Here is a 56,407-nt window from a genome sequence, read left to right on the forward strand (position 1 = left end):
CGGGTCCACGACCCGTTCCCGCTGCCGGTCCGGTGGCAGCAGGCGCCCGTCGGCCTGACGGACCGTTCGGAGAACATCCAGCGCCTCGGCCCGGGGGCCGTGCCGCGCCAGGTGGACCTGAGCGGCGACCTGCGGAGTGTGGCGGAGGTCTACCGGCGGATCTCCTCCGGACGGTTGGTGGTTCTGGGCCGGGCCGGTTCGGGCAAGTCGATCCTCACGATCAGGTTCGTCCTGGACTTCCTGGAGGCCCAGGCGGCTCCCGGCCGGGTACCGGTGATCTTCAGTCTCGGTTCCTGGGACCCGACGACCACCGCGCTGCGGGACTGGCTGATCGGCCGGCTGCTGCGCGACCACCCGCATCTGGCCCGCAGGAGCCCGGGCGGCTCGACCCTGGCCGCCGCGCTGGTCGACGCCGATCTCGTCCTCCCGGTCCTCGACGGCTTCGACGAGATCGCCGAAGGCCTGCGGCGAGAGGCACTTGAGGCACTCAACGCCACCTCGATGCCGCTCGTCCTCACCAGTCGGCGCGGCGAGTTCGCCGAAGCCGTCCTCGCGGCGCACGCACCACTGGTCTGGGCGGCCGGCATCGAGCTCACCGACCTCACCCTCGACGACCTCGTCTCCTACCTGCCCCGAACCGCTCGGCCGATCGCTCACGGCGACGACGGCGAGGGCGGGGCGGTGTGGGAGAGCGTCCTCCAAGCGCTGCGGGCCCACGAGACCCAGGCGAGCGCGAACCTCGCCGGGGTGCTGACCACTCCGCTCATGGTCATCCTGGCGCGCACCATGTACAGCGAGACGCCCGACCGGGATCCGGCCGAACTGCTGGACACCACACGGTTCCCCACCGCGCGGTCCCTTGAAGAACACCTGCTGGCGGGCTTCGTACCGGCGGTCTACCGACGCCGGGTCCCCGAGCAGGACACCGGCGGCCACCGGCTCCGACAGCGGACCCGGGACCCGGAACGCGCCCAGAAATGGCTCGGCTACCTCGCCCACCACCTGGCCCGGCTCGACCGCGACCGGCAGGACCTCGCCTGGTGGCAGATCAGCGACTCGCTGCCGCCGTCGACCCGCATCACGGCCGTCGTAGTGGCGACCGCGCTGTGCATCACCCTGTCCGACTGGCTCATCTGCCCGCTCGTCACCCGGACCGGGATCGGCGAAGCCCTCCTGCAGGGCAGCCTCATGGGGCCTGTCGCCGGCCTCGCCTTCGGATCCGTGTACGCGGTCATGATCGCGTACGGCGGCGGGACGGCCTTCGAACCGGCGCGCGTGCGGTTGCGGCTGCCCGGCGCCCGCGACCGCGTCAGCCGGCGCCCCGTCCACACGTTCACCGGCCGTTTCGGCAACGGCCTGTTCGGCGGATTCGTCATGGGCGTCGGATGCGCGTGCGCCGTCGCCCTGGAACACGCGGTGTACCCGGGGATCCCGCTCACCAACCCCGCCGTGATCGAGGGCACCCTGATCAACATGCTGGTCTTCGGGCTGATCTTCGGCTCGGCCGCCGGGCTGGTCTTCGGACTGACGGCCACGCTCGAAGCACCGGTGGACGTCACCTCCGCCGCCACCCCGGTCAGTCTGCTGGCGGCCAACCGGACGACGGTGGGCCGGCAGGTCCTGGTGCTGGCGCCGCTGCTCACCCTGGCGATCGCCCTCAGCGGGCGCCTGGCCGTCGACCTGCTCCAGGGCCTGCTCGGGCCGCTGTCCTGGGGGCTGTTGGACGGGCTCGTCATCGGTGGGGTCGGAGGGCTCGGTGGTTCACTCTCCTACGCCCTCGCCTTCACCGCCTGGGGGCAGTGGGTCGTACTGTCCCGTGTCTGGCTGCCGTTGACCGGCAAGCTGCCCTGGGACACGGTCGCCTTCCTGGACGACGCCTACCACCGCGGCGTACTGCGCCAGACCGGCGCGGTCTACCAGTTCCGCCACGTCCGGCTGCAGCACCACCTCGGCCACACCTTCCGCCAGCGGCAGGCCAACTACCGGCCGGCCAGCTTCCCCTCCGCCCTCCCCTCCGCGCGGAACAGATCCTCCTGACGGCAGGAGCCGCCGTCCGCCGGGGCGGCGTGCCCAGCCGCCCACGGCACCCGCTCCGTCCGCACGCACGGCCGCCGATCGGCCTCCCGTAACGGCCGGTCATGGACGGCGGTCACAAATGGCCGGTGTCCTGGCCTGTCCGCCGAACCGTACGAGCACCACCATCGGATCTGCCCGGTCCACGGCGCCAGGGCTCGAACCGCCAGGCAGGGATGCCGCTCACCCTGCCGGTGCCGCTTCGGCTCACCGCGGCCAGATGACCACCTGTCGATGAAGGAGTCCCATGAAGTCCCTACGCCTGACCGCCGTCAGCGCGACGCTGGTGCTCGCCGCCCTGGCCGGTGCCGGCCCGGCGAACGCGGACGCACCGACCGCGGCCGGCCTCCTCCAGGCCGGCGCCCAGAAGGGCGTCGCCGACGGATACCCCGGCGTGATCGGCCTGGTGCGCCAGGGCGACACCACCCAGTACGTGCACGCGGGTGTCGGCGACCTCACCAGCCGGGTGCCCGCCGACCCGAAGGCGCAGTTCCGGATCGGCAGCAACACCAAGGCCTTCACCTCCACCGTCCTGCTCCAGCTGGAGAGCGAGCACCGGCTCTCGCTCGACGACACCGTCGCCAAGTGGCTGCCCGGAGCGGTCAACGCCAACGGCTACGACGGGACGAAGATCACGATCCGCCAGCTGCTCAACCACACCTCCGGCCTGCCCGACTACGCCAAGGACACGGGGTTCTCGCTGAACTACGCCCTGGACGCCCAGCCCAACCAGGCCTGGCCGCCGCAGACCCTGGTGAACATCGCCCTCGCGCAGCACAAGCCCACCTCCGCGCCGGGTCAGCAGTGGAGCTACGCCAACACGAACTACGTACTGGCGGGCATGGTGATCAAGGCCGTCACCGGCAACGACCCGGCCACCGAGATCCAGCACCGCATCATCGAGCCGCTCGGCCTGCACGACACCACCTTCCCCACCACCGACCCGGCCCTGCACGGCAACTACCTGCACGGGTACGAGTATCCGGTGATCGGCATCGTGATCAGGGACATCACGGCCTCCGACGTCCAGGCCTTCGGGCCCGCCGGAGCGATCGTGTCGACCCTGGACGATCTGGCCACCTTCTCCCGGGCACTGCTGAGCGGACAACTCCTGCCGCCCGCCCAGGAGGCGGAGCTCAAGACCACCGTCCCGGAGAACAGCGACGGCACGGCCGGGTACGGACTGGGCATCATCCACGAGCAACTGCCCTGCGGCCAGTGGGTCTGGGGCCACAACGGCGCCGTGCTCGGCTACTTCAGCGACTGGATCGCCAGCGACGACGGCACCAAGCAGGTGGTGCGCGTCAACAACGAGTACCACATGCTCACCCCGACACAGGGCCAGCAGGACACCGGCCAGGCCGCTATCGACGCCTACTGCGCGCTCTGACCCGGACCCGGACAACCCTTCAACCCCGGTGCCGCCCGCGCCCGGTACTCCGCCGAGCGGATCGCTCCGGAGTACCGAGGCGGCACCGGCGCGCTGACGGCCCGGATGAGCGGGATCCCCTCCCACACCGTGAACGCCTCCCGCACTCCGAAAGGACCGACCGTTGAAACCACTTCTGCCCGCCTGGCGACTGCGCGCCAGGACAGCCGTCGTCGCCACCGCCATGACCCTGGCCGCGTTCCTCGGAACCACACCCGCTCCCGCGCACGCGGACAACGCCCCTCCTGCGTTCACCGACGGGTACGGCCTGACCCAGGTCGGTACCCCCGAGGTGCACTCGAGCACCGACTTCACCATTACCGTGACCACCGCGCAGCTCTCCGGCCAGCACAAGATCCGCGTCTTCCTTCCCCGGGACTACTCGGCGGACCCCGGCAGGCGCTGGCCGGTGGTGTACTTCCTGCACGGCGGAGGCGGCACCGTGGACGACGCCGCGGCCGCCCCCGCACTGCACTCGGACTCGATGATCACGGTGGTGCCCGACGGCGGTCTGAAGGGCTGGTACGCCGACTGGGCCATGCAGAACACCGCCGTGGGTACGGCGAACTGGCAGACCTTCCACACCACCCAGGTCGTCCCCTTCATCGACGCCAACCTGCGCACCATCGCCGACCGGTCCCACCGGGCCGTCGTCGGCCTGTCGATGGGCGGCTACGGCGCACTGCGCTACGCCGAGGCCCGCCCCGACCTGTTCGGCCACACCGCCTCCCTGTCCGGCGGCATCGACTTCGGCATGGCGGAGGTCCGCGCGACGGTCCTGGCCACGGAGCTCAACGTCACCGGCGCGTGGTGCGCCGTGAGCACCTCCAGCCCCGCCGGTACCGGCAAGTGCACCGGCTACGGGCCGTACGTCGACAGCGACGCGATCTTCGGCTCGCCCTACCCGGTCTTCAACGCGGATCACATCTGGAACGAGGTCAACCCGGCCGCCACCGCCAACCTGGCCAAGCTCGTCGGCACCGACATCACGCTCTACACCGGCAGTGCGTGGCCCATCGACCACTTCACCGAGATCGCCTCCAACACGGTCAAGACCCGGCTGGACCAGCTCGGCATCCCCAGCCGCTACGTCGACTACGGCAACGGCTCGTCGCTCTCCCCCACCTGCGACGGCGGCCACGACTACGGTTGCTGGGCCCCCGCCTTCGCCGACTACATCCCCCGGCTCCAGGCCTCGTTCGCCACGGCGGGCTGAGCCTCTCCCCGGCTGCCGGACCTGCCGCCCTCCCACCCTGCGATCACGCAGCCGGAGGGCGGCGGGTCCCACGGCTGACAGGACCTCGGCGCGCGGCGGCCCGGATGCGCCGTTCTGCGCGGTGCGCTCTGACGGCTCCCGGGTTCACGGTTTCCCCTGAGACGGTTCGGGCAGGAACCGACACACCCATCGAGGAGCAAGCCATGCCGAACCTGACCGAAGCCACCATGTCGTTCCACACCAACGACGAGAACAAGGATCACGACACCAACGTCACCATCGAGGTCCGCGACCGCAACGGCCACATGGCCGCGCGCGTCTCCGACACCTTCGGCGCGTTCAACGACCACACCAACGATGGCCCCTTCAACCTCACCCTCCTCAACCACGCCACCAAGGACGACCTCCAGGGCGGCAACGTCCTCCTCCGCGTCGATCCGGTGGGCGACGACACCTGGCGGTTCAACCTCTTCGTGGACCTGCTGTTCGACGACGGCTCGCACCTGACGGTCACCGCGGACGGCCTGGAGGTCAACGAGGAGTCCGAGCAGCAGCAGACGTTCGGCCTGAACTGATCCCACCGAGTGCACCGAGCGGCCAGGCAGGCCGGTGGTGCCGGACTCCGAGGTGATCGACATCCAGCTTCATCCCGACCACGAACAGCCGGCCCGGAGGCGCTCCGCTTCCGGGCCGCCCCTGTCGGGCTCGGCACCCGGATAGCGCGTCGGAACTACCGGGCGAGTAATCGCTCGTTGCTGATCGACCAGTCGTACTCGCTCGATCCGCTGAACCGGCCGCCCGTCAAGACATCCACAGCCCGCACGTCAGACACAGCGAGGCCTTCGGCGGGGAGGACGGAGACGGACTTTCCGGGTCACCGAACCGCCATATGCGCGGCGGTGGATGCCGTCACCTGACCTGCGAGCGGCGGCGGCAGCCACAGCTACCCGAACACCAACGAGCAGCTCCTGGCGCAGAAACCACTCGGGAACGTGGCCTGCCCCGTGTACGGGGCGAGGTAGTCGTAGGGCCCCTGATAGACCGGGCCAGCATAGATGCTCAGGGCATCCGGCCCCCAGTTGTACACCGAACCGATCGTATTGACCGGGGTTCCGTCGCTGTAGCGAAGGCCCATGGTGGGGATGACGACGTCACTGGACACGACCACGGACGGACCGCTGAAGTCCGTGTACCCATACAGGGTGGCAGCGTCCGTGGCCGTGGCACCTGCAGCCGTGCCAGAGCTCGCGGACGCGACACCCGCGGCACCGAACGTCGCCAACACCGCACCGATCACACCGAACGCGAGCGCGCTCTTGAAGCGCATGTCGTTCCCTCCAGATCGAAGTGCTCGAACGTCCTACCCGCACAGGACTCGCCACCAACGACGGTAGCCGCCAACTCCTGGGCCTGGTACGCCGTTTGTTTAGTAGCAGCAGAAACCCCCAGTCGCTTCCGGGGTCGTAGGCGACGGGGTGGTCACAGAGCGGGCTGCGGTTGCCGACTATGGGGACGGTACCCCGTCGTGGCTGCGCTCGGCTGACGCAGCCGCGTTGGTGAGGTGAAGCGCAGGAATGATTGAACGTCGGGTGGGCAGGCAACCGAAGCCGTCAGTTCGGCCACTCGACCGACGTCCTGGCAAAGCAGAGAGTGACCGTTGCGCCGAGACCTGGTAGAACGCTCACGAGATCCGGAGGCGATGCAGTGACCTTGGCCCTCGAACTGCGCCACTACCGCGATGTACGGGACTGCCGACAGACGCTGATCGACCTCTACACCGATGTGCGGGCTGGACTGCTGAACCTGCCCGACTACGCCGTTGCGACCTTTGCCGAACGGTTGGACCGGCACGCCTCGGAGCCCGGGTCCGAGGTTGTGAACTGGGCGTCCGCGTCCCCTGGCGAGGCACCGGTGCGGCGCGGCGCATTCATGACGAGCTCGTTGCCGGGCGCAGCGAGGCGAACGTGACGCTCATGGTGAACCCGGCTGCCGGCAACGGCAAGGTGCTCGCCCTGTACGAGTCCTGGGGGTACAGGGCCGTCAACCGCGTTCAACCGTCGCCCAAGGCGCCCCCACTCATCGCGATGCTCCGGGAGGCGGCAGCATGACGACCGATCGCACGGACTTCGACCCCGCCGCCGCCCTGGAGCAGATCACCACCGCGACCGAGCACCTCCTGCAGACGGCGGCCCGCTTCACCGACGCCGACGTACGTGCACCGTCACTGCTGCCTGACTGGTCTCGCGGGCACGTGCTGACCCATCTGGCCCGCAACGCCGACGGCGGCCGGCGCCTGCTGATCTGGGCCCGGACCGGAGTGGAGACAGCGGAGTACCCGAACCTGGCCGCCCGGGCCGAGCAGATCGAGAGCGGAGCGGGCCGCAGCGCCGCCGAGCTCCTGGCCGACCTGCGTGACAGCGCCGCCGCGTTCGAAGCCGAGTACCGGAGGATGCCGCCCGAGGCATGGCGTCGGATCGTTCGCTGGGCCCGTGGTCAGGAGCATCCCGCCGCCCGCGCCGCCGACGCCCGGCTGTGCGAGGTGCTGGTCCACCACGCCGATCTGGACGCCGGCTACACACCGGCCCAGTGGCCGACGGAGTTCGTCCAGGACATGCTCGGCCGGGTCGTGGCCTCCCTCAGTGCACGCGACGATGCACCCGCCATGCAGCTGCACGCGACCGACACCGGTACCTGGTACGACATCGGCACCGCGCGGGACGCTCCGAGCGTCCACGGGCCGCAGAACTCGCTGCTGGCCTGGCTGATGGGACGCTCCCCCGGCTCGGACCTGGCCGTGCACAACGCCCCGGCCCTGCCCAGACCACCGTTCCTCTACTGATCCCCGGCTCGGGCTCAACCACCTCCAGTCCGGGTGCTGTGGCCCGAGGGGGCCGTTCGCGGCCGGTGACCCGTCCGGCAGGGCGCGTTCGCCCTGTCTCGCTGATTACCGATAACCAAGTCCCGGAGTTGCACCAGCAGATCGCGGCGCTCTCACGCGCTGCCTGACGACAGGGGATGACGCATGACGAACGACGGCCGGATCTTCCGCGAGGCGTGGATCGCCGGTGTGGGCAAGCACTGCCCCGGTGAACCGAAGCCCGGCTACGTCGCGCCGTGGGATGACACCCCGGAGTGGGAGCGGCAGTGCGCAGCCGCCGTGTACGGGCAGGTCCGGGACTTCGTCCAGGTGAGCGCGGGCAGTACCGCGAAGCTCAGCCGTGGGCAGAAGGGGCGCTTTGTCGCGCTCTGCTGGATTGCCCAGACCTACAAGCACATCGAGGCCCCGAAGCCCGGCTATGTCGCGGACTGGGACGATCTGCCGAAGTGGCAGCAGGAGACGGACGCGGACATCTTCGAGCACATCGAGCGGACTGTCTGACCCTGCCGTTCCGGGGACTGCGGAGTACTCGCTCCGTCGAGGGCCCGGGGACGCCGACACCCCTGATCGAGCTGCCCAAGTCCCCGTTCGGGCACCGGTCGAGACGCCAGTTGACCTGGGGTCTCTACCGGCGTCCGGGTGACCGGTGGAGTCGGGAGAGCGCTGGTCGGATCAGGGCGGTAAGTCGGGGTCGCCTTCCCCGGAGGCGGCGCAGTCGGCGAGTGGTCCGGACGTTCGCCGTGGTTCGACCGGTGGCTCCGTTCATGAGGACGGGTTCCGGCTCAACTTCTCTTGCCGGCCCGCACTGTCCGCACCCAGGACCGCCTCGACAGTCCAGAAGCCGTGGCTGATCCAGCGACGTTGCCCACCGGCCGGTGGCGTCAGACGCGTTCCTGCTCGCTCGCTTCCTTGGTGGCCGCGGCCCGGGCGCGACGGCGGCCCAACAAGGTGCATCCCACAGTCACCAGGCCGATGGCGACGACCTTGGCGGCCCCGTAGTAGCTGTACGCCAGGTTCTCCGGGGTGCCGGGCAGCCTGAAAGTGACCCACACTCCCGCGACTCCCCCGAAGACGATCAGTGCGACGGCCCCCCAGGTCCCGAGCTCCGCCCACCAGACCCCCGGAGCGTGACCCCGCTCCTCGGTCTGCTCAACGTCCTTGTCGGCCATGATCTGTCCCCCTGGGCATGTGGTGGCGGTCGCGAGGCAAGACGCAGGCCCGGTGCGGAAGGTTCACCGGGCCGAACGTTCCCTGCTGGAGCCAACATCCTGCCAGCCGGCGAAATCCACCCTCACCCAACCCCGTTGAGCGGGTGACGAACGACTCCCGCCGGAGGTGTTGGCACAGGACCACTGCACCACATCAAGGGTCACACGCCCTGACCCGGCGCCATCAACCGCAGAAGTTGAGCCGAAGCCTGAGAACGATCAGCGTTTCGACGGCGGTCGGAGCGGAAGCGGAGCTCTTTCGGGTGGCGCGAATGTACCCGTGCTTCCACAGCACCGGGCCGCGCGGGCGCGTCCGTCAGGCGGGCAGGGCGGCGAGCCAGTCGGTCAGGAGCCGGTTGACCTCGGCGGGGCGTTCTTGCTGGATCCAGTGGCCGCAGCCGTCGAGGAGATGGCTGGAGAGCAGCCCCGGTAGCGTGACCGGGTACGCCTTGATCGCGTCGGTCAGCCATGTCGTGGAAGCGTCCAGGCTGCCGCCGATGAACAGGGAGGGCTGCGTGATGGGGGCACCGTCGAAGGCGGCAAGGTCCTCCCAGTCGCGGTCCATGTTCCGATAGCGGTTGAGCGCTCCGGTCACGCCGGTGCGTTCGAACTCCCCGGCGTAGACGTCGAGGTCCCTGTCGTCGAGCCAGGCGGGCAGCCGGCCGGTGGGGAACCGGTCGCGCAGCGTTCCGCCGCTGCTGACGAAGTGCGGATCGGGGGCACCGGGCGCGGGCATGGTGTCGGCGGACAGGGCCGCGTAGAAACCCGCGAGCCAGCCGCGTACATCGGGTTCGATCTCGGCCTCGGCGCGGCCCGGCTGCTGGAAGTACGAGACGTAGAACTCCTCGTCCCCGCCCATCTGAGCGAAGATGTCGCTGGGGCGGGGCCCGCCGCGCGGGGTGTACGGAACACTCAGCAGCCCCACTGCGCGGAAGACCTCCGGATGGAGCAGGGCGGAGTTCGCGGCGATCGTCGCGCCCCAGTCGTGGCCGATGACCACCGCGGACTCCTCGCCCAGGGCGCGCACCACCGAGACGTTGTCCTCCACGAGGTCGACCATCCGGTACGCATCCGTCGCGGTCGGCTTGGAGGAGCGGCCGTAGCCGCGGACATCGAGGGCGACCGCGCGGTATCCCGCCGCCGCGAGTGCCGGCAGCTGGCTGCGCCAGGAGTACCAGGATTCCGGGAAACCGTGTACGAGCAGCACCAGCGGCCCGGTGCCCTGCTCCGCGAGATGGATCCGGCCTCCTGGCGAGGAAACCGACCGGTGCGTGATCTCCGCGATGTGCTGCGACATACGTCCCCTCCATGACCATAAGTCCGCTGTCCGCCCGGACGGCCCTCTTCCGCCGTCCGTCGGCTCGACTGCCGATCATGCGGACGACCCGCTGGGAAGACGAGTTTGTTTGCCGATTCAGCAAACCGGCCCGAGATCGCGGCCACCGGGACACCCACGCACCGGGGGGTGTCCGGCTGTCCGGCTCCCGGCCATGGGCGGGGCGGAGCGGGGCGGATGCGATCACCGCCGTCACGCCTCAGTGTCGAGCTATGGGCTCGATCATCGTGTTGTTGGAGCTGGCCGCCGCCGAAGGACCGGGGCCGGGGCCGGAGGACGGGGAGCCGGCCGTGCTCCTGGTGCACGCGGCCGGCGCCGACCCGGACGTGCCGGAGGACCCGCAGCGGCAGACCCTGTGCCAGAAGGACACGGAGCCGATGGAGCACAGCCACTACAGCCCTTCGCGGCCTGGTGATCCCTGGTATCCGCCGAAGTACTACGACCGGCGCTGCCGGGAGTGCGAGACCGTCCTTCGCAGCATCTGAGCATCGGGGCGGCGGCGTTCGTGCTGTCAGCGGGGCGGGTCGCCGAACAGCTCGGCCACCAGGGTGCGGGCGTACGCCTCGTCGGTGCCGGGGATCGCGAAGACGACATGGAAGTAGAGCGGGGCGACGATCCGGTCGAGGATCCGCTCCAGCGGGGGCGGGGTCTCGCCCCGGCCGTGGGAGGCTTCGAGGATCACGTCGATGCCGGCGGTGCAGCGCCGCAGACACTCCCGGAGACCGGTGCGACGCTCGTCGACGTCGGCGGCGACCTCCGCCCGGAAGAAGGCGATACCGCCGGGCCGCGCCAGGTCGGCCAGCGTCCGGATCGCGTAGGCCTCCAGGTCCGTACGGAGGTCACCGCTGGAGGAAGGCGAGGCGTCCGCCTCGTGCCGGGCTGCCATCTCGGCCAGCAGGGCCTGCAGCGTGCCCCAGCGCCGGTAGATCGTGGTGGGGTTGACGCCCGCCCGCTCGGCCACCGCGGGAATCGTGAGCTGGGCGGCGTCACGCTCGCCGGCCAGGTCGGTGACGGCCCGGTAGACCGCGCTCTGGACGCGGGCGCTGCGGCCGCCGGGGCGCCTGGCAGGGGGGTGAGCGTTCACCCCTCCAGGCTAACGCAGATCGTCTTGCTTTAAGGACCCGGGCGGGATAGCTTCGACTAAAGCAAAGCGCTCTGCTTTAAGCCGACCGCCTTCGTCTTCAGAGGGGACACCCATGTCCACCACCGCCCACGCCCTCGGCCGACGCTTCCACGCCGCGCTCACCGCCCGCGACTGGGAAGGCATCCGGTCGACGCTCCACGAGGACGCCACCTGGCCCCTCCCCGGCGACAACACCGTCAGCGGCACCGCCGTCGGTGCGGACGCCGTGGTCGAGCGGGCCCGCAGGATCGCCTCCTACGGCCTGAACTTCGAACTGCTGCACATCCTGGTCAGCCGCGAGAACATCGCGCTCTCGCTGCACAACACCGCCCGGCGCGAGGACGCGGTCCTGGACGAGTACCTGTCCACCGTCTGCCGCCTGCGGGACGGCAGGATCGCCGAAATCGAGACCTTCCTGTCCGACGTCCCGGGCATGAACGCCTTCTTCGTCTGACGGCCGGGGCGGTGCGGGAACTTCTCCCGGCACCGCCGGCGGTGGCCGCACCGGCTCCGAACTCGCCTGTGCGGCCGTGTGGTTGGAGACCCGTCCCGGGTGGGATGCCCCGAGGCCACTGCCCGGGACGGGTAGTCGGGACACTGCCGGACGCGTCATGGCCGGCCGGTCGCCCGTCAGCAGCACTGCCAGGTGAAGACCGCCCGGTCGAAGCGCTTCGCGGCCAGGTCGGCGGGGCGGATCAGCCAGTACAGGGCGCCCATGTCGCCCCACATCATCTCGGCGGTGGAGTCGCTGTCGATCTGGGCGAGCAGGACCCAGCGTTCGGCCTCGGCCTGGAGCTCGGGAGTGTCCCAGCCGGCCTGGCCGTCCAGGACGGCGTGGGCGACCTCGTACTCGACCGGGTTCTGGACCGACATCGGGTGACCGCCTATCCGGTGCTCCGGGCCGTCCCAGGTCAGGCCCACCGCATCGGTGAAGTTGTCGCGCAGGTCGTCCTCGACGTCCGGGCCGAACGCACTGGCCACGGTGGGGTGCCACGGACCGGGCTCGGAGCCGGTGAGCCTGGCCGTGAGCCGTACCTCCGGGTAGGGGTCCAGGCCCTCGGGGGTGGGACGGGTGACGGTCTCCACCCCGGCAGGCACGTAGACGACCCGGGCACCGGCCCAGCTGTCGCGGTCGCCGGCCAGCACCAGGGCGTCGCCGTCGTCCAGTTGGCCGTCGAAGTAGAAGAACAGCAGTGTGCCGTCCGAGGGCATGGGGATGTCGAGGCGGCCCGTGGGCAGGGCGGCGCAGTCGATCGAGGCGACGAACGACAGCGGCCCGTTCCCCTCCCAGAGTGGCCACTCGGCGCCGGGCGGCAGCTCGGGCTCACCCCCGAGGCGGCCGACCACCGGGCCGACCACCCCTGCGGGCGCGGTCGAGAGGCGGGCGCACGGCCGGAGCAGAGCGGTCCACTTCTCGGCGATGTCGGCGGGGAGGTGCCGGTGGGCGACGGCGGTCAATTCGGCGGCCCACGGTACGGGCTGAGCGGTGATCATGGATAGATGATGCGGCACGACTCTGACAGCATCATGAGGGGATCCGGCAGCGGGCCGCCGCCCGGTCGGCCGCGGCATCCGCCCCGAGCCTCCACCCTCGGTTCCGACCCCGGAATAGCGGCACGGGCACCGAAGTTGATCAAGGTATGACTCAAGGTCCAGCACCCCGTGCACTGTCCGACCAGGCCCTCTCCGAGCTGCTGAGCAGCCAGCAGTTCGGCACGCTCGCCACGGTCAAGCGCAATGGCCATCCGCACCTGACCACCATGCTCTACACCTGGGACCCCGAGGCGGGGGTGGTGCGGTTCTCCACCACCGCCGACCGGACGAAGGTGAAGCACCTCAGGAACAACCCCCGTGCGGCGCTGCACGTGCCGGGCGGCAATGTGTGGTCGTTCGCCGTCGCCGAGGGCGAGGCGGAGGTCTCCGAGGTGACCACCGTGCCGGGCGACGCGACCGGACGGGAGCTGCTCGCGATGATCCCGGAGGCCGCACGGCCCGAGGACGAGGAGGCCTTCCTGGTGCAGCAGGTGGCCGAGCGCCGGGTGGTCCTCCGCCTCAAGGTCGGGCGGCTGTACGGAACCGCACTGGACATCGAGGGCTGACACCGCCCGCCCCGGCCTACCACCCGAGCCGCAGCGGGCGGGCCGGGGCGCCGTGGGCGAGCAGAGCGGTGAGCGGAGTGGCGAGGTCTCGGGGCGAGAACAGGTCGGGGCCCCGGTAGTCCGCGATGTCCTGTGGGTTCCACCAGCGCAGGGTGGTGATGTTCTCGGCGGCGAGCCCGCGGTCGGACAGTGTGCCGTGGGGGTCGAACGCGGTGGTGCGGACGAGGAAGTAGTCGTTGACCACGCCGTCGTGGCCCGGCACGAGTCCGGGGGCGGCGACCCGCTGGTGCCACACATGGGGCGGGTCGGTGCCGATGACGAGCCCCACCTCCTCGCACAGCTCCCGGCGCAGGGCGGCGATCGGGGTCTCGCCGCGCTCGACACCTCCGCCGGGGGCCGCCCACACCACCGTGCCGGGCGGCTGAGGGACGGCGAGCCGGCAGAGCAGGACGCGGTCGTGCTCGTCCAGGACAATGGCACGGACCGAGTGTCGCAGGTTCTCCGTGGGCATCCGGGCAGACTATCCGGCGTCCGGAGAGCGCACCCGGGGCGGGCGAAGCCGGTGAGGCGTCCGCTCGCCACGGGCTCAGGTGGGGGCGGTCCGGCGGGTCGGGTGGCGGCGGCCCCAGGGTTTGGTGACGGACACCGCCACCAGGAAGCCGTAGAGGGCGAGGGCCACGGTCGGGATGATCACGAGGTTGTAGCGGAGGAAGCCGAGCTGCATCTGTGCGATCGACCCGCCGGGGTGACGGTTCGCCAGACGGGCCGCGTCGTGCAGTCGGGCGGTGAGCTCGATGTTGGAGGCGGCGGCCGCGGCGAGGGTCAGCCAGAACTTGACGGTGGTCCAGCGGTACCGGAACAGACCCCAGGGCGTCCACAGGGACAGGGCCAGGCCGCTGCCCAGCGACAGCAGGCTGAGCGGGAGGACCAGGACGTCGCCGAGCAGCCGCATGGCGCGGTAGGAGCTGCGCACGGTGTCCGCGTCGTCGGTGGCCAGGGCCGCCGCGCCGAGGGTGAGCAGGCAGAGCATCAGCGCCAGCCAGCTGACCGAGGAGGTCACATGCGCGACCACCACGGATTTGCGGGCTCTCGGCGGCAGTTGGCCTCTGCGGCGGTCGGCCGGGCGGGGTTCGGTGGACAGGGCTGTGCCGGTCATGCGGCATTCCTCCGGGGCGGTCGCGGTCGGCCGGTCAGGCCCGCTGCCGGGACGGCGGTGGGCAGCGGGACGGCGGGGGCGGAGGTGCGGCGGAGCAGCATCACGGCCAGGCCGGTGAACCAGACCATCCCCAGGTAGCGCCCGAGCGGCAGGAAGGGGGTCGCCGCCTCGGTCAGCAGGGAGAGCAGCGAGAGCACCGAGAGCGCCGCCACGGCCAGGCCCAGCCGGTTGAGCCAGCCGGGCAGGGCCCGGCTGCGGCGAGCGGCGGCGGCCACGGCGCCGGTGAGCAGTCCGGTGGTGGCGACCTGGGCGGCCGCGCCGGTGACGAACACCAGGTCCATGACGGCCCGGTACACCTGGAGGCTGTCGCCGATCCCGGGCCGGTTCAGGATCCACTGGGCGGAGGCGGAGAGCAGCAGGAACCCGGCGGCCACGGTGCCCACGGCCCGTACCGGCCCGGCGTACCCGTGCTCGGGAGCGATCCGGCGCACGTAGTCCGCCGCGTACGAGGCGAAGAGCAGCAGCGCCAGTGCACTGACGGCCTGGCAGAAGGCCGGGACCGGGACGGTGCCGCGGGTGGTTCCGGCCAGGTAGCGGGCCACCTCGGTGTCGGTGGAGTACGGGGTCACCAGGCCGGCCCCGCGGTTCTGTCCGAGGATGTCCGGTACCGCGATCGAGGCGAGGAAGAGCAGGACGTAGCAGAGCGCCGCCAGGGCGGCCGGCCGGTTCCGGGACGAAGTGGGACAAGCGGTACGGGTGGTGGACATCGGCGGTTCTCCTTCAGTCGGCGACCGGTGTACTGAAGGATCGTCCGGATCACCGGCGGTGACGTCGTCCGGCCGGAGTCACCGCGGCTACCACCGAGGGAGTACGCCCCGCCCCGTCAGCGCTCGCCGACGAAGACCTTGAAGCGGCTCCCGTTGAACGGGCCGAGCCGCACCTCGACCGGGAGCTCCGGCTGCGCGCCGTCCACCGTGAACTCGGCGTGCCCGGTGGCCAGTCGGGCCCGGTGCTGGAAGCGGTAGCGGAAGTACACCTCGATGTCGTGCCGTCCCGGTTCGACCGCGATCTCCGTGAGACCGTCCCAGCGGGCCTCGGTCTCGACTCCGTCGACGTCCACCAGCGGCCTGGTGAAGACGCGGTGGAAGGCCACGTTCACCGGGGAGGGCTTGATGTGGACCAGCAGTTTCACCATTGTCGAGCCCCCCGGCATCCCGCGCGGACCTCTTCTTCGGCCGCTTCGAACACAACCACAACCTAGCATTTCTGATGGAGCGTCAACTCTCTGTTGCCCGCGAAGATCGCGAAGGCCCGGGGTGGGAGGAAGGCTCCGGACGCGTGGGCCGGCGCGGCCGGGTACGGCACCGCGGGAAGCCCGCCTTCAGCCGGTGAAGTCGCCCGGTGAGACGAGTCCCGTCTCATAGGCGAGGACCACGGCCTGGGCCCGGTCCCGAAGGGCGAGCTTGGCGAAGATCCGGGCCACATGGGTCTTCACGGTGGCTTCGCTGAGGGTCAGTTCCCCTGCCAGCTCGGTGTTGGAGAGGCCCCGTCCCAGCAGGGTCAGGACTTCGAGCTCGCGTGGCGTCAGCGCCGTGAGGTCGCGGTGGACGGCCGGGGCCTGGGCGGTGTCCGGGCGGGTCGCGAGCCGTTCTCCCGCCGGGCTCGCCGAGAGGCCGCCCCCGGGGCCGCCCCCGGCGGCGAAGCGCTCGACCAGCCGGCGGGTGATCGAGGGCGCCAGCAGGGCGTCCCCGGTGTTCACCAGGCGTACGGCGGCGGCCAGATGCGCGGCGGTGACGTCCTTCAGCAGGAAGCCGCTCGCGCCGATCGCCAGGGCGGCGTACACATAGCGGTCGAGGTCGAAGGTGGTCAGCATGATCACCCGACAGTCCGGGTTCTCCGCCAGGACCTGCCGGGCCGCCTCCAGGCCGTCCATGTTCGGCATCCGGATGTCCATGAGGACGACGTCCGGCCGGAGCGCGCGTGCCGCCGCCACCGCCTCGGCACCGTCGGAGACCTCGCCGACCACGTCGATGCCGCGTGCGGTCAGGATCATGCGGAAGCCGGTACGGACCAGGGTCTGGTCGTCGGCGATCAGGACACGGGGAACCGGCTCGGCGGCCGGTCCGGCGGCCTCGCCCGGCCGGTCGTGCATGCCGGGGCCGCCGGTCACGGCCGGTCCAGTGGTATGCGTGCGCGGACCCGGTAGCCGCCGCCGAGTCGCCGCCGTGCGTCGAGGTCGCCGCCGTAGACGGCGACCCGCTCCCTGAGCCCGAGCAATCCGCGTCCCGCCCCGTCCTTCCGGTCCGTGTCCGAGGTCTTCGGCACGGAGTCGCCGCCGGACAGCACGCTCGGCCCGGTGTTCAGCACCTCCACCCGCAGGGAGTGGTCCGCATACCGTACCGTCACCTCGGCCTTTCCGCCGTGGCCGTGCTTGAGCGCGTTGGTCAGCGCCTCCTGGACGATCCGGTAGGCCGTCAGATCGATCCCGCGCGGCAGCGGCCGCGGCTCGCCGGAGATCCGCACCTCGACCGGGAGTCCGGCGAAGGCGATCCGGTCGATCAGCGCGCTCAGCCGGTCCAGCCCAGGCTGCGGGGAGAGTTCGGCCTCGTCGTCCTCGCCTCGCTGCGAGGGTGCGAGCAGGCCGAGCAGGTGCCGCAGTTCGGTCATCGCGTCGCGTCCGGCGTTCTCCACGGCCAGCAGCGCCGCCGCGGCCTCCCCGGGCATGGTGTCGAGGACCTCGCGGGCGGCCCCGGTCTGGATCACCATGACGCTCACGTTGTGGCTGACGATGTCGTGCAACTCCTGGGCGATCCTGGCCCGCTCGGCGTCGACCGCGCTGCGGGCCGCGCTCTCCCGCTCCCGCTCCAGCAGCCAGCCCCGCTCCTCCAGGACGCTGCGGTGCAGACGCCGGGCACGCAGCAGCGCGACACCGAGCCACCCGGCGACCGGCCATGCCGCTGCCGCCGAAATGACGATCAGCCAGCCCGTCTCGGATCTCCACACGGGGACACTCTCGCAGGTCGGCGCCGTGCCGCGCATCCTCCTGGGGACCCAGCCGCGTACATCCCCGGGTTGACGTCCTCCCCCCTCCCGCGGGGTCCGCGTCGCCGCCGACCGAGGGTCGTACCGGCCTCGCTCCGACATTCCGTCAGCACCGGTGGCACGGATGGCTGGAGAGCGTTCCTCTGGGTAGAGATCGGGTTCGGCCGCCCCTGATGCGAACACGTAAATCGGGCGCCACCTGGCGGTCACCCCGTGGTGGCCGCCGCGCCGTTCAAGCACGACACGGTTTCGGCCAAGCGCTTTGCGAGGAGAGGCGGATGCCCCATGCCCGGACCTGCCGGATCGACCGGCACCACGAGACCCCCCGGGCCGACCCGCTCGACGGGATCGGCGACGAGCACAGGGCGCGGCCCGCGCACCTGGGGTGACCGCGCGCTGGCCTGGGCCTTCCTACTGCCCTCGCTGGCGGTCTTCGCGCTGTTCATCGGCTACCCGCTGGGCCGCACGCTGTATCTGAGCACCCACGGCAACGATCTGTTCGGTGCGCCGTCGCGGTACGTCGGGCTGCGGCACTACACCGATCTGCTGGCCTCCGCCGAGTTCCACAAGACCCTGGTCACCACCCTGCTGTTCGTCCTGCTGACCGTGCTGCCGGGCGTGTTCGGCGCACTCGGCCTGGTGCTGCTGCTGGAGAGCCGGGTGCGCGGGGTGCGCTGGCTGCGCTCCGCCTTCGCGCTGCCGTTCGCGTTCTCGGTGGCCAGCGCCTCGGTGGTGTTCTCGGTCTTCTTCAACCCGGCGATCGGGGTGCTGAACGGGCTGCTGTCCCAGCTCGGCACGGGCCCGGTCGGCTGGCTCACCGACCAGCGGTACGCGCTGCTCTCGGTCAGTGCCGCGACGGTCTGGCTGAATCTCGGCTACAACGTGCTGGTGCTCTCCGCCGGAGTCGGCTCTATCCCGCAGGAGACCGTCGAGGCGGCCAGACTGGACGGTGCCACGGGCTGGCGGATGGCCAGGAGCATCACCGTGCCGCTGCTCGGGCCGCACCTGTTCTTCCTGATCGTGGTCTCCACCGTCAACGCCCTGCAGAGCTTCGGCCAGATCCACGTCCTGACCCTCGGCGGCCCGGACGGCGCCACCCGCACGCTCGTGTACTCGGTCTACGAGAAGGCCTTCGCCTACGGGTCGAGCGACTTCGGCACCGCGAGCGCCCAGGCGGTGGTGCTGCTGGTCGTCGTCCTCGCCTGCACGGGCGTCCAGTTCGGAGTCCTGGAGCGGAAGGTGCACTACGCGTGACCACGACCGGCCACATCCTCACCCAGGCCCGCACCACCCGCGTGAGCACCGGCAGAGCGAGGGAGCTGGCGGGCCGGGCCGCCGTCTACGCGCTGCTGGGCGTGGCGGTGGTGACCGTCGCCTTCCCGGTGTACTACGCCTTCGCCGGGGCCTTCATGGGCCCGTCCGAACTCTCCTCCTACCCGCCGGCGCTGGTGCCGCACTCGGTCACCGGCCGGAACTTCACCGGTGCCGTCGAGGTGATCCCGCTCGGGCGGCAGTACCTCAACTCGGCCGTCACGGCGGGAGCGATCACACTGGCGCAGCTGCTCACCTCGGTCCTGGCCGCGTACGCCTTCGTCTTCCTGCCGCTGCGGTGGCGGGCGGCGGTGTTCGGGGTGTTCCTGGCCACGCTGATGGTGCCGTGGGAGGCCGTGATCATCCCCAACTACCTGACGCTGTCGGAGTGGGGGCTGAGCAACACGTACTTCGGGCTGATCCTGCCGTTCCTGGCCTCGGGCTTCGGGACGTTCATGCTGCGGCAGTCGTTCCGGCAGTTCCCGGCCGAACTGCGGGACGCCGCCCGGATCGACGGGGCCGGCCACTGGCGGTTCCTGTGGCGGATCCTGGTGCCGCTGAACAAGCCCTCGCTGGCGGCGATCGCGATCTACGTCTTCCTCTCCGCCTGGAACCAGTACTTCTGGCCGCTGATCATCACCCGTACCGCCCAGATGCAGACCCTGCAGATCGGGCTGGCCGGGCTGCGGGACGCCGAGCGGGCCGACCCCGGGCTGATCCTCGCCGGAGTGGTGCTCTCGCTGCTGCCGACCCTCGCGCTGGTGGTGTTCGGCCAGCGCTTCATCGTCCGCGGGCTGACCGCCGGCGCCATCCGCTGAACCCCCTTCTCCCGAGAGGCAGTGACCCGACCCATGAGCAAGTGGAATCTCAGACTGGCCGCCGGTCTGGCGGCGGCCGCCCTCGCCCTGACCGCCTGCGGTTCCTCCTCCTCCGAGGGCTCCTCCAGCGACGGCTCCGCCCCCGGTGCGGACGCGCTGGACCAGGCGAAGGGCGTCACCACCGTCACCTTCTGGCATGCGATGACCGGTCAGAACGCCACCGTGCTGACCTCACTGGTGGACGCCTTCAACGCCGCCCACCGGGGGAAGATCGAGGTGAAGCCGCTGTTCCAGGGCACCTACGACGACGTCATCGCCAAGTACAAGGCCTCGGTGCAGCAGAAGGCCACGCCCTCGCTGGTGCAGGTCTACGACATCGGCACCCGGTTCATGATCGACTCCAGGCAGACCGTCCCCGCCCAGTCCTTCGCGGACAAGGACGGCTACAAGCTGGACGACCTCGAGCCCAACATCCGCAACTACTACACCGCCGGCGGCAAGCTGGCCTCGATGCCGTTCAACTCCTCGATGCCGCTGCTCTACCTCGACGCGGACGCCTTCAAGGAGGCCGGCCTGGACCCGGCCAAGCCGCCCCGGACGCTCGCCGAACTCGGCGAGGCGGCGAAGAAGCTGACCAAGAAGGACGCGAACGGGCAGACCGTGCGCTACGGCTTCGGTGCGGCGGTCTACGGCTGGTTCGTGGAGGAGCTGATCGCCGAGTCCGGCACCCTGTACTGCGACCAGGACAACGGCCGCACCAAGAAGGCCGGCAAGGTGCAGTTCGACTCCGCGCAGGGCGCGCAGGCCGTCCAGTGGTGGGCCGACCTGGTCAAGGGCGGGTACGCGGCCAACACCGGCCGGGTCACGGCCGACGCCCAGGCCGCCTTCAAGGCCGGGAAGGTCGCGATGCACCTGGAGTCCACCGGAGTGCTGCGCGGCTACACCGAGGCCGCCAAGTTCACCGTCGCCACCGCCCCCTACCCGCAGCTCACCGCCGCCGACCAGGGCGGACCGGTGATCGGCGGTGCCTCGCTGTGGATCGACGGCCCCGGGCACTCGGCGGCCGAGCAGCGCGCCTCCTGGGAGTTCGCCAAGTTCCTCGACGAGCCCGCCCAGCAGGCCGTCTGGCACACCGGCACCGGCTACTTCCCGGTCAACAGCAAGGCCCTGGACGACCCCAGGGACAAGGAGTGGCTGGCCAAGTACCCCCAGTTCCAGACCGCCATCGACGAACTCCACAGCACCAAGCCCACCCCCGCCACCGCGGGCTGCCTGCTCGGTGTGATGCCCCAGGCCCGCAAGGGAGTCGAGACCGCCATCGAGCAGACCATCAGCGGCGCCAAGAGCGCGCAGCAGGCACTCGCCGACGCCGCCAGGGAACTCCAGCCCGCCATCGACAGCTACAACGCCTCGGTGGACTGACCGGCACCTCACCGGCCGGCACCTCCCACCACGGGGGTGCCGGCCGGCCGCCGCGGCCGGCCCCGCGCCGCCACCGGGGTGGTTATGATGGCCGCGCGGGCCGTGACTGGCGCTTGGGTGGGGCACCACCGGGGAGCGATCCGCCTTCAGTTCGAAGCCGCGCGCCTGGGCGATCCCGTTTCCCGACCCTGGGAGTGCCCGTGACCGCAGAGTTGATGACCGGTACCGACCTGGCCCGTGAGACCGTCGAGCGCGCCGCCGAGCGAGCCCGGCGCCTGGCGGCGGAGACCGGGGTGCGGCCGTGCCTGGCGACCGTGCTGGTCGGTGAGGACCCGGCCTCGGTCACCTACGTCGCGATGAAGCGCAACCGCTGCGCCAAGGCCGACGTCGAGTCGCGCCACGTACCGCTGCCGGCCGCCACCACCACGGAGGAACTGGTCGCCGTCATCCGGGAGTTGTCCGCCGATCCGACCGTGCACGGCATCCTGCTGCAGCACCCGGTACCGGCCCACATCGACGAGCGGGCCGCGTTCGAGGCGATCGACCCGGCCAAGGACGTCGACGGGGTGACCATGGCCTCCTTCGCGAACATGGCGTTCGGCCACCAGGGATTCGTCTCCTGCACGCCGGGCGGGATCATGCGGCTGCTGGACGCGTACGGGGTGGACCCGCGCGGGCGGCACGCGGTGGTGGTCGGGCGCAGCCCGATCCTCGGCAAGCCGATGGGCATGCTGCTGCTGGGCCGCGACGCGACCGTCACCTACTGCCACTCCAGGACCGTCGATCTGCCCGCCGTGCTCGCCACGGCGGACATCGTGGTGGCCGCGGTCGGCAAGCCGCGGTTCATCAGGGGCGAGCACCTCAAGCCCGGTGCGGTGGTGATCGACGCGGGTTACAACCCCGGCAACGTGGGCGATGTGGACTTCGAGGAGGCGATGGCCAAGGCCCGGCTGGTCACTCCGGTGCCGGGCGGGGTCGGGCCGATGACCATCGCGGTACTGATCGACCAGACCGTCGACGCGGCCGTCCGCCAGAGTGCCGCCCTGGGCACCCCGGTGGCTGCCGCCCGCTGAGGGCGGCCCTGCGCACAGCTACAGCAGCCGAGGCTGCCCCCGTTGAACGGGGGCAGCCTCGGCGCGCCGGGTCCGGCGTGGTGTCAGTTGACGGTGTAGCTGTACGGAATCGCCGCCAGGACCGAACCGGTGGTGCCCATCTGGTTGTTGGCGGTGGGCACGCTGTGCGGGGTGGTGACCAGGTACAGGACGCCCGAGACGGTGCTGCCCTTGGGGGCGGTCGGGGTGACCGTGACCTGGATGGTGCCGGTGGCACCCGGCTTGACGGTGACCGGGGCGGTCGCCCTGGCACCGGTGTCCACCGCGAGGGCGTACGGGTCACCGGTGCTGGAGCTGATCGCCGGGTCGAACGCCAGGGTGTGCGCGGTCGCGGTGATGGTGGAACTGCCCGCCGGTGCGCCCGAGTTCGGGAACGGGCCGATCTGCTGGACCGAGGTGCTCCAGAGGCCGGGGGCGATCGGCTGGGCGGCCGTACCGACGCTCTGGGCGACCGAGATGGTCGAGCCGTCCTGGGCCTTCTTCAGGTCGCCGAACAGGTCGGGCGAGCCGGTGACGCCGGAGAGCTCCACCTGCGCGGGGGTGGTCGAGGCCGCGACCGCGGTCAGCCGGTCGGTTCCCGGCGGGACCAGGAAGCCGGGGACCTGGCTGTTCGGGCCGAGCGGCAGGGCGACGGTCTCGGAGGCGCCCTGCGGCACCAGCGGCAGGTCGACCTTCCGGTTCAGCCGGCCGTCGGCCTGGATGACCTGGGTGGCCTCGGTGTTGTTGGTGTACGTGACCGTCACCGTGGTGGCCTTGCCCGCGGCCAGCCTGGTCCTGGTGCTGCCCGGCAGCGCGGCGTCGGCCTTGTTCCGGTCGAGGCCGATGGTGCCGGTGAACGGCTGGCTGAGCTCGGTGCCGCTGACCGGGTTGAGGACCACCAGGGCGAACCGCCAGCGGCCGGGGACCGGGTTGATCGTGGTCGTCGACAGGCCCGCGGCCGTGCCGGACACGTTCCCGCTCGCGTCGAACAGCGCGTTGCTCTCGACGTCGATCGGGGTGCCGTTCGGGCTGATCAGAACGCCCTGCAGGAGCACGTTCGGGTCCTTGCCGAGGGTCAGGCCGACCCGCAGGTCGCGGTGGCCCTTCGGCACGTCGAAGGCGTAGGTGAAGCTCTGCGCGGGCGAGGCCTCACGGGCGTTGCCACCGGTGATGGTGCCGGTGAAGGAGCCGGTGGTGCCGTTCAGGTCGACCAGGGTGCGCAGGATGACCGGCACGCTGGTGGTGCGGCCGTTGGAGCTGGCGATGGTGACCGACTGGTCGCTGTCACCGCTGGTGGTGGGCGTGGTCAGCCGGACGTGCAGGGTCTTGCTCTGACCCGGCGCCAGCGTGGTGACCTGCGGGCTCACCGCACCGGCCGGGACGGCCCGCTGGAACGAGGTGTCCAGCTGGACCTTGCCGGTGAAGCCGTTGCCGCCCGCGGGGGTGTAGAGGATCGCCTTCCACGTCCCGGCGACCGGGTGCGGGACGTCCACGACGGCGAAGTTGGCCGAGACCGCACCGCCCTGCGGGCGGGTGTTGGCCTCCAGCCGCCCGGACGGGTCCAGCAGGGTCATCCGGACCACCGGGGTGACCGTGCTGCTGCCGGACTTCTGCGGCGCGCCGGGCCACGCTATCGAGGCCGCCAGCCGGTCGGCGCCGGACGGGACGGTGAAGGTCAGGTCGTGGTGCACCCAGGTGGCGCCGTTGGTGGCGTAGCTGAAGGTCGGGTCGGTGGCCGAGTTCAGCGGCACGTCCTGGTGGGAGGAGCCCAGCGGGGCGAAGGTGCGGGTGGCCGCGCTGACGGTCTGCGGGCTGCTGCTGGTGTTGACCACGTCGACGGCCGCGGTGTGGGTCTGGCCCGCGTGGCCGGTCAGGTCGATCTGGCCGGTGGTGACGGCGACCGTGGAGCTGTCCTTGGCACCGTCCGGGCTGTGGTAGCCGCGGGCGGCCTCGACGGCGGCGCGGACGTTCAGCAGACCGGCGCCCTGCTCCTGGGCCGGCAGGCCGAGGTCGGCGGCGGTACCGGTCAGGAAGGCCTTGACCAGCGCGGGCGACGGGGAGGCGCCCTTGTGGCTGTCCCGGTACGCCTGGATCACGTCGGCGGCGGCACCGGCGGTCATCGGCGCGGACTGGCTGGTCCCGCCGAAGGGCTGGATCGAGCTGCCCTGGCCCTTGAAGTCGGTGCAGTCGGTGTACTTGCTGGTGTCGGGACCGCACAGCGCCCAGTCGGACTCGCCGGGGGCCACCAGGTCGACGGTCCGGCCGCCCTGGGTGATGCCGCCCGAGGAGAGCGCGGAGATCCGGCTGTTGGACCAGGTGCCGTTGGAGAACTGCGCGGCGGCGTAACCGGTCTGCAGGTAGGACTGGTTGTCGGTGGAGGCGCCGACCGAGATCACCTTGGGGTCGGTCGCCGGGGTGCCGACGGTGCCGTTGATGCCCGCGTCGCCGCTGGACACCGTGACGGTCACACCGGCCGCCGCGGCCTGGTCGTTGAAGAGCGAGATGGTGTCGTGCGCGCCGCTGTCCGGGGCGACGTTGCTGCCGAAGGACTCGTTCAGCACGTCGACGTGGGCCACCGAGACCGCGTAGTCGATCGACTGCAGGATCGCGGAGTTCGGGAAGGTCTCGCCGCCCGCCTTCAGCGCGACCAGCGAGGCGCCGGGCGACATGCCCTGGATCCGGATGTTGCAGCCGGCCGGCAGCGGGTGGCTCGGGTTGACGAACTTCGACAGGTCGTAGCTCTGCCGGCCCTGCGCGATCATCGCGGAGGCGTCGCCGAAGGCCTCGCCCGCACCGCTCGGCGCGTCCCAGCCGTCACCGGAGAAGTCCTTGTAGTCGATGACCGCGTGTGAGCCGTCGGGCCGGATGAAGTCCGGGTGGTCAGGGTCCAGGCCGTCGGCGATGTACGCGACCTTGACGCCCTTGCCGTCCGCGATCTCGCTCGCGCCGGGCGAGCCCTTGGTGCCCTGCACATGGGTGGTGTACAGCGCCTCCGGCTCCAGCAGCGGCTTGTCCGGGTCGCTCGGGCAGATCGCACCCTCGCCCGTCCCGCCGTCCGAGGCCTTGCCCGCGGCGGCGTTCGGGGTGGCGTCCGGGGTGGTCAGGGCCTTCGGGGCCCTGGCTCCCTTGCCGCCCTTGGTGTCGACCGGGGCGGCCGGGCCCGTCGGGGTCACCGTGACCGTCTGGTCGGGGACCACCGAGGCGACCGCCGGGTCCGCGGCGAGCGCGGCCCGCAGTGCCGGGCTCACGGTCGCCGAGAAGGCGTTGCCGACCACGAAGCTCTTGATGCCGGTGCCGCCCTGGGCCTTGACCCTGGCCAGCAGCGGGGCCTGCGCGGATGCGGCCTGCTTCTTGCGCTCGTTCAGGTGCCCCGAGTCGGCAGGGGCGCTGGGGAGCTGGTCCTTGAGGATCACGATGACCGGGGCCGGAGCGCCGCTGTCGGCGGCCTCGGGCGTGGCGGGCGGTGACGCGCTCCAGGCGGTGGCCCCGCTGGCCAGCGCCATGGAGACGGCGGCGGCGAGGGTGACCGCTGCCAGCTGCGGTTTATGCCGACGGATCATTAACATCCCTTCATCTGATGCGATGTCAGGAGCCGAGTCCGAGCACACGCACAAGGCCGGACGCATGCACAAATCCTGGAACACCCGCCCCGACAGGCCCGCATTCCAGCGCATGAACGGACTCCGGGACAAGGGGGTTCGAGCGCCGCCCGGCGGGCGGGTACCCGCGGAGATCACCAAGGGCCGGTCAAGTCCGCAGTTCGGGCCCGGCGTGTCGAGAGTGCGCGGGCCACCGTAAAAATTTTCCGCCGACTTCTAACCGCTCGGACCGGCTGACACCGCGACAGATACCCCCGGCCGACAGAAATCCACGTCAGACCGCCGGGCAGCACCGGTCCACACCGTTCGGCGAAGGAGTCGGAGGCGATGGCTCCGGTCGTGCAGGTTGGGGCCACCCCGTCCGCCGGAGGTGCAGGACATGTGCGCCGCCGCGACTCAGGACCGGCTCCCCCTCGGCCGGTGCTCCCCGGACCACCGGCGCCCCGCCCGGCCCTCGCCGGCCTTCGAATCAGCTGATTGACAGTCAGTTATCCGAACAGGACGGGAAATCTGTTCCTGCCCTCCAGGGTGGACCGGTTCGGCTAGCCTGGCGCGGGGGTTCGAAGTCGGTGATTCCGATCGTGGGGGGATGGAACGTGGCGTCTGCCGGACGTGCCGGATATGTGTGCTTCGCGGGGCAGGACTGGTGGTACCACAACCGGGCGCACTCCGATGTGCAGTTGATGCTGAAGCTGGCGGAGCAGCGGCCGGTCCTGTTCGTGAACAGCATCGCGATGCGGATGCCGGTGCCCGGGCGGACCTCGCAACCGCTGCGGCGGATCCTGCGCAAGGCGCGGAGCATGGCCCGCAAGGTGCAGCGCCCGGTGCCCGGTCTGCCGGGCTTCGCGGTGATGACCCCGGTGCTGCTGCCCTTCTACGGCAGCCGCCTCGCCCGCGCGCTCAACGCCCGGCTGATCGCGCTGCAGGTCCGGCTGGCCGCCCGGAGTCTGCGGATGTCCACGGACGTCTGCATGGTGACCATGCCGACCGCGGCCGATGTGGTGGAGCACCTGCCGCACCGCACCCTGGTCTACAACCGCTCGGACCGGCACTCCGCCTTCCCCGAGGCCGAGACCTCCTTCATCGAGGTGCTGGAGCGGCGGCTGATGGCCACCGCCGACCATGTGCTCTACGTCAGCGGCGAGTTGATGGCCGCCGAGCGCGAACTCACCCGTGACCGGGCGGTGTTCCTGGACCACGGCGTGGACCTGGAGCACTTCACCGCCGAGGGCGCGGCGGAGCCGGCCGATCTGGCGGCGATCCCGCACCCGAGGATCGGCTTCTTCGGCGCGCTGGACGACTTCATCGTCGACTTCGACCTGCTGGCCCGGGTGGCCAAGGAGCACCCGGACGCCCAGCTGGTGCTGATCGGCGACACCACCCACGACCTGGGCGCGCTCACCGCCCTGCCGAACGTCCACCACCTCGGCTTCCGTCCGTACACCGAGATCCCCTCCTACGGGCGGGGGTTCGACGTCGCGCTGATGCCGTGGCTGGACAACGACTGGGTCCGGCACTGCAACCCGATCAAGCTCAAGGAGTACCTGGCCCTGGGCCTGCCGGTGGTGACCACCGACTTCCCCGAAGTACGGCGCTACGCGGACCAGTTGTCCATCGCCCGGACCGCCGGGGAGTTCAGCGGGGCCGTCGGTGCGCTGCTGGCGGCCGCCGCGAGCGAGGACGCGCAGGCGGCGCGGCGGCGCCGGGCAGCGGTGGAGCGCGACTCCTGGGAGCGGCGCGCGGCCGAGCTGCGCGAGCTGGTCGAAGGGCCGGCGGCGGGCTGAGGTCGGTCCTTCCGACCCGACGAGGAGATCCGCGTGCGCAGCCGTACCCGCCCCCTGCTCGCGGCGCTGCTGGGCCTGGCCCTGGCGACGCTTCCCGCCTGCAGCGGCACCGCCCCCAGGCCGGCCCCGCCCTCACCCGGCGGACCGGTCGGGCCGACCACCACCATGTTCGGCGCGGCCGAACCCGCCACACCGGCGTTCGCCGACCCGGCCGCCACCACGCTGGGCGTCCGCTTCACCACGACGCTGCCCGGACTGGTGACCGGCGTCCGCTTCTACAAGGGGCCCGGCAACACGGGGACGCACATCGGTGCGCTCTGGGACGCCCGGGGCAGGGAGCTGGCGCGCGCCACCTTCACCGCGGAGTCCCCGGCCGGCTGGCAGCAGGCGCGGTTCGCCGACCCGGTGCGGATCGCACCGGGCGCCACGTACACCGCCGGGTACCTGGCGCCGTCCGGGCACTACGCGGCCGCGCCGAACGCCTTCGACGGCGGCCCGGTCACCCTCGGCTCGGGCCCGCTGACGGCGGTCGGCGGCGGCTTCGCCCAGGGCGGCGCGCTGGCCTTCCCCGCCCTGTCGCACGAGAACACCGACTACTACGTCGACGTGGCCTTCGCCCCGACCGGCTCCGCCTCCCACCTGCCCGGCGCCTTCACCACCGCGTACTGGTCCAGGTGGCCCGCGACCGAGCGCTGGAAGGACCCGGGGAGGTTCCCCGTCGGCGTGTGGATGCAGGATCCGACCACGCCCTTCAACGGATCCGACGAGGCCCACGCCTTCGCCTCACTCGGCGTCAACACCCTGGTGGGGCTCTGGGACTGGCCCGAGGAGGACGACGGCCGCCTCCGGGCCGCGGCCGCCGCCGGACTGGCCGTGATCGCCGGGGGCAAGGCCTGCGACCCGGCACCGGGCGCCGCCGGGGCCGCCGCGTGGGCCTGTGACACGGCCGATCTGCCGCTGGCCGCCCAGGCGGCGCGGCTCGGCGCGGACAGCCTGGCCGGGTACCAGCTCGCGGACGAGCCCGACATGGACGTCCCCAACGGCACCGCGACCGGCGCCGGCTGCATGCCGCCCGGGAAGCTGGCCGGCTTCGCCGACAGCCTGCGGCAGCAGGACCCGACCCGGCCGGTGCTGGTCAACTTCGGCAGCGGGGTCGCCGGCGGCGCCCGGGGTCCCGGCTGCCCGAGCGACTTCAGCGGCTACACCGGCTCCGCCGACATCGTCTCGGTCGACTTCTACGGCATCACCGACCCGTCCTCCCCGGCCCGCACCAAGGGGGTGCGGACGTACGCCGCCACGGCGGCCAGGGCCCGGACCCTGGCACCGGGCAAGCCGGTGTGGGTCTTCCTGGAGACGCCGGTGCAGATGCTGGGCGGCTCCGCCACCGCCTCGGGAGCCAAGGCCGCCTCGCCCGCCCAGGTGCGGGCGGCCGCCTGGGCGGCCCTGGTCAACGGCGCGACCGGGCTGACCTGGTTCTGCCACTCCTTCGTCGCCCAGGCCCAGCAGGTGGACGCCTGTCTGCGCGACGCCCGCTCGGCGGCCGCCATCAGGACGGTGGACGCGGACGCCCGGGCGTACGCCGGGTACTGGAACGCGCCGCCGGTCCTGGTCGGCGTCGCCGCCGAGGGCGCGCCCGTGACCGCCACCCTCCGGAGGGCCGGCGGCCGCACCGCCATCCTGGCGGTCGCCACCGACTCCCCCGAACTGCCCGAAGGCGGCCCGGCCACGGCCACCTTCACCCTGCCCGACCACTGGAGCGGGAAGATCCGCACGGACGACGGCCGCACCCTCACCGTCGCCGGCGGCACCTTCACCGACCGCTTCGACACCTACCAACCGCACGTCTACACCCTCGACGGGAGTTGAGAAGCATGGAGAACCGGGAAGCCGCGACGGCCGGGCGGGCCGGCGACTTCAAGGCGCTGACGGACCGCATCCGCGTCATCGAGGACGAGGCGGCCGAACGCGGCCTGCTCGCCGAACTCGCCCGCCCCGAGCGCCCTTTCGTCCTCTCCTTCGTCAACGCCCATGCGGTGAACCTGGGCTGGCGCCGACCGGACATGCTGGACGGACTGCTGGACTCGGACCTGCTGCTGCGCGACGGCATCGGGATGAAGCTGGGCATGCGGGTGTTCGGGCGGCCGTACGGGCGGAACATGAACGGTACGGACTTCATCCCCGCGATCTGCCGCACCTACCGGGGCGGGCGGGTCGCCCTCTTCGGCACCCGCTCACCGTGGCTGGACAACGCCCGCCGCACCCTGGAGGGCTGGGGGCTGACCGTGGTCGCGAGCCAGGAGGGCTTCGCACCCGAGGAGTCCTATGTGCGGCAGGCCCTCGCGACCGAGCCCGACCTCATCCTGCTGGCGATGGGCATGCCCAAGCAGGAGGCGGTCAGCATGCGGCTGCGCGCGGCCCTCTCCCACCCGGTCCTCATCGTGAACGGCGGCGCCGTGCTCGACCACCTCGGCGGGAAGGTGCCGCGCGCTCCGCTCGCCATGCGCAGGGCCGGTCTCGAATGGCTCTTCCGCCTGGCCGTCGAACCCCGCCGCCTGTTCGGCCGCTATGTGATCGGCATCCCCGTCTTCTGCTCCCGCATGGCCCTGTTGCGCCTGCGCCCCGTCCGTTGAGGACCGCCGACCGGGCCCCGGGGGCTCACGCCGCGCGGCGCCGCCCGGCGCGCGAGCGCAGGTACTCGTCGGTCCACAGGGTGCAGGCCACTCCCCCGAGCAGCCCGAGTGCGGCCACTCCCATCAGGCCGCGGCTCCTGACGCCGAGCACCGGCAGCGCGGTGGCCGGGACCAGCTGGTCGCTGGTGATGTACCGCTGCGCGGGGATGTTCTTGCCGTCCTGCAGCCGGCGCAGCTGCGTCCCGAAGTGTTGGACGATCACATCCACCTGGCGGGAGGCCGCCCTGGGATCGGCGCCCTTGACGCTGATCTCCACGGTGGGGACCACGTACGCCTCGGTCTTGGTGGTGCCGGTGTTGCGCGGGGCCAGGTCGAACTCCCCGCTCACCCCGGCCTGCCGGAGCTCGGCCGTTCCGGAGGGGCTCTTCAGGACGGTGACCACCGCCGCGCCGATGACCGCCAGTGACGGGCGGAAGTCCGTCATCCCGCTCGGGTCCTGCGGGGTCTCGGGCGGCTTGATCCGCACCACGGCGGCGGACCGATACACCACCGGCGGCCGCGCCACCACCACCGCTCCGGCCAGCGTCAGCACCGCCGCCAGCACCAGCACGTACCAGCGCCGCAACAGCGCGCGCACCACAGCGCGAAAGGACATCGCCACCCCACCCCGTCGGCCATCCTGCCACCTCCGCCAACCCGGTCGCGGCAGTTCGCGGATTGTTCTCCGCTCGCATGCCCGTTCCAACTAGGCTCAGGCGGGGGTGTCTTGACAGCCAGCTCGGCATCGGCCGGGGCGACTGCGACACTGGGGTCAGCCACGGCCCCAGGGGGAGAATGTGTTGGACATGCGCGAGGTCCTTCGAGTGATCCGCAAACGCTGGTACGTCACGCTGCCGATGGTGCTGATCACGGTCGCGCTGTCCGCGGTGGCCAACGCGGTGCTGCCGACGACCTATCAGTCGCAGTGCTCCATCTCGCTGTTGAACTCGCCCGATGTCGCCGCCGAGGCGCCGAACAACGGAAATCCCTTTCTGAGCTTCAGCCAGGCACTGACCGTCACCGCCGACTTCCTCGGGCGCCGGCTGAGCTCGGACGAGTCCGCCAAGGACCTCAAGGCCCGCGGGCTCACCGGCGAGTACGGGGTGAAGCTGGCGGACAACGCGATGGGCCCCTTCCTCACCCTGACGGTGACCGGGCCGGACCCGGCGCGGGTGAGGAAGTCGATCGAGGTGCTCAACACCTATGCCGCCGACCAGTTGAAGGCGATCCAGACCGAGCAGAAGGCGCCGGCCGGTTCGCAGATCTCCTCGACGGTGATCATCCCGCCGCAGGCGCCGCAGGCGCAGCGGAAGCAGAAGCTGCAGTCCGTGGCGCTGATCGCCATGGGCGGTCTGGCGGTGGCCTTCCTCTCCGCGTTCGTCGCCGAGAACCTGGCGGGGGTGCTGCAGCGGCGGCGGGCCGGCTCCGCTGGGGGCGGCGCCGGAGCCGGGAGCCTGGAGCAGGCGGCCGAGCCGTCCCTGGCCGCGGGGAGGTAGCGGCCGGATGACCGATCGTCAGGCCGCGGCCGAGGCTCCGCCGCGCCCCTTACCGGCCGCGGGCCGGGCCGCCCCGGCGGCGGCCCGGAACGCCTTGGGCATGGACTCGGTCACGGTGCTCACCGGCTACGTCCTGCTGGCGATGTTCATCCCGTCCAACCTGGTGCTGCCGGGCATGGGCGGGGTCGGCACCCCGGCGAACGTGCTCGCCCTGCTCGCCCTGCTCTGGTACCTCGCCGCCTGGCTGACCGAGCGGATCACCCCGGCCCGCGGCACCCATGCCCCGCGCATCGCCATGGTGGTGTTCGGCGCCGCGGTGCTGCTGGCGTACGTCGCCTGCGCCGGCCGGCCCGCCCTGCCCAAGGAGACGCAGGCCGCCGACCGCGGGCTGATCGCGCTGCTGGCCTGGACCGGCCTGGTGGTGGTCGCCTCCGCCGGGATCACCGACCGGGCCAGGCTGGACGTGCTGCTGCGGCGGATGGTGGTGTGCGCGAGCATCGTGGCGCTGCTCGGCTGGTACGACTTCCTCACCGACACCAACATCGCCTCCTCGCTGCACATCCCGGGTCTGCAGTCCAGCGCCCCGGGGCTGGAGACGATGAGCCGGGGCGGGTTCACCCGGCCGCGCGGGACCACCGCCCAGCCGCTGGAGTTCAGCGGAATGCTGTCGATCATGCTGCCCTTCGCCGTGCAGCAGGCCTTCGACCCGGCCCGCCACCACCGGGGGCTGCTGCGCCGCTGGCTGCCGGTGTTCCTGATCGCCGGCGCGCTGCCGCTGTCGGTGTCGCGGACCGGCGTGATCGGTGTCGGCGTCGCCCTGCTGGCCATGCTCCCGGCCTGGCGGCCCCGGCGGCGGGCGGCCGTCCTGGGCACGCTCGGTGCGGGCGTGCTCGGCCTCGGGGCGGCGGTACCGGGGCTGCTGTCCACCCTGACCGGCCTGTTCAGCTCCTTCTTCAACAACACCGACGACAGCACCCAGGCCCGTACCGGGGACTACGCCAAGATCTGGGACTACATGCAGAGTTCGCCGTGGATCGGGCACGGCATGGGCACCTTCATCCCCGAGCTCTACTTCTTCACCGACAACATGTACCTGCTGACCGCCGCCGAGATGGGTGTCTTCGGCCTCCTCGCCCTGCTGCTGCTCTTCCTCACCGGGGTGCACTGCGGTGGGGCCTCCCGGCGCCTGGCCCGCGACGAGGCCACCCGTGAGCTCGCCCAGTGCTTCGTCGCGGCCTCCGCCGTGGCCCTGGTCATCAGCGCCACCTTCGACTCGCTGGGGTTCCCGATGTTCGCGGGCATGTTCTTCCTGCTGCTGGGTGCGGGCGGCAGCCTGCTCGGCGGTCTCCGCTCGTCCGCCGGGGCGGCCCGATGAGCTCAGGACAGGCCCTCGGTGCCAAGGTCCGTGCGGGTGCCCGGCTCAGTCTGCTGAACACCGTGGTCATCCGGATCGGCAACTTCGCGGCCGGGGTGGTGCTGGCCCGCACCCTGCTCGGTCCGCGCGAGTGGGGGCTGTACGCCACCGGTATGGTCGCGCTCGGGGTGCTGCTGTCGGCCAACGAGATGGGCGTCAGTCTGGCGGTCATCCGCTGGGAGCGGGAGGTCAAGGAGTTCGCTCCGACCGTCGTCACCCTCTCGGTGCTCTCCAGCACCACGCTGTACGGGCTGCTGTTCGCCGCCGCCCCGGCCATCGCCCGTGCGCTCGGCTCGCCCGACGCGACGACCATGCTGCGGGTGCTCTGCTTCTCCGTGGTGATCGACGGAATCGCCTGCGTGCCCAACCAGGTGATCGCCCGTGAGTTCCGCCAGGGCGCCCGGATGGTCCTCGACCTGGTCAACTTCCTGGTCACCACCGGTACCACGCTCGCCCTCGCCTGGTCCGGCGCCGGGGCGCTGAGCTTCGCCTGGGGCGCGCTGGCGGGCAACCTGTGCGCCCTGGCCGGCTGCGCGATCGTGGTGCCCGGGGTGCTGCGCCCGGGCTGGAAGGCCGCCGAGGCCCGGGCGCTGATCTCCTTCGGCCTGCCGCTCGCCGGGGCCAGCCTGCTGGTGCTCGCCATGCTCAACGTGGACTCGGTGGTGACCGGCGCCCTGCTCGGCCCGGTCGCCCTCGGCTTCTACCAGCTCGCCTTCAACGTCTCCAGCTGGCCGGTCCGCAGCATCTCCGAGGCCGCCCGCCGGATCTCCTTCGCCGGCTTCTCGCGGGTCGCCGACTCCCGCCAGGCGCTGGCCGACGCCTTCGGCCGGGGGCTGGGCATCCTGATGGCGGCCGCCGTACCTCCGTGCGTCCTGCTCGCGACCCTCGCCGAACCGGTCGTGGCGACCATCTACGGCGACCGCTGGGCCCCCGCCGCCGGTGCGCTGCGCTGGCTCGCGCTGCTCGGACTGCTGCGCATCGCCTACGAGTTGGCGTACGACTGCCTGGCCGCGGCGAACCGGCGCAGCGCGCTGATCGCGGTCCAGGGCTGGTGGCTGGCGGCGCTGATCCCGGCGCTGCTGCTCGGCGCCCACCGCTGGGGCATCTCCGGTGTGGGGGCGGGGCACCTGGTGGTGGCGGCGCTGCTGGTCGCCCCGGCCTTCTGGTGGGCGATGCGCCGGGCCGGGGTGGGCGGGGCGGTCGTGCTGCGGGCCTGCGCCCGGCCGTTCGGCGGCGGGCTGCTGATGGCCGCGGTGTCGCTGCTGGTCTACCGGTGGTCCGGCCAGACCCGGTGGGGGATGTGTCTCGCGGCCGCTCTCGGGCTGGCGCTGTACGTACCGGTGGTGCTGCCGATGCTGCGGCTGCTGCGCGGCGGCGGGTCGGCGGCTTCCCAGCCCCGTGAGGAACGGGTGCCTGCCTTGGAGGGTGAACGGTAGTGGCGGTGTTCGTCCGGCGGGCCAAGCGGGTGCTGCGCACCACCTTCGGCTTCCTGCGGCTGATGGAGGCCCGCAACAAGGCGGTGCTGGGCTGGACGGCCGTCGGGCTGCGCCGCCGGGAGGACGCCGAGGTCCGCCGGCTCGCGGCCGAGCTGGGCCGGCGCCCGTCGGCGCTGGTGGCGACGGTGATCCCGACCTACCGGCGTCCCGAGGGTCTGCGGCGGGCGGTGGAGAGCGCGCTGGCGCAGACCCTGCGGGAGCAGGTGGTGATCGTGGTCGACGACGGCGCGGGGCTGCCGGAACTCCCGGACGATCCACGGCTGTTCGCGGTCAGTCTGGCCCGGAACACCGCGGTGGCGGGCGTGGTGCGCAACGTCGGGATCCGGCTGAGCTCGTCCCGGTACGTCGCCTTCCTGGACGACGACAACGAGTGGGAGCCCGACCATCTGGAGCGCGCCGTCGGGGTGTTGGCCGCTCCCGGCGGCCCGGACGCCGTCTACACGGCGCTGCGGCGGCTGTACCCGGACGGCAGTGAGATGGACGTGCTGTCCGTTCCCTTCGACCGGCGGCACGCGGCCGAGGAGGGCTTCCTGGACACCAACGCGGTGGTGGCCCGGCGCACCCGGACCCTGCGGTTCAGCCGGCTGCGGCGGCCGCCGGAGGTGGTCCCGCGCGAGGACTGGGAGTTGGTGTTCCGCTACAGCCGCGGCCGCCGGGTCCAGCACCTGCCCGTGCCGACCGTGCGCTACCTGGTCAACCCGGACAGCTACTGGTCCGGCTGGGGCGAGCAGCGGTAGATTCCGGAAGTTTCCGGCATTGCGCGGACTATATGCTTTTCAGTCAACTTCCTTCGCTCCTCTGTTCCCTGGGACATCCGCCGGTTCGCCTCGACGGACGGCGATCAGCCTGAACGGCGGACCGCGGCGTGTGCCATCCGGCTGAACTGGGCTTCCCGGCCGATTCCGCCGGTTCCCGTCCAGGGGACCTGACAACCGTTCCGCCACCCGGCGTGAACCCAGCTGTCACGGCCCTCCTCACGGGCCTTGAGCCGTCAGAGGAAGAACTCCATGAAGCATCTGTCCCTCCGGGGATCCGCGATCGCTGTCGGGCTGATCACGGGCCTGGCCGCCGCTCCCGGCGTCGCGTTCGCGGCCCAGGCCACCACCGTCGCGTGCGGTGACACCGCCGGGCTGATCGCAGCCATCAACACGCTGGACGCCGGAACCGGCGGAACGATCGAGCTGGCGAAGGACTGCACCTACGCGTTCGGCAACGCGATCGACGGCTCGGACGACGCGCTGCCCGCCATCAGCGGGAAGATCACCATCACGGGCTGGGACACCCGCATCGTACGGTCCACCCTCGCAGGGACGCGGTTCCGCCTCTTCGAGGTGCTCACCAGCGGCGAGCTCACGCTCTGCGGCATCAAGGTCAGCACCGGCAGCACCGGCCTCGGCGGCGGCATCTTCAACGCGGGCAAGCTGACCCTCAAGGAGAGCCAGGTCACCGGCAACACCGCCGACGACAACGGCGGCGGCGTCTACAACACGGGTGGGACGGTGACCCTCGTCCACAGCAGTGTCTCCGGCAACACCGCCACCAACGGCGCCGGCATCTACAACCAGCTGAACGGCACCGTGACCGTGAAGAACAGCAAGATCAACGGCAACCAGGCCGACAGCAACGGCGGCGGGATCCACAACGCCTCCGGCACCGTCACGGCCGAGGACAGTACCTTCGAACACAACACCGCCCGCGACGACTTCGGCGGCGCCATCTCCAACAGCGACCGGGTGACCCTGAGGGAGACGGTCATCTCCGACAACACCGCCGGCCTCGACGGCGGCGGCATCATCAACCGGACGTTCAACACCCTGGAGATCACCGGCGGCAGGATCGACCACAACACCGCCGGGCGCGACGGCGGTGGCATCAGCAACGCGGGAACCGCGACGCTGACCGAGACCAGGGTCGACGAGAACTCGGCCGGCCGCGACGGCGGCGGCATCAACAACCAGACCAACCCCGGGACTTCCGCCACGCTCACCCTCCACCACAGCGCGGTCACCGAGAACACCGCCGCACGCGACGGCGGCGGGATCAACAACCAGGCCGGCTCCACCGTGACCCTCGACGACACCGTCGTCGTCCGGAACAGGCCCGACAACTGCTTCCCGCTGAACAGCATTCCTGGCTGCCGGAACTGACGGCCCGATCGCGGGGCGGCAGCTCCTCCTCCCGGAGCTGCCGCCCCGTGTGCCGCCCCGACGTCACGGGCCCTATCGCCGGTCGGTCCTGGGCTCGCAGACCATGAAGACGAAGTCATGCCCCAGCGAGGGCAGTACGGCATCCTCGGCGGCGAAGCACCGCTCGATCAGCCGGACCTCCTCCGCGCCGCCGTCGCGGAAGTTCTGCGCGATTCCGGAGAGGGCGACGTGCAGCACGGTGCCGCCGTAAGGGCGTTCCTCCAGGACCCGGTAGCGGTTGCGGATCGCGGGCAGCAGCCGGTCCGCGTCCACGGCCTCCGAGGGGTCGTCCAGCCGCATCGACAGCAGACTCGGCCGCACCGCCCGCCGCTTCAGCCGCCCGTCCGCCATCCTGCGCCGCTCGGGCGGGAGTTCGGCCAGCAGTCGGTCCACCGCCCGCAGCTGGCCGCTGGTCCACTGGAACCTGGTGGGCCCGACGAACTCGTCCACGATCAGCAGTCCGCCCGGCCTCAGCAGATCGGCGATCCTGTCCATGGTCTCGTCGAGCCGGTCGAAGTGGTGCAGTGACTGCAGGCCCAGCACGACGTCGTACTTCTCGCCCGCCTCCAGCAGTTCGCGGACGTCGGCGGTACGGAAGCCGAGCACCCCGTCCAGGCCGAGCTCCTTGGCCTGATCGCCGGCGTAGGCGATCCGGTCCGGGGAGATGTCGATGCCGGTGATGTGCTCGAAGACCCCGAGACGGGCCCAGATCACCTCGTTGCCGCCGGTGCCGCAGCCCAGGGAGAGCGCGCGCAGGCCGCTCCGGCCCGCCAGCCACCTGTCCGCCGCGTACCGCGGGAACCCGGTCTCGGGATCGCCGCTGGCGAAGGTGTTCCAGCGCCTGACCACGGCCGGGATCGCCCACCACTCCTGCAGCGAGGGGTCCACGGCGGACCAGTGGGCGACCACCCGCTCGGTACCGCGGACCCGCACCTTGGACACCAGCCGCTCGAGCTGGCCGCGCCGCAGCTTCCGCCCGACGCGGTAGATGTCATGACGGTTCACCAGATTGCTGAACATGGGCTCCCTCTCCGCCCGGGAATACGGTGGTTTTCTGGCCGACCCGCGGCTGCGTCAGATCCCTCGTAGCCGCCAGGACTTCCACCACAGCCACTCCCGCCCCTTGGCCACCACGGCCGTGAGCACCAGGGGCTGCAGGTAGGGCATCGTCCGCGCGCCGATCCGCCGCCGCAGCCGCAGGCCCTGGTACTCGGGCAGCGAGCGGTAGGCGGGCCAGCACTCGGCGGCGAAGGCGACCAGTTCGGCCTCGGGGACCACGGCCGTGCGGCCCCGGTCGTAGGCGCGGACGGCCCGCCGCAGCGCGAGGCGGGCGAGCTTGCGGTTGACGGTGTCGGCGAGGCGGCGGGCCTCCGGGATCCGGTCACCGCACTTGGCGAGCACGGAGTCGTAGGCGGCCTTGTTCTGCCGCAGGTCGTCCATCTGCCCGCCGAACTCGGTGGCGGACATGTTCTCGCCGTGCCGGCGGTAGTACGCCTGGTCGACCCCCCTGACGTAGCCGACGTCGGCGCGGGAGGCGAGCCGCATCCACATCTCGACGTCCCCGGCGTGCGGCAACTCGGGGTCGTAGCCGCCGACCTCCCGCTGCAGGGCGGTGCGGACCATCACCTCGGGCGAGGTGATGCAGCCGTGCGCCTCCTTGAAGCGGCGTTCCAGCCACCACCCGCCCGGGAAGACGGTGGTGCCGCGCAGCCGGGTGCGGGCGGGCGGCAGCGGGCTGCCGTGCTGGAAGTGGATGGGGTGGCCGTAGACGAAGCCGACCTGCGGATTGGCGTCCAGCAGGGCGGCGGCGCGGGTGAGCGCGCCCGGGGTGAGCCGGTCGTCGGCGGAGAGCAGCACGGTGTAGTCGCCGTCGGCCCACTCCAGCAGGCCCTCGTTGTAGGTGGCGATGTGGCCCTTGTTGGTCTCGTGCACCCGCACCTCGATCCGGGGATCGGCGGCGGCCAGCTTCCGGGCGACCTCGGCGGAGTCGTCCGGCGAGGCGTCGTCGATGATCAGGACCCGGACGTCCACGCCGGGTTGTCCGTCCAGCGCGCTGCTCACGCAGTCGGCGAGATAGTGGCCGTACCTGTAGCACGGGATGACCACGCTCACGGTGCTCACCTTGGCTGTCGTCCTCTCGGATCGGGTGGGGAAAGCGGTCCGGTCCCGCCGCGCGGCGGGACCGGACCGGAACTGGCGGGGTGTCACCCCGAGCGGCGGGTCAGCGGGGCGGCCGAGCCGGTGGGCGGGGCGAGCGGTGCCGGCTCGCGGGCCGGGAGCCCGGTGCTGGGCCCGTTGGCCCTGCCCGGCCGGGTGTTCAGCAGGCCGCCGAGCGCGTCGGCCGGCGGCCTCTGCGGCAGGGCGAGCCGCAGAACGGCGGACTGGGCCGCGGTGGCGGGCCGGACGTTGGTGAAGACCGGGTCGACCCAGTAGTTGGTGGACTGGTAGCTGCCGGCCGGGAAGCCGCCCGCACCGTACTTGTAGACGCCGTCGGGGCTGCCGGGGCCGTCGGCGGCGGCCCGCAGCGGGTACGCGGAGTAGCCCGCGGCGAGGTAGCCGTTGCTGGCCGAGTAGTGGCCGTTGGGAGCGTGGTAGGAGACGACGTAGCTGGTGCCGGCGGTGATCGCCACCGGGGTGGCGAAGTTCAGCTGCTGCCAGCCGGAGGCGCTCTCACCGGTGAAGGTGCCGCTCGCCAGCTGGGTGCCGGTGCCGCTCCACAGCGTGGCGGTGTGGGTGCCGGTGTTGGCGACCGACTTGTAGAACCGCACGCCGGTGATCCAGCCGTCCATGGTGGAGCTGAACCGGGTGCCCAGTTCGACCGAGGCGCCGTCGCCCGAGTCGATGCCGGCCGGCGCGGCGGCGGCGTCCCACAGCGAGCAGGGGCAGGTGACCGCGGGCGGGGTGGCGCTGGTGGTGAAGGTCCAGCTCCTGGGCGCGCCCATCGGGTTGCCCCAGGGGTCGCCGGCCTGGACGGTGGCGGTGTAGGCGGTGTTCAGCGCCAGCTGCCCGGTGGGCCGCAGCGTGGCGGTGGCGGTCGCGGAGTCGTAGGCGGTGCTCGCGGCGACCGGGGTGCCGCCGGGCCCGGTCAGGGTGAACCTGAGGGTGCCGGTGTCGATGGTGTGGCTGAAGGTGGCGGTCGGCGTCGCGGTGATGGCGACGCCGGTGACGCCGTCGGCGGGTGTGGCCGCGGTGACGGCGGGCGGGGTGACGGTGTCGACGGAGGTGTCGAGGACGGCGTCCACCCAGTAGTTGGAGCTGTGGTAGCTGGAGTTGGGGAAGCCGCCGCCGGTGTTGTAGCGGTAGAGCGCGTTGTCGCCGTCGGCACCGGCCATCAGGGCCTTGATCGGGTCGATCCCGGCGCCCTGGCTGGTGAAGTAGCCGTCGTCGTAGGAGTAGTGGCCGTTCGGGGCGTAGTAGGAGGCGATGTAGGTGGTGCCGGCCTTGACCGGGACGGGCGTGGCGAAGGTCAGCTGCTGCCAGCCGGTGGCGGTCTCACCAGTGAAGGTGCCCGTGGCCAGCCGGGTGCCGTCGGTGCTCCACAGGCTGCCGGTGTGGACGCCGGTGTTGAGCGCGGACTTGTAGAACCGGATGCCGGTGACGGAGCCGTTGACGGTGGTGCGGAACTTGGTACCGAGCTCGATCGCCCCGGCGTCGCCGGAGTCGGCGTGGGCCGGGACGGCGGAGCTGGGCCAGATGGTGCAGGGGCACTGCTGCGGGCCGACGGTCAGGTTGACGGTGGCGACGGTCCCGGCGTTCACGGAGTCGTTGATGCCGCGGACCTGGATCGAGGCCGTGCCCTGGACGGTCGGTGTCCAGGTGTAGCTCCAGTCGGTCAGGCCGGTGGCGCCCTTCCAGGTGGTGCCGCCGTCGACCGAGACCTCCACCCGGGCGACCTGGCCGCCGCCGAGGTCGGCGGCGGTGCCGCTGACGGTGACGGGCTTGAGCACGGGCACGGTGATGCCGGAGGCCGGGGTGTTCACCGTGACGGTGGGGCCGGTGAGTTCGGTGGAGGCACTCGCCCCGACCAGCCCGGACTGCAGGGTGGTCGGCTGGACGCCCATGTCGGCGAGCAGGTTGACGGTCGCCTGCTGCATCCGGGGGTCCTCGTTGGTGGCGTTGCCCACGTGCAGCGTGTCGAGCCCCCAGGACCACTGGACCGTTCCGGCGCCGAAGACCAGTGCCTTGGAGACCGGGTCCCGGTAGATGGTCGGGCTGTGGGTGGCGACGCCGTTGCCGTAGGTGTTGCCGTTGTCCAGCAGATAGGTGCCGTCGGTGATGGTGACGGTGGTCGAGGAGAGGTCGATGGCGCCCGGCGGCCGGGAGCCGTTGTCCTCGTCGACGTCCCACTCGTAGCCGAGGGTGCCGGTCGGGAAGGTGGCGACCTGCCCGGGTTGCAGGCCGGCGATCGAGGTGTTGCGCCAGATCCGCAGCTTGCCGTAGGCGGCGGGGACGGTCATCGCGTCGTTGCGGTAGCCGTTGACCCTGAACAGCTGCCCGGTCACGGAGTTCTGCGGCCTGCCGCCGCCGCGCCCGGCGCCGACCGGGTCCATCCAGGTACCGGTCCACTGGCCGCTGGGATCGGGCACACCGTCCACGCCGGGGATCTGGAGTTTGCTCTCCTTGTAGCTGACCATGGTCCGGTACGCGGTGCCCGAGCCGTCGATCGAGTTCTCGAAGCGGGTCCGCCAGAACATCTCGTTGCCGGAGAAGAAGGCCAGGTTGACGCCGGCCGCCCGGGCGGCGGTCACGTTGTCGCGCTGGGCCTGGTTCCAGTACTCGTCATGGCCGTTGGACATGAACACCTTGTGGTTCTGCAGCAGCAGCCCCTTGGTGGTGACGTCGATCCCGGAGAGGTAGCTGACGTCGTACCCGTTGCGCTCCAGCCAGCCGATCATGGCGTACTCGGAGCCGTAGACGCCGTTGTCGGCGCCGATGTCCAGGGGCCGGTTGTAACTCACCTTGTACGCCCGGCCGTCGGGCGCGGGCCCGGAGCCGAGGTAGAGGTTCTGGCCGCCCCAGGTGTTGTACGCCTGCCAGGTCTCGTCGCTGGTCTGCACCACGATGTCGCTGTGGCTGCCCTCGTCGCGGACCACGAACGGGTAGGGCATCAGCCCGGTGCCGTCGGCCTGCGAGATGTTGGCGATGTAGAGGCCGGAGACGGCGTCGGCGGGCACCGTCCAGTTGGCGGTGACGCTCCAGTTGCCGCAGTCGACCAGCCCGGTGGAGCTGTCCGAGAGGCAGTTGGGCTGGGTCCTGGCCGGGAAGGTCGCGGTGGGCGAGGTGGGCATCCTGCGCGCCCGGTTTCCCTGGTACCAGCCCAGCCGGTAGATGTCGATGGTGTACGGGGTGGGCGAGTTCACCTTGAACTGGAGGGTGTCGCCCGCCTTGACGCTCTCGTGGGTGGTGAAGCCCTGGATGGCACCCCAGGCGTTCGGGGAGTACCAGTCCTCCATCGGGTCACCGGGCTTGGTGTTCTCGCAGGCGACCTTGTTGGTGACGGGCGCGGCGCACGGGTCGCCCGCCGCATGGGCCGCCGGCGCCGCCGCCAGACCGGTGGCCCCGAGCATCAGTACGGCGGCCAGCAGGGCCCGCAGGAGCCCTGCCGTGCCGTGGCCGCCGCGCCGGACGCCCGGACGGGGTGGGGATGTGTTCATCGCGCTGCCGTTCCTCATTGCCGTTGCTCCCCTGATGTGCCTACGAACTTCCGGGCGCCGGAGGGGGGTTGGCCACCCCGCCCGGTGCCCCGGCCGCCGCCCGCAGGAACCGGGCCGGGTTGCCGGCCCAGACCTGGTGCGGAGGCACGTCGTGGAGTACCACCGACCCCATGCCGACCAGCGACCACCGGCCGACCGTGGTGTACTCGCGGACCATCGCGCCCGCGCCGAGGTAGCAGCCGCGCTCCAGCCGTACGCCGCCGCCGAGGCGGACCCCGGTGGCCAGCGTGGCCAGGTCGGCCACCTCGGTGTCATGGGTGAGTACCGTCTGCGGCATCACGGCGACATGCGCGCCCACCACCGCCCGGGCGGTGATCACCACGTTCGCCAGCAGCACGCTGCCGGGCCCGAGTTCGGCGGTGGCGGCGATCTGCGCACTGGGGTGCACCAGGGTGGCGTACCGCTCCTCGGGCAGCTTCAGGCGCTCCAGCAGGTCCGAACGGCTGCTGTACACCCGGGGGTTGACGGTACACAGCACCACCTGCGCGCCGGGCAGGTCGTGCACCGCCCCGGCCGGGCCGAGCACCGGGACGCCGTCCACCTCGGTGCCGTGCAGCGCCTCCTTGTCGTCCAGGAAGCCGAGCAGCCGCCAGGTGTCACCGGCCGCCCGGGCGGCCTCGGCGGCCTCCCGGCCGAAGCCCCCGGCACCGACGATCACCAGATCGCGCCGGATCACGGGGCCACCCCCGCGCCGGTCGAGGCGAGCGGCACCAGCGCGCCGTCGCGCTCCAGGCTGAGCTCGGCCGCCTCCAGGATCTCCAGCACCCGCAGCCCCGAGCGGCCGTCGGTGAGCGGCGCCCGGCCCTGCCGGATCGCGGCGGCGAACTCCTCCACCACCCCGCGCAGCGCCTCCTTCTCACCGAGGGCGGGCGCGACCATGTCGCCGGAGCGGTAGTTGACCAGCCGCTCCCGGCGCTCGCCGTCACCGAGCTGCTCGGGGGCTGCGAGGTCGACGCCCCGGTCGAACAGGGCGATCCGCTGCTGCGGGTTGAGGTCGTCCCAGATCACGGTGCGCTTGGATCCGCCGACCATGGTGGTGCGCACCTTGGTCGGCGAGAGCCAGTTGACGTGGACGTGTGCGATCGCGCCGGAGGCCAGCTGCAGCGTCAGGTACGCCACGCAGGACCGGCCGACGCCGAGCGGGTCGGCGCCCTGCGCGGCCACCGCCACCGGCCGGTCGGCCTCGGGCAGTACCGCGTCCAGGATCGACAGGTCGTGCGGGGCGAGGTCCCAGAGCACGTCCACGTCCTTCTGGATGAGGCCCAGGTTGATCCGGACCGAGTCCACGAACTGGATGTCGCCCAGCTCGCCGGAGCCGACCAGCTCGCGGATCCGGCTGACCGCCGGGGTGTAGCAGTAGGTGTGGTCGCACATCAGCACAAGACCGCGCTGCTCGGCCTCGGCGACCAGCAGCCGGCCCTCCTCGCCGGTGGCCGCGAGCGGCTTCTCCACCAGCACGTGCTTGCCCGCGCGCAGGGCGGCCAGCGCCACCTCGAGATGGGTGCCGGCCGGGGTGGCGACGGCGACGGCCGACACCTCGGGGTCGGCGAGCACCACGGTGTAGTCGTCGGTGGCGGCCACCGTCGAGTACTCGCCCAGCACCCGCCGGGCCCTGGCCACGTCCAGGTCGCAGAGCCAGCGCAGCCGGAACTCCGGCGCGGCCTGGAAGTTGCGCACCAGGTTCGGGCCCCAGTAACCGGCTCCGACCACGGCCAGGCCCAGCGGACGGGCTGTCGCCTGGGCGGTCGGCGCAGTGGCTGTCACGTGACGGTTCCCTTCGAAAGTTCTGACGGTACGTCAGTTATGGTCTGTGAGAGGTAGGTCGGCAGGCCGGTCAGTAGGCGCCCTTGCCGCGCGCCACGGCACCGGTGGTGCGCAGCAGGATCCGCGCGTCCAGCGCGTTGGACCAGTTGTCGACGTAGGAGAGGTCGAGCCGGACGGCTTCCTTCCAGGGCAGGTCGGAGCGCCCGCTGACCTGCCAGAGCCCGGTCAGTCCGGGCTTCACCAGCAGCCGGCGGCGGGTGTCCTCGTCGTAGTCGAGGGTCTCCTCGGGCAGCGGGGGTCTTGGACCCACCAGCGACATGTGTCCGGCCAGGACGTTGATCAGCTGCGGGAGTTCGTCCAGCGAGTAGCGGCGCAGGAACCGGCCGACACCGGTGGTCCTGGGGTCCCTGGCCATCTTGAACAGCGGGCCGTCGCTGTTGACGTTGAGCTGGGCGAGCTCGTCCCTGAGCTCCTCGGCGTTCTGCACCATGGTGCGGAACTTGAACATGGTGAACTGCTCGCCGCCCAGGCCGGCCCGGCGCTGCTGGAACAGCACCGGGCCGGGGCTGGTGCCGCGCACGGCGGCCGCGACCACCAGCAGCAGCGGGGTGAGCAGCAGCAGCCCGACGGCGGCCAGCAGGCGGTCCAGGACCTCCTTCGGCAGCCGGGCCAGCGCCGAGCCCGCGGGCGCCCGGAGGTGGAGCAGCGGCAGGCTGCCGATGCTGCGGACACTCAGGCGGGCGGTGGCGACGTCCGCCAGCCGGGGGCTGATCAGCAGCTGGACGCCCTCGGCGTCCAGGGCCCAGCCGAGGCGGCGCAGCTCCGGCTGGTCCAGGGCCGTGTCGGGCAGCACGATCACCATTTCACAGCCGGTGCGGCGGACCGCCGAGAGCACGTTCTCCCGGCCGCCCAGGACGGGCAGTTGGGGGTCGGGCAGCCGGTCCGGCGCGGGTGGTGCGGTGAGGCAGGCACCGACCAGCCGCAGGCCGTGCGGTTCCTGGCGGGCCAGCGACTCGGCCAGTTCGGCGACCGCCCTCGGGTGGCCGAGCACCAGGGCCCGGCGCAGGTTGCGTCCGGCCGCCCAGCCGGCCGCCAGCCGCCACTGCAGGAGGCGGCGGAGCAGTGCGGTCAGCACGGCCGCCCCGGTGAGTGCGAGTACCGCGTCGTAGACGAGTTCGGCCCGGCCCAGGGCGAGTTCGGAGCCGAGGACCGCGAGGGCGCCGAGCACCAGGGCGGCCCTGGTTATTCGGCGGTAGTCCTCGCGGCCGCCGGCCAACTGCCGCTGCCCGTAGGCGCTGACGGCCAGCAGGGCGAGCGGCCAGAGCAGCGGCAGCAGCAGGACGACCTCCCGCCGGGCACCGCAGAGATCCGCGGCCACGGCGGTCGCGGCCGCGGCCGCCAGGTCCAGGACGACGAGTTTCGACAACTGGTCGTACCGCCACCGCCGTTGCAGCTCGCGCGGTGTGACGACCTCACGGATACTCTCCGAACGTGCGGCCGACTCAACGGCCATGCTTCCCCCCTGGTGCGTCAGACGAAGGCTGCCCCGAACTGCGATGACGAGCGCCGGACGTCGACTTCCCCCCGCCGAAGGCCGTATCGCTCGCGATGCACCATGCGATCCCCACGAGCAAGGTAGCGGCCCGGTCACCCCGCGCGAGGACAAACCGAAAACAATCTCTTCAACTTGTAGCCGTACCGTGGAGATCGCGTTGGGACGAATCCCCGACCAACGCACATGATCCGGCGCATACTTGGCTCGCGCCTGCTGGAGGGGAATGATGAAGCCTGCGACGGTCGAGGTGATCGTGGTCACCTGGAACAGCGCCCGGGTCCTGCCGGGGTTACTGGACTCCCTGGAACAGGGGCTCCGGGGGGTCGAGTGGAGCCTGACGGTGGCCGACAACGCCTCGTCGGACGACACCCTGACGATCCTTCAGGAGCGGATACCCGGGGCCAGGACCGTGCGGACGGGCTACAACGCCGGCTACGCGGCGGCGATCAACGCCGCCCTCGCCGGACTCGGACCGCACACCGCCGTCCTGGTCCTCAACCCGGACATCCGCCTCGCCCCCGGCTGCGTCGCCGCGATGCTGCCGTACCTCGACCGCGCGGGCACCGGCATCGTGGTGCCGCGGCTGCACGGCGAGAGCGGCACGCTCACCCACTCGCTGCGCCGCGAACCCGCGGTGCTGCGGGCGGTCGGCGAGGCCGTGCTGGGCAACCGGCGGGCCGGACGCTGGTCGCTGCTCGGCGAGACCATCACCGCCGAGGCCGCCTACCGCAGCGCCGCCACCGTCGACTGGGCCACCGGCGCGGCCCTGCTGATCTCCTGGGACTGCCTGAGGGACTGCGGTCCCTGGGACGAGTCCTTCTTCCTCTACTCCGAGGAGACCGAGTACGCGCTGCGCGCCCGCGACCTCGGCCACCGCACCCGGCTCGCCCCCGACGCCCACGCCGTCCACCTGGAGGGCGACTCCGAGGTCTCGCCAAGGCTGTGGACGCTGCTCACCCTCAACAAGGTCCGGCTGTTCCACCGCCGCAACCCGCCGGCGGCCACCGCCCTGTTCTGGGCGGCGATGCTGCTGCGCGAGGGCTCCCGGGCGCTGCTCGGCCAGGAGCGCAGCCGCCGGGCCGCCGCGGCGCTGCTCAGCCCGTCCAGGCTGCGCAGCCGGCCGACCGCGGACAACCTGGCCTGACCCGTGTACCTCTCCTCCAGCAGGGCCGCCGACTCCGCCGCGCAGGGCGGCACCGCCTCCCCCGGGTCCCGGGCCGGGCGCCGGGTAGCCGCCAACGTACTGGCGCTCGGCCTGGTCAGCTTCCTCACCGACGTCTCCTCCGAGATGGTCAGTTCCGTACTGCCGCTGTACTACACCTCGGTGCTCGGGCTGACGATGCTTCAGACCGGTTTCCTGGACGGCCTGTTCAACGGTGCCTCGGTCTTCCTGCGGCTGGTCGGCGCCCACCTCGCCGACCGCTTCCACGCCCGCAAACCGATCGCGGTGGCCGGGTACGCGCTCTCCGCGGTGTGCAAGCTCGGCCTGCCCGCGGCGGGCGCCTCGCTGCCGGGCATCAGCACCGTGCTGGCCGTGGACCGCAGCGGCAAGGGACTGCGCACCGCCCCGCGCGACGCGCTGATCTCGCTCTCCAGTACTCCCGGGACTCAGGGGCGGGCCTTCGGCGTGCACCGCACCCTGGACACCGCGGGTGCCTTCGGCGGCCCGCTGATCGCCTTCGCCGTGCTCTCGGCCGTCGCCACCGCCTATGACGCGGTCTTCGTGGCCAGCTTCTGCGTGGCCGCCGCGGGCGTCCTGGTGCTGCTGCTCTTCGTCCGCGAGCGGCGCGGCCCGCTCTCCGAGCGCCGGCCGGTCACCCTCCGCGCCGGCCTCGGCCTGCTGCGCGACCGGGCCTTCGGCCGTACCTGCCTGTGCGTGATGCTGCTGGAGACCGCCACCATCAGCGACGCCTTCGTCTATCTGAGCCTCCAGCACCAGGACGACCTGGCCGCCCGCTGGTTCCCGCTGCTGGCCCTCGGCACCGCCACCCCGTACCTGCTGCTCTCGCTGCCGTTCGGCTCGCTCTCCGACCGGGTGGGCCCCTGGCGGCTCTTCCTCGGCGGGCACGTCTGCTTCCTCGCGGTGCTGGCGCTGCTCGCCTCGTCCTGGGGCGGGGCGGCGGTCCTGGTCGCGGTGCTCGCCCTGCACGGCGTCTTCTACGCGGCCACCGACGCACCGCTGATGGCCCATGCCGCCGCCCTGCTGCCCGCCCACTCCCGCACCTCGGGCTTCGCGGTGCTGCAGAGTCTGCAGGCGCTGGGGATGTTCGCCTCCTCGCTGCTGTTCGGGCTGGCGTACCGCTTCCACGGGCCGCGGTGGACCCTGCACGTCTTCGGCGTCGGCCTGCTGCTCTGCCTGGTGGCGTCGGCCGTGCTGATCCGCACCTCCAAGGCCCGGGCCACCGCGGACCCGGCCACCGCGAACTCGCCTGCCGAGGACGGCGAGGACGGCGAGGACCGCGAAGCCGCACCGCTGACCGCCGAGACCCCGAAGGAGGAGCGGTGACCCGGCCCCGCCCAGCACTGTCCGAGGCCGACCAGGACGGGCCGGTGTTCACCAGGGGCCGAGTGGCCGTCTTCGCCCTGGCGCTGGCCCTGCTGGCCGCCCTCGGCATCGGCTACGGCCTGCACGCCGCCCGCCGCGCCGACCGCGGGATGCACCACGGCTCCGGCGCCGCCCCCGCCGCCGGCGAACTCGACCTCACCGGCGCGCACGGCAAGTTGCTGTTCCGCGACACCGAACCGGGCCCCGGCTTCGGACTCCTGGCCACCGTCGACCGCGCCCGCTCCACCGGCCCGCGCACGGTCGGCCACACCGCCTGTGAGCGCGTCTACGCCGCGGCCGGCACGGTCGTCTGCCTCACCACCGAGTACGGCGCGATCCCCAGCCACCACGTCAGGATCCTGGACGCCACCCTGCGCGAGACCCGCCGGATCGACCTCGGCGCGGGCGCGCCCAACCGCGCCCGGATCTCCGCCTCCGGCCGGATGGCCTCCTGGACGGTCTTCACCTCCGGTGACTCCTACGCCGCCAACTCCTTCTCCACCCGCACCTCCATCCTGGACGTGCGCACCGGAGCGCTGACCGCGACCCTGGAGGACTTCACCGTCCACAAGGACGGCAGGCTCTACATGCCGGTGGACCGCAACTTCTGGGGCGTCACCTTCACCTCGGACGACAACACCTTCTACGCCACCATGTCCCCGGTCAGCACCGGCAGGACCTACCTGGTCAAGGGAGATCTGGCCGGGCGCTCCTTCACCGTGCTCCGGGAGAACGTCGAGTGCCCCTCGCTCTCTCCCGACAACACCAGGATCGCCTTCAAGAAGCGCGTCTCCACCGACCCGGTCCGCCCCTGGCGGCTGTACGTCCTGGACCTGGCGAGCGGCAAGGAGACCGAACTGGCCGAGACCCGCAGCGTCGACGACCAGGCCGCCTGGCTGGACGACTCCACCCTCGCCTACGCCATCCCGGCCTCCGGCGGCACCGGCTCCGACCTGTGGACCGTCCCGGCCGACGGCAGCGGCAGCCCCACTCTGCTGCTGCGCGGCGGCTTCTCCCCCGCGCTGCTGCCGTGACCCGGCCCGGGCGGGACCGGCGCCCGGCGGCCCGGCAGGTCCCGACAGAACCCGGCAGAGCCCGGCGGATCTCAGTAGATGAGGTAGCCCGGGCGGTGCCCCTCGTCGGCGATCTCGCCGTCCGCCTGGGACCTCAGCCGGTGCGACAGGTCCTCCAGCGCGCGTGAGGCGGCCAGTTCCTCGCCGATCCGCGCCAGCGGACGGTCGTCCATACTGCGGGTCGCCTCGCCGTGCCCGCGCAGGCCCGGAGCCCGGGGCCCGACCAGGGACGCCTCGCAGACGGTGTGCACACCGTCCTCGGAGAAGCTCAGCTGCACATCCCACTGGTTCTGCATGGCCGACCTCCCAGGTCCCTGCTGCCGTCGCTACCCCCAAGCGTGCGCCCGGCCCGAACCACCTGCAAGGCCCGGCCCCACGGACCCCGACCGCCCCACGGGCACCATCCGCTGACCGGCCGTCAGGCTGCCGTACCACCCGATCAGTCCACGTGCGCCGGAGCAGCGCCTCTAGGGCAAATGGTTATGTTTAGTGCTCTATGTCCCTTTTTCCAGGTGAGGCGATCCGCATGTCCCCGCATACTGCGCACCACGACGCGGGCACCACCCCCCGGGGCCGCGCCGCCGCGATCCGGCTGCCGCTCACGGCACCGCTTCCCGCCGGCGGCCCCACCGGGAGGGAGCCCGTCGGGGACGCCTTCGAAGGCACAACGCGGGGTCTGTCCCGCGCCATGGCGCTCTGAGGACAGCCCTCCGTTGCCCACCCCACCCTCTCCGACGCCCGAGGCGGCCGAGCCGGTCGAGCCGGTCGAGACGGTCGAAGCGGCCGAGACGGTCGAAACCGCCGCCCTCAGGCTTGCGAGTGACATCGCCTGTGCCCTGCGGGGCGCGGGTACCGCCGCGTTCCGGCTGGAGCGGCACCCGCAGGGCAACGAGGCCGCCCACCTCGGTGCCGTACGGACGCTCGGAGCCGATGCGCTGGCCCCCTTCGCCGTCGGCCCGCACAGCCTGGGCCCAGGCGACGTCGCCCTGCTCACCGAGGCGGTCCGGGCCTTCCCCGCCCCGCCGCCGCTCGACCCGGTCACCGACCGGCTCTGGGGCCTGCGCGACTGGGCCCTGCACCGCACCCTGACCGCCCTCGGCGTGTCCGCCGACGGCTGGGACGGACTCGCCGACGTCCACCGGTACGGCGTCGCCGCGCCCGCGCCCGTCGAGCCGGTCCAGCGGGTCGTGCCCCGGCCCGCCGACGAGCCGTGGCCCGACTGGACGGCCGGTCTGGCCCAGCTGTCCTCGCTGGCCCTGCCCGGGCTGCACTGCCCGCAGCGCGACCAGGCCCGGCGCCGCCGCCTGGACCTCGGCCGGGGCCTCACCCACGCGCTGCTCCGCCGCGACCTGCTGCGCGCCGCCCGGCTGGCCCGCTGGCTCGCCCTGGACAGCGCCACCCGTCCCGAGCCGCTGCTGAGCGCCGCGCTGGCCCATATCGAGGCGCTCGCCGTCGACCGGCCCAGGACGCTGCTGGAGACCGCCCTGGCCCGCAGGGCCGCCGACACCGACCGGTCCTGGATGGGGGCGCGCTGATGGACACCCTCGATCCGCACCTGCCCCGCCAGGTGGGCACCCGCGCCCTGGAGTGGCTGGACCACCTGCACGGCCGCCTCGCGCTGGACCCGGCCGTGCCCGCGCACGAGACCGACGGGCCCACCCTCAGGGCGCTGGCCGAACTGGTGCTGGCCGCCGCGACGGTCCGGCGGGAGGCGGTGGGCGGCCCGGAGAGCGCCCGGACCGCCGGCCGGCTGCTGGACTTCGGCTGGCGGCAGCTGCGCGAGGGCGACCTGCTGTACGAACTCCAGCGGCACACGCCCGCGGCCACCCGCCCGATGGAGATCTACGCACCGCTCGCCGCGCTCGGCTACCGCCATCACGCCCTGGACCGGCTGCTCGCCCACCTGGCCGCCACCAGGGCCGCCCGGACACCGGAGCAGACACCCGGCCACCGGCTCGCCGCGGCCGCCGCCGCCCGCCGGATCGGGCTGCCCGGCCACCACGACCTGGACGCCCTGACCCGCGGCACCTGGCTCGGCGGCGTCCCCGAGCCCTGGATGCTGGACGGCGACAACGCCCACGGCGTCACCCGCACCGTCTTCCACCTCACCGACTGGGGTGCCGACCCCGCCGGTCTTCCCGCACACCTCCAGCGGTACCTGCACCAGTGGCTCCCGGCCTGGGTACTGGCCTTCACCGAGACCCGCGACTGGGAGCTGGTCGGCGAACTCCTCGCCGTCGGCGCCTGCCTGGAGCAGCCGCTGTTCCACCGCGCGGCCTGGGCGGCCCTCGCGCGGGCGCAGCAGGCCGACGGCATGCTGCCGGGCCACACCACCCGGCCGGCCGCCCGCCCGGAACGGGCCATGTGCGACCACCGTCCGACCGTCGTCGCGGTGGTCGCCGCAACGCTGGCCCTCTCCCGGGCGGTCGGCCACCCCCGAGCGACGGAGGCGGACAGTTGAGCGAGCGAAGCCCCGCACGCCCCCTCGGACCGGCCGGGAAGTCGGCAAGGCGTGCCCAACCAGCCCTTCCCAGCGGCTCGTTGGCGCTCCCTGGACCGCTGCGCCCGGCACCGGCGCGAAGCCGCTCCGAGGGCGAGCTGCGCGAACGGCTGGCCGCGCAGGCCGCGGTGGTGACCGCCGATCCCCTGGTGCCCGCGGTGGTGATCTCGGCGATCCGCCCGGGCGCGTCGGCCGTGTACTGCGCGGGCGTCCTCACCCTGGGCGGCGGCACCACGCCCGATCCCGTCACCCGTTTCCAACTCGGCTCGCTCACCAAGGTGTTCACCGCGCTGCTGTTCGCCGAGCTGGTCGTGCGCGGCGAGGTCGCCGAGGCCGACCCGATCGAGGCGTACCTCCCGGTGGGGGCCGCCCCACGCCGCCGTTCCGGGCCGCCGATCACCCTGTTCGACCTGGCCACCCACACCTCGGGACTGCCGCACCGGCCCCGGGGGTTCTACCGCAGTGCGGCGGCCCGGATCGTCTCCGACCCGTACGCCCGGTACGGGGAGGCCGAGTTGTACCGGGCCACCGCCAGACTGCGGCCGCGCCGGACCCCGCCGGCCGTCCGGTACTCCACCTTCGGGATGGGGCTGCTCGGCCTGCTGCTCGGCCGGGCCGCCCAGGCCGAGTACGGCGAGCTGCTCGCCGAGCGGGTGCTGCGGCCGCTCGGTCTGGCACACACCGCGACCGGCGGCTTCGACACCACGATGGCCAACCGGGCCAGCGGCCACCGCCGGGGCCGACCGGTGCCGGACTGGCATTTCCAGGCACTCGCCCCGGCGGGCGCCCTGCACTCCTGCGGGGCCGACATGCTCGCCTTCCTACGGGCCCAACTCCACCCCGGACAGACCCCGTTGGCCGAGGCGCTGGCCGCCACCCAGCGCCCCCGCCACTCGCTGCCGGACGGCGCCGGACCGCTCTGCCTCGGCTGGAACCACCGGATCAGCCGGCAGGGCCACACCGTCCTCTCGCACACCGGCGGCACCGGGGGCTTCACCGGCTACCTCGCCGTCAGCCCCGACGCCGGGGTGGGCGTGGCCGTGCTGGCCAACGCCACCTCCACCCGCGAACAGCCGGTCGTCGCGGCCGGTCACCGGCTCCTCGGTGAGCTGCTGCGCCCCGCCACGGGCTGACCACGCCGGCCCGCCGCGGCCCGGGGCCGCCCCGGCCCGGGGCCCGGCCGCAGGTCGGGCGGGGTCCGCCGTCCCCCGGCCGACGGTACACGGCGTGACCCGGCCCGCCCCGCGAGCGAGAATGGGGTGAGGTGACCTCCAAGGGAGGGAGTGCGGACATGGCCCGCTCAGTCGGTATCGACCTCGGTACCACCAACTCCGTCGTCTGCATCCTGGAGGGCGGCGAGCCCGCCGTCATTCCGAACGCCGAGGGTGCCAGGACGACACCGTCCGTGGTCGCTTTCAGCAAGACCGGCGAGGTCCTGGTCGGCGAGGTCGCCAAGCGCCAGGCGGTCACCAACGTGGACCGCACCGCCCGCTCGGTCAAACGCCACATGGGCGAGCCCGACTGGCACTTCCCCGCGTCCGGTGAGATCGACGGCAAGCGCTACACCGCGCAGGAGCTCTCCGCCCGGGTGCTGCAGAAGCTCAAGCGGGACGCGTCCGCCTACCTCGGCGAGGAGGTCACGGACGCCGTGGTCACCGTCCCCGCGTACTTCAACGACGCCCAGCGGACGGCGACCAAGGAGGCCGGCGAGATCGCCGGTCTGCGGGTGCTGCGGATCGTCAACGAGCCGACCGCGGCCGCGCTCGCGTACGGTCTCGACAAGGAGAACGAACAGACGATCCTGGTCTTCGACCTCGGCGGCGGCACCTTCGACGTCTCGCTGCTGGAGATCGGCGAGGGCGTGGTGGAGGTCAAGTCCACCAACGGCGACACCCACCTCGGCGGGGACGACTGGGACCAGCGGATCGTCGACCACATGGTCAAGGAGTTCAAGAACGGCTACGGGGTGGACCTGTCCAAGGACAAGATGGCCTCCCAGCGCCTGCGCGAGGCCGCCGAGAAGGCCAAGATCGAACTGTCCTCGGCCACCGAGACCACCGTCAACCTGCCCTACATCAGCGCCTCCCCCGAGGGCCCGCTGCACCTGGAGCAGCGACTCAGCCGCGCGGAGTTCCAGCAGCTCACCGCGGACCTGCTGGAGCGCTGCAAGGCGCCGTTCCACCAGGCGATCGATGACGCGCGGATCACGGTCAAGGACATCGACCACGTGATCCTGGTGGGCGGCTCGACCCGGATGCCGGCCGTCACCGAGCTGGTGAAGGAGCTCACCGGACGCGACCCGCACAAGGGCGTCAACCCGGACGAGGTGGTCGCGATCGGGGCCGCGCTGCAGGCCGGTGTCCTCAAGGGTGAGGTCAAGGACGTCCTGCTGCTGGACGTCACCCCGCTGTCCCTCGGTATCGAGACCAAGGGCGGCATCATGACCAGGCTGATCGAGCGCAACACCACCATCCCGACCAAGCGGTCGGAGATCTTCACCACGGCCGAGGACAACCAGCCGTCCGTGCAGATCCAGGTCTTCCAGGGTGAGCGCGAGATCGCGGCCTACAACAAGAAGCTCGGCATGTTCGAGCTGACCGGCCTGCCGCCGGCCCCGCGCGGCCTGCCGCAGATCGAGGTCACCTTCGACATCGACGCCAACGGCATCATGCACGTGGCCGCGAAGGACCTCGGCACCGGGCGGGAGCAGCGGATGACCGTGACCGGCGGATCCGCGCTGCCGAAGGACGACATCAGCCGGATGATGCGGGACGCGGAGCAGCACGCCGAGGAGGACCGCCGCAGGCGCGAGGCCGCCGAGACCCGCAACCAGGCCGAGCAGCTGGTGTACACCACCGAGAAGCTGGTCCGGGAGAACCCGGAGCGGATTCCGGAGGATGTGAAGGGCGAGGTCGACCGGGCGATGACCGAGCTCAAGGACGCGCTGAAGGGCACCGACGACGCCGCGATCCGCACCGCGCTGGAGCGGGCGAACACGGCGGCGCAGCGGATCGGCGCGGCGATGTACGCGCAGTCCCAGGCCCAGGCGCCGGGCGGCCAGGCGGCCGACGGCGGCGGGACCCGGGAGGACGAGGTGGTGGACGCCGAGATCGTCGACGAGGACCGGCCGAAGGGGACGTCCTCATGAACGATTCCCGTGACGGCGACCGCTCCGGCGAGCTGGTGCTCTGCGGAGCCGGGCGCCGTGCCGAGCCCGAGTTCCCGCGGCTCGGGCCCGGTGCCGACGAGGACCCGCCGACCACACCCGAGGAGCTGGCGGCCCGGCTGGCCGAGCGGACCGCCGATCTCCAGCGGGTGCAGGCCGACTTCGAGAACTACCGCAAGCGGGTACGGCGGGACCGGCTGGCCGTCCGGGAGATCGCGGTGGCGAACGTCCTGCTGGGCCTGCTTCCGGTGCTGGACGCACTCGACCGGGCCCGCGAGTTCGGCGAACTGACCGGCGGGTTCGGGGCGGTCGCGGACGAGCTGGCCGAGCACCTCACCGCGCTCGGTCTGCTCCCCTTCGGCGAGGTGGGCGAGCGCTTCGACCCCACCCGGCACGAGGCCCTGGCCTACCTCCACTCCCCCGGGGCGGCCGCCCCGGTCTGCACCGCCGTCCACCGGCCCGGCTACCGGGTCGGCGGCCATCTGCTGCGCCCCGCCCAGGTCACGGTCACCGCTCCGCCCGAGAACGGGTGTTGAGTCAAGGCGATCCGTCCGGTTCACTCCGCCGGTTGGTGCGAGAGGCCCATGAGTCGCAGGATCATTGCCATTTGAGCTGTGGCTCCATATGTTAACTGGGCATGACGAGCAGTCAGCAGGCTGTCACCGCGCCCGCCATCCGCCTTGTGGGCCTACGGAAGTCGTTCAGCGGCACGGAGGCGGTGGCCGGGGTCGATCTGGAGATCCCCGACGGTGAGTTCTTCTCGATGCTCGGCCCGTCCGGTTCGGGCAAGACCACCGTGTTACGGCTGATCGCGGGCTTCGAGACCCCGAGCGCGGGCACCGTCCACCTCGGCGGCACCGATGTCACCCGGCTCGCCCCGTTCGAGCGGGACGTCACCACGGTCTTCCAGGACTACGCGCTCTTCCCGCACATGACGGTCGCCCGGAACGTCGAGTACGGTCTGCGGGTCCGCCGGGTGCCCAGGGCCGAGCGCGCCGAGCGGGTGCGGCAGGCCCTGCGCAGCGTCCGACTGGAGGGCTTCGAGGGCCGCCGCCCCGGCGAGCTCTCCGGCGGCCAGCGGCAGCGGGTGGCGCTGGCGCGGGCGCTGGTGGTCCGGCCCAAGGTGCTGCTGCTGGACGAGCCGCTGGGCGCGCTCGACCTCAAGCTGCGCGAGCAGATGCAGGTCGAACTGCGGCAGATCCAGCGCTCGGTGGGCATCACCTTCGTACTGGTCACCCACGACC

General features: G+C 72.0%; 50 protein-coding genes, 1 pseudogene and 1 riboswitch (2 of these 52 running past the window's edge). Of the genes and pseudogenes, 31 read left to right on the top strand and 20 right to left on the bottom strand.

From position 1 onward, the window contains the following. From ACSMTC_RS07955 to ACSMTC_RS07970, 4 genes are all read left to right on the top strand, one after another. Window positions 1-2,037, top strand: the 3' portion of a protein-coding gene (locus ACSMTC_RS07955) for an XRE family transcriptional regulator (protein ID WP_436558938.1). Its footprint begins 516 nt before the window's first position; 2,037 of the gene's 2,553 nt are visible here — the last part of the coding sequence; its start codon lies off the left edge, out of view; the stop codon is at window positions 2,035-2,037. A gap of 283 nt (window positions 2,038-2,320) precedes the next feature. Then, window positions 2,321-3,463 (top strand): serine hydrolase domain-containing protein, encoded by a 1,143-nt coding sequence (locus tag ACSMTC_RS07960; RefSeq protein WP_436558939.1) that lies wholly within the window; start codon window positions 2,321-2,323, stop codon window positions 3,461-3,463. 163 nt (window positions 3,464-3,626) lie between these two features. Next, complete coding sequence (locus ACSMTC_RS07965) at window positions 3,627-4,718, top strand: alpha/beta hydrolase (RefSeq protein ID WP_436558940.1); 1,092 nt, start codon at window positions 3,627-3,629, stop codon at window positions 4,716-4,718. Between the two features lie 203 nt (window positions 4,719-4,921). Next, window positions 4,922-5,293 (top strand): hypothetical protein, encoded by a 372-nt coding sequence (locus ACSMTC_RS07970; RefSeq protein WP_436558941.1) that lies wholly within the window; start codon window positions 4,922-4,924, stop codon window positions 5,291-5,293. A gap of 368 nt (window positions 5,294-5,661) precedes the next feature. On the opposite strand, the gene ACSMTC_RS07975 is transcribed toward ACSMTC_RS07970, so the two are convergent. Further along, a complete protein-coding gene (locus ACSMTC_RS07975; RefSeq protein WP_436558942.1) occupies window positions 5,662-6,045 on the bottom strand; it encodes a hypothetical protein in 384 nt (127 codons plus the stop codon). Between the two features lie 377 nt (window positions 6,046-6,422). Between ACSMTC_RS07975 and ACSMTC_RS07980 the strand changes: the two are divergent. The 3 genes and pseudogenes from ACSMTC_RS07980 to ACSMTC_RS07990 all read left to right on the top strand — a co-directional run bounded on the left by ACSMTC_RS07980 (window position 6,423) and on the right by ACSMTC_RS07990 (window position 8,097). Next, window positions 6,423-6,826, top strand: a pseudogene (locus ACSMTC_RS07980) (N-acetyltransferase). Then, on the top strand, window positions 6,823-7,557 hold the full coding sequence (locus ACSMTC_RS07985; RefSeq protein ID WP_436558943.1) for a maleylpyruvate isomerase family mycothiol-dependent enzyme: 735 nt from the start codon (window positions 6,823-6,825) through the stop codon (window positions 7,555-7,557). The pseudogene ACSMTC_RS07980 and the gene ACSMTC_RS07985 overlap by 4 nt, the downstream one beginning before the upstream one ends. Window positions 7,558-7,740: 183 nt before the next feature. After that, entirely contained in the window at window positions 7,741-8,097 is a 357-nt protein-coding gene (locus tag ACSMTC_RS07990) for a hypothetical protein (RefSeq protein WP_436558944.1), read from the top strand. 380 nt (window positions 8,098-8,477) lie between these two features. On the opposite strand, the gene ACSMTC_RS07995 is transcribed toward ACSMTC_RS07990, so the two are convergent. Next, window positions 8,478-8,765 (bottom strand): hypothetical protein, encoded by a 288-nt coding sequence (locus ACSMTC_RS07995; RefSeq protein ID WP_436558945.1) that lies wholly within the window; start codon window positions 8,763-8,765, stop codon window positions 8,478-8,480. A gap of 355 nt (window positions 8,766-9,120) precedes the next feature. Then, a complete protein-coding gene (locus ACSMTC_RS08000; RefSeq protein ID WP_436558946.1) occupies window positions 9,121-10,101 on the bottom strand; it encodes an alpha/beta fold hydrolase in 981 nt (326 codons plus the stop codon). 251 nt (window positions 10,102-10,352) lie between these two features. Between ACSMTC_RS08000 and ACSMTC_RS08005 the strand changes: the two genes are divergently transcribed. Continuing rightward, a complete protein-coding gene (locus ACSMTC_RS08005) occupies window positions 10,353-10,625 on the top strand; it encodes a hypothetical protein (RefSeq protein ID WP_436558947.1) in 273 nt (90 codons plus the stop codon). 26 nt (window positions 10,626-10,651) lie between these two features. Here ACSMTC_RS08005 and ACSMTC_RS08010 read toward each other — a convergent pair whose 3' ends face one another. After that, window positions 10,652-11,224, bottom strand: coding sequence for a TetR/AcrR family transcriptional regulator (locus ACSMTC_RS08010; protein WP_436558948.1), 573 nt, complete (start codon window positions 11,222-11,224; stop codon window positions 10,652-10,654). A gap of 112 nt (window positions 11,225-11,336) precedes the next feature. Between ACSMTC_RS08010 and ACSMTC_RS08015 the strand changes: the two genes are divergently transcribed. Further along, window positions 11,337-11,717, top strand: coding sequence for a nuclear transport factor 2 family protein (locus tag ACSMTC_RS08015; protein WP_436558949.1), 381 nt, complete (start codon window positions 11,337-11,339; stop codon window positions 11,715-11,717). A 176-nt stretch (window positions 11,718-11,893) separates the two neighbouring features. On the opposite strand, the gene ACSMTC_RS08020 is transcribed toward ACSMTC_RS08015, so the two are convergent. Then, window positions 11,894-12,757 (bottom strand): YwqG family protein, encoded by an 864-nt coding sequence (locus ACSMTC_RS08020; RefSeq protein WP_436558950.1) that lies wholly within the window; start codon window positions 12,755-12,757, stop codon window positions 11,894-11,896. A 146-nt stretch (window positions 12,758-12,903) separates the two neighbouring features. Between ACSMTC_RS08020 and ACSMTC_RS08025 the strand changes: the two genes are divergently transcribed. Then, window positions 12,904-13,362 (top strand): pyridoxamine 5'-phosphate oxidase family protein, encoded by a 459-nt coding sequence (locus tag ACSMTC_RS08025; RefSeq protein ID WP_436558951.1) that lies wholly within the window; start codon window positions 12,904-12,906, stop codon window positions 13,360-13,362. Between the two features lie 16 nt (window positions 13,363-13,378). On the opposite strand, the gene ACSMTC_RS08030 is transcribed toward ACSMTC_RS08025, so the two are convergent. The 6 genes from ACSMTC_RS08030 to ACSMTC_RS08055 form a co-directional block, all read right to left on the bottom strand. Further along, complete coding sequence (locus ACSMTC_RS08030; protein ID WP_436558952.1) at window positions 13,379-13,873, bottom strand: NUDIX domain-containing protein; 495 nt, start codon at window positions 13,871-13,873, stop codon at window positions 13,379-13,381. Between the two features lie 75 nt (window positions 13,874-13,948). Continuing rightward, window positions 13,949-14,518: a DUF2269 domain-containing protein gene (locus ACSMTC_RS08035; RefSeq protein ID WP_436558953.1), complete on the bottom strand. Its 570-nt coding sequence runs from the start codon at window positions 14,516-14,518 to the stop codon at window positions 13,949-13,951. Continuing rightward, complete coding sequence (locus tag ACSMTC_RS08040) at window positions 14,515-15,285, bottom strand: hypothetical protein (protein ID WP_436558954.1); 771 nt, start codon at window positions 15,283-15,285, stop codon at window positions 14,515-14,517. The genes ACSMTC_RS08035 and ACSMTC_RS08040 overlap by 4 nt, the downstream gene beginning before the upstream one ends. Window positions 15,286-15,401: 116 nt before the next feature. Then, the gene (locus ACSMTC_RS08045) at window positions 15,402-15,713 is read right to left on the bottom strand and encodes a hypothetical protein (RefSeq protein WP_436558955.1); all 312 of its coding nucleotides are present in this window, start codon (window positions 15,711-15,713) and stop codon (window positions 15,402-15,404) included. A gap of 186 nt (window positions 15,714-15,899) precedes the next feature. Continuing rightward, window positions 15,900-16,670, bottom strand: coding sequence for a response regulator (locus ACSMTC_RS08050; protein ID WP_436564621.1), 771 nt, complete (start codon window positions 16,668-16,670; stop codon window positions 15,900-15,902). A 14-nt stretch (window positions 16,671-16,684) separates the two neighbouring features. Beyond that, window positions 16,685-17,521, bottom strand: coding sequence for a sensor histidine kinase (locus tag ACSMTC_RS08055; RefSeq protein WP_436558956.1), 837 nt, complete (start codon window positions 17,519-17,521; stop codon window positions 16,685-16,687). 324 nt (window positions 17,522-17,845) lie between these two features. On the opposite strand from ACSMTC_RS08055, the gene ACSMTC_RS08060 reads away from it, so the two are divergent. The 4 genes from ACSMTC_RS08060 (at window position 17,846) to ACSMTC_RS08075 (ending at window position 22,184) form a co-directional block, all read left to right on the top strand. Beyond that, window positions 17,846-18,814, top strand: a complete 969-nt coding sequence (locus tag ACSMTC_RS08060; RefSeq protein WP_436558957.1) for a carbohydrate ABC transporter permease — start codon at window positions 17,846-17,848, stop codon at window positions 18,812-18,814. Then, entirely contained in the window at window positions 18,811-19,689 is an 879-nt protein-coding gene (locus tag ACSMTC_RS08065) for a carbohydrate ABC transporter permease (RefSeq protein ID WP_436558958.1), read from the top strand. The genes ACSMTC_RS08060 and ACSMTC_RS08065 overlap by 4 nt, the downstream gene beginning before the upstream one ends. A gap of 33 nt (window positions 19,690-19,722) precedes the next feature. Further along, window positions 19,723-21,111: an ABC transporter substrate-binding protein gene (locus ACSMTC_RS08070; RefSeq protein ID WP_436558959.1), complete on the top strand. Its 1,389-nt coding sequence runs from the start codon at window positions 19,723-19,725 to the stop codon at window positions 21,109-21,111. A gap of 92 nt (window positions 21,112-21,203) precedes the next feature. Continuing rightward, window positions 21,204-21,289, top strand: a riboswitch (ZMP/ZTP riboswitch). A gap of 37 nt (window positions 21,290-21,326) precedes the next feature. After that, window positions 21,327-22,184 carry a bifunctional 5,10-methylenetetrahydrofolate dehydrogenase/5,10-methenyltetrahydrofolate cyclohydrolase gene (locus ACSMTC_RS08075; RefSeq protein WP_436564622.1) on the top strand — a complete coding sequence of 286 codons (858 nt, stop codon included), beginning with the start codon at window positions 21,327-21,329 and terminating at the stop codon, window positions 22,182-22,184. Between the two features lie 83 nt (window positions 22,185-22,267). Here the strand turns inward: ACSMTC_RS08075 and ACSMTC_RS08080 are convergent, their stop codons facing one another. Continuing rightward, entirely contained in the window at window positions 22,268-25,762 is a 3,495-nt protein-coding gene (locus tag ACSMTC_RS08080; RefSeq protein ID WP_436558960.1) for a S8 family serine peptidase, read from the bottom strand. 635 nt (window positions 25,763-26,397) lie between these two features. Between ACSMTC_RS08080 and ACSMTC_RS08085 the strand changes: the two genes are divergently transcribed. Genes ACSMTC_RS08085 through ACSMTC_RS08095 form a run of 3 tightly spaced genes read left to right on the top strand, consistent with a single transcriptional unit; the run spans window position 26,398 to window position 30,215 of the window. Further along, entirely contained in the window at window positions 26,398-27,585 is a 1,188-nt protein-coding gene (locus ACSMTC_RS08085) for a glycosyltransferase (protein WP_436558961.1), read from the top strand. A gap of 33 nt (window positions 27,586-27,618) precedes the next feature. Next, window positions 27,619-29,451 (top strand): DUF4082 domain-containing protein, encoded by a 1,833-nt coding sequence (locus ACSMTC_RS08090; protein ID WP_436558962.1) that lies wholly within the window; start codon window positions 27,619-27,621, stop codon window positions 29,449-29,451. Window positions 29,452-29,456: 5 nt separating this feature from the next. Continuing rightward, window positions 29,457-30,215, top strand: coding sequence for a WecB/TagA/CpsF family glycosyltransferase (locus tag ACSMTC_RS08095; protein ID WP_436558963.1), 759 nt, complete (start codon window positions 29,457-29,459; stop codon window positions 30,213-30,215). Between the two features lie 25 nt (window positions 30,216-30,240). On the opposite strand, the gene ACSMTC_RS08100 is transcribed toward ACSMTC_RS08095, so the two are convergent. Beyond that, the gene (locus ACSMTC_RS08100; protein ID WP_436558964.1) at window positions 30,241-30,870 is read right to left on the bottom strand and encodes a GumC domain-containing protein; all 630 of its coding nucleotides are present in this window, start codon (window positions 30,868-30,870) and stop codon (window positions 30,241-30,243) included. Between the two features lie 190 nt (window positions 30,871-31,060). Between ACSMTC_RS08100 and ACSMTC_RS08105 the strand changes: the two genes are divergently transcribed. The 5 genes from ACSMTC_RS08105 to ACSMTC_RS08125 all read left to right on the top strand — a co-directional run bounded on the left by ACSMTC_RS08105 (window position 31,061) and on the right by ACSMTC_RS08125 (window position 36,807). Continuing rightward, window positions 31,061-31,750, top strand: a complete 690-nt coding sequence (locus ACSMTC_RS08105) for a YveK family protein (RefSeq protein WP_436558965.1) — start codon at window positions 31,061-31,063, stop codon at window positions 31,748-31,750. Between the two features lie 7 nt (window positions 31,751-31,757). Further along, window positions 31,758-33,125: an O-antigen ligase family protein gene (locus ACSMTC_RS08110; protein ID WP_436558966.1), complete on the top strand. Its 1,368-nt coding sequence runs from the start codon at window positions 31,758-31,760 to the stop codon at window positions 33,123-33,125. Next, the gene (locus ACSMTC_RS08115; RefSeq protein ID WP_436558967.1) at window positions 33,122-34,600 is read left to right on the top strand and encodes an oligosaccharide flippase family protein; all 1,479 of its coding nucleotides are present in this window, start codon (window positions 33,122-33,124) and stop codon (window positions 34,598-34,600) included. The genes ACSMTC_RS08110 and ACSMTC_RS08115 overlap by 4 nt, the downstream gene beginning before the upstream one ends. Next, entirely contained in the window at window positions 34,600-35,397 is a 798-nt protein-coding gene (locus ACSMTC_RS08120; protein ID WP_436558968.1) for a glycosyltransferase family 2 protein, read from the top strand. The genes ACSMTC_RS08115 and ACSMTC_RS08120 overlap by 1 nt, the downstream gene beginning before the upstream one ends. 270 nt (window positions 35,398-35,667) lie before the next feature. Next, complete coding sequence (locus ACSMTC_RS08125) at window positions 35,668-36,807, top strand: hypothetical protein (protein ID WP_436558969.1); 1,140 nt, start codon at window positions 35,668-35,670, stop codon at window positions 36,805-36,807. Between the two features lie 72 nt (window positions 36,808-36,879). Here the strand turns inward: ACSMTC_RS08125 and ACSMTC_RS08130 are convergent, their stop codons facing one another. From ACSMTC_RS08130 to ACSMTC_RS08155, 6 genes are all read right to left on the bottom strand, one after another. Beyond that, entirely contained in the window at window positions 36,880-37,866 is a 987-nt protein-coding gene (locus ACSMTC_RS08130) for a class I SAM-dependent methyltransferase (RefSeq protein WP_436558970.1), read from the bottom strand. A gap of 54 nt (window positions 37,867-37,920) precedes the next feature. Continuing rightward, window positions 37,921-38,967: a glycosyltransferase family 2 protein gene (locus tag ACSMTC_RS08135; protein WP_436558971.1), complete on the bottom strand. Its 1,047-nt coding sequence runs from the start codon at window positions 38,965-38,967 to the stop codon at window positions 37,921-37,923. 83 nt (window positions 38,968-39,050) lie between these two features. After that, window positions 39,051-42,500: a DUF4082 domain-containing protein gene (locus ACSMTC_RS08140; protein WP_436558972.1), complete on the bottom strand. Its 3,450-nt coding sequence runs from the start codon at window positions 42,498-42,500 to the stop codon at window positions 39,051-39,053. A gap of 40 nt (window positions 42,501-42,540) precedes the next feature. Further along, window positions 42,541-43,236 (bottom strand): acetyltransferase, encoded by a 696-nt coding sequence (locus ACSMTC_RS08145; RefSeq protein ID WP_436558973.1) that lies wholly within the window; start codon window positions 43,234-43,236, stop codon window positions 42,541-42,543. Beyond that, window positions 43,233-44,324, bottom strand: coding sequence for a Gfo/Idh/MocA family protein (locus ACSMTC_RS08150; RefSeq protein ID WP_436558974.1), 1,092 nt, complete (start codon window positions 44,322-44,324; stop codon window positions 43,233-43,235). Before ACSMTC_RS08150 ends, ACSMTC_RS08145 begins: the two co-directional genes overlap by 4 nt. Window positions 44,325-44,394: 70 nt before the next feature. Further along, entirely contained in the window at window positions 44,395-45,837 is a 1,443-nt protein-coding gene (locus ACSMTC_RS08155) for a sugar transferase (RefSeq protein WP_436558975.1), read from the bottom strand. A 268-nt stretch (window positions 45,838-46,105) separates the two neighbouring features. Here ACSMTC_RS08155 and ACSMTC_RS08160 point away from each other — a divergent pair, with 268 nt between their 5' ends. Genes ACSMTC_RS08160 through ACSMTC_RS08170 form a run of 3 tightly spaced genes read left to right on the top strand, consistent with a single transcriptional unit; the run spans window position 46,106 to window position 49,458 of the window. Next, window positions 46,106-47,023 (top strand): glycosyltransferase, encoded by a 918-nt coding sequence (locus ACSMTC_RS08160; protein ID WP_436558976.1) that lies wholly within the window; start codon window positions 46,106-46,108, stop codon window positions 47,021-47,023. Window positions 47,024-47,026: 3 nt separating this feature from the next. After that, window positions 47,027-48,385 carry an MFS transporter gene (locus ACSMTC_RS08165; protein WP_436558977.1) on the top strand — a complete coding sequence of 453 codons (1,359 nt, stop codon included), beginning with the start codon at window positions 47,027-47,029 and terminating at the stop codon, window positions 48,383-48,385. Next, window positions 48,382-49,458, top strand: coding sequence for a hypothetical protein (locus ACSMTC_RS08170; RefSeq protein ID WP_436558978.1), 1,077 nt, complete (start codon window positions 48,382-48,384; stop codon window positions 49,456-49,458). The genes ACSMTC_RS08165 and ACSMTC_RS08170 overlap by 4 nt, the downstream gene beginning before the upstream one ends. A 71-nt stretch (window positions 49,459-49,529) precedes the next feature. Here the strand turns inward: ACSMTC_RS08170 and ACSMTC_RS08175 are convergent, their stop codons facing one another. Beyond that, window positions 49,530-49,793 carry a dsRBD fold-containing protein gene (locus ACSMTC_RS08175; RefSeq protein WP_436558979.1) on the bottom strand — a complete coding sequence of 88 codons (264 nt, stop codon included), beginning with the start codon at window positions 49,791-49,793 and terminating at the stop codon, window positions 49,530-49,532. A gap of 417 nt (window positions 49,794-50,210) precedes the next feature. On the opposite strand from ACSMTC_RS08175, the gene ACSMTC_RS08180 reads away from it, so the two are divergent. The 6 genes from ACSMTC_RS08180 to ACSMTC_RS08205 form a co-directional block, all read left to right on the top strand. Further along, on the top strand, window positions 50,211-51,032 hold the full coding sequence (locus ACSMTC_RS08180) for a hypothetical protein (protein ID WP_436558980.1): 822 nt from the start codon (window positions 50,211-50,213) through the stop codon (window positions 51,030-51,032). Then, window positions 51,032-51,958, top strand: a complete 927-nt coding sequence (locus ACSMTC_RS08185) for a DUF6895 family protein (protein WP_436558981.1) — start codon at window positions 51,032-51,034, stop codon at window positions 51,956-51,958. The genes ACSMTC_RS08180 and ACSMTC_RS08185 overlap by 1 nt, the downstream gene beginning before the upstream one ends. Before the next feature lie 80 nt (window positions 51,959-52,038). Next, a complete protein-coding gene (locus tag ACSMTC_RS08190) occupies window positions 52,039-53,130 on the top strand; it encodes a serine hydrolase domain-containing protein (protein WP_436558982.1) in 1,092 nt (363 codons plus the stop codon). 158 nt (window positions 53,131-53,288) lie between these two features. Further along, window positions 53,289-55,145, top strand: a complete 1,857-nt coding sequence (gene dnaK, locus ACSMTC_RS08195; protein WP_436558983.1) for a molecular chaperone DnaK — start codon at window positions 53,289-53,291, stop codon at window positions 55,143-55,145. Then, the gene (gene grpE / locus ACSMTC_RS08200) at window positions 55,142-55,699 is read left to right on the top strand and encodes a nucleotide exchange factor GrpE (protein ID WP_436558984.1); all 558 of its coding nucleotides are present in this window, start codon (window positions 55,142-55,144) and stop codon (window positions 55,697-55,699) included. The genes dnaK and grpE overlap by 4 nt, the downstream gene beginning before the upstream one ends. Before the next feature lie 101 nt (window positions 55,700-55,800). After that, window positions 55,801-56,407: the 5' portion of an ABC transporter ATP-binding protein gene (locus ACSMTC_RS08205; RefSeq protein ID WP_436558985.1), read on the top strand. It continues 437 nt past the right edge of the window; 607 of the gene's 1,044 nt are visible here — the first part of the coding sequence; it begins with the start codon at window positions 55,801-55,803; its stop codon lies beyond the right edge, outside the window.

The sequence above is a fragment of the Kitasatospora sp. HPM-01-4 genome (assembly GCF_051374625.1).
In the GTDB taxonomy this organism is placed as follows: Bacteria; Actinomycetota; Actinomycetes; order Streptomycetales; family Streptomycetaceae; genus Kitasatospora.

What these genes read in the sequence shown, in the direction of transcription:
- ACSMTC_RS08130 (WP_436558970.1), bottom strand. Translation starts at nt 37,866, where the DNA reads ATGTTCAGCAATCTGGTGAACCGTCATGACATCTACCGCGTCGGGCGG.
- ACSMTC_RS08060 (WP_436558957.1), top strand. Translation starts at nt 17,846, where the DNA reads ATGCCCGGACCTGCCGGATCGACCGGCACCACGAGACCCCCCGGGCCG.
- ACSMTC_RS07960 (WP_436558939.1), top strand. Translation starts at nt 2,321, where the DNA reads ATGAAGTCCCTACGCCTGACCGCCGTCAGCGCGACGCTGGTGCTCGCC.
- ACSMTC_RS08020 (WP_436558950.1), bottom strand. Translation starts at nt 12,757, where the DNA reads ATGATCACCGCTCAGCCCGTACCGTGGGCCGCCGAATTGACCGCCGTC.
- ACSMTC_RS08000 (WP_436558946.1), bottom strand. Translation starts at nt 10,101, where the DNA reads ATGTCGCAGCACATCGCGGAGATCACGCACCGGTCGGTTTCCTCGCCA.
- dnaK (WP_436558983.1), top strand. Translation starts at nt 53,289, where the DNA reads ATGGCCCGCTCAGTCGGTATCGACCTCGGTACCACCAACTCCGTCGTC.
- ACSMTC_RS08160 (WP_436558976.1), top strand. Translation starts at nt 46,106, where the DNA reads ATGAAGCCTGCGACGGTCGAGGTGATCGTGGTCACCTGGAACAGCGCC.
- ACSMTC_RS07985 (WP_436558943.1), top strand. Translation starts at nt 6,823, where the DNA reads ATGACGACCGATCGCACGGACTTCGACCCCGCCGCCGCCCTGGAGCAG.
- ACSMTC_RS08105 (WP_436558965.1), top strand. Translation starts at nt 31,061, where the DNA reads ATGCGCGAGGTCCTTCGAGTGATCCGCAAACGCTGGTACGTCACGCTG.
- ACSMTC_RS07990 (WP_436558944.1), top strand. Translation starts at nt 7,741, where the DNA reads ATGACGAACGACGGCCGGATCTTCCGCGAGGCGTGGATCGCCGGTGTG.
- ACSMTC_RS08155 (WP_436558975.1), bottom strand. Translation starts at nt 45,837, where the DNA reads ATGGCCGTTGAGTCGGCCGCACGTTCGGAGAGTATCCGTGAGGTCGTC.
- ACSMTC_RS08175 (WP_436558979.1), bottom strand. Translation starts at nt 49,793, where the DNA reads ATGCAGAACCAGTGGGATGTGCAGCTGAGCTTCTCCGAGGACGGTGTG.
- ACSMTC_RS08095 (WP_436558963.1), top strand. Translation starts at nt 29,457, where the DNA reads ATGGAGAACCGGGAAGCCGCGACGGCCGGGCGGGCCGGCGACTTCAAG.
- ACSMTC_RS08075 (WP_436564622.1), top strand. Translation starts at nt 21,327, where the DNA reads ATGACCGGTACCGACCTGGCCCGTGAGACCGTCGAGCGCGCCGCCGAG.
- ACSMTC_RS07975 (WP_436558942.1), bottom strand. Translation starts at nt 6,045, where the DNA reads ATGCGCTTCAAGAGCGCGCTCGCGTTCGGTGTGATCGGTGCGGTGTTG.
- ACSMTC_RS08035 (WP_436558953.1), bottom strand. Translation starts at nt 14,518, where the DNA reads ATGACCGGCACAGCCCTGTCCACCGAACCCCGCCCGGCCGACCGCCGC.
- ACSMTC_RS07995 (WP_436558945.1), bottom strand. Translation starts at nt 8,765, where the DNA reads ATGGCCGACAAGGACGTTGAGCAGACCGAGGAGCGGGGTCACGCTCCG.
- ACSMTC_RS08025 (WP_436558951.1), top strand. Translation starts at nt 12,904, where the DNA reads ATGACTCAAGGTCCAGCACCCCGTGCACTGTCCGACCAGGCCCTCTCC.
- ACSMTC_RS08125 (WP_436558969.1), top strand. Translation starts at nt 35,668, where the DNA reads ATGAAGCATCTGTCCCTCCGGGGATCCGCGATCGCTGTCGGGCTGATC.
- ACSMTC_RS08005 (WP_436558947.1), top strand. Translation starts at nt 10,353, where the DNA reads ATGGGCTCGATCATCGTGTTGTTGGAGCTGGCCGCCGCCGAAGGACCG.
- ACSMTC_RS08140 (WP_436558972.1), bottom strand. Translation starts at nt 42,500, where the DNA reads ATGAACACATCCCCACCCCGTCCGGGCGTCCGGCGCGGCGGCCACGGC.
- ACSMTC_RS08030 (WP_436558952.1), bottom strand. Translation starts at nt 13,873, where the DNA reads ATGCCCACGGAGAACCTGCGACACTCGGTCCGTGCCATTGTCCTGGAC.
- ACSMTC_RS08100 (WP_436558964.1), bottom strand. Translation starts at nt 30,870, where the DNA reads ATGTCCTTTCGCGCTGTGGTGCGCGCGCTGTTGCGGCGCTGGTACGTG.
- ACSMTC_RS07970 (WP_436558941.1), top strand. Translation starts at nt 4,922, where the DNA reads ATGCCGAACCTGACCGAAGCCACCATGTCGTTCCACACCAACGACGAG.
- ACSMTC_RS08110 (WP_436558966.1), top strand. Translation starts at nt 31,758, where the DNA reads ATGACCGATCGTCAGGCCGCGGCCGAGGCTCCGCCGCGCCCCTTACCG.
- ACSMTC_RS08015 (WP_436558949.1), top strand. Translation starts at nt 11,337, where the DNA reads ATGTCCACCACCGCCCACGCCCTCGGCCGACGCTTCCACGCCGCGCTC.
- ACSMTC_RS08040 (WP_436558954.1), bottom strand. Translation starts at nt 15,285, where the DNA reads ATGTCCACCACCCGTACCGCTTGTCCCACTTCGTCCCGGAACCGGCCG.
- grpE (WP_436558984.1), top strand. Translation starts at nt 55,142, where the DNA reads ATGAACGATTCCCGTGACGGCGACCGCTCCGGCGAGCTGGTGCTCTGC.
- ACSMTC_RS08080 (WP_436558960.1), bottom strand. Translation starts at nt 25,762, where the DNA reads ATGATCCGTCGGCATAAACCGCAGCTGGCAGCGGTCACCCTCGCCGCC.
- ACSMTC_RS08050 (WP_436564621.1), bottom strand. Translation starts at nt 16,670, where the DNA reads ATGCACGACCGGCCGGGCGAGGCCGCCGGACCGGCCGCCGAGCCGGTT.
- ACSMTC_RS08070 (WP_436558959.1), top strand. Translation starts at nt 19,723, where the DNA reads ATGAGCAAGTGGAATCTCAGACTGGCCGCCGGTCTGGCGGCGGCCGCC.
- ACSMTC_RS08185 (WP_436558981.1), top strand. Translation starts at nt 51,032, where the DNA reads ATGGACACCCTCGATCCGCACCTGCCCCGCCAGGTGGGCACCCGCGCC.
- ACSMTC_RS08045 (WP_436558955.1), bottom strand. Translation starts at nt 15,713, where the DNA reads ATGGTGAAACTGCTGGTCCACATCAAGCCCTCCCCGGTGAACGTGGCC.
- ACSMTC_RS08115 (WP_436558967.1), top strand. Translation starts at nt 33,122, where the DNA reads ATGAGCTCAGGACAGGCCCTCGGTGCCAAGGTCCGTGCGGGTGCCCGG.